Below are 56,446 nucleotides of genomic sequence, written 5' to 3' on the forward strand. Positions count from 1 at the left end.
CCACCGGAAAGACGGCCGGTGAACCAAACCACCGGAAAGACGGCCGGTGAACCAAACCACCGGAAAGACGGCCGGTGAACCAAACCACCGGAAAGACGGCCGGTGAACCAAACCACCGGAAAGACGGTCGGGCTCTCTGACTCGGCAGGCGACGGTGTTCTCGGTGCTCGTACGCGAATTCGTGTTCTCACCCGAAGCGTCCTGCTCGCACGTCACCTCTGAAAACTGCACCGCAACCGCAGGCCACACGCCTCTCCAGCCGATTCGCTCACTCCTTCCAGTCGTTACTCACCCACCGGCGGACAAACCGCGTCCGCCAGACTCAAAGTGCCCTTCCGAAAACGTCCGCTCGCCGGAACATTTACGCCGCGCTCACTCGAATCACCCGGCGTGGACACCGTCGAAGTCAGCACCGTCGTCTACGTGCCGCCCGAGGAGGCCTACGAATTTCTCGTGGATTTCGAGGGGTACGCACGCTACTCGAAGCACCTCGACGGCGTCGAACGCCACGGCGACGGCGGCCCCGGCACCGAGTACGACATCCGACTGAGTTGGTGGAAGCTCAACTACACCGTCCGGTCGGAAGTGACCGAGCTCGACCCGCCCGAGCGCGTCGATTGGCGACTCGTCAAGGACCTCAAGGCACACGGTCAGTGGGTGGTCGAGCCCGCGCCCGAGGAGGCTCCCGACGACCGCGAGGCCGCCTCTCGGGTTCGGCTGGTCATCCGGTTCGACGCCGACTCTGCGAGTTCGGACATGCTCGACTTGCCGCGTCTCGTCTCGCTCGGCTGGGTGGTCGAGAAGGTGAAACCGCTCGTGCTGACGGAAGCCGAGCGAGTAGTCGAGCGCATCGTCGCCGACCTCGAAGGCGAACCCCGCCCGGTCGAACTCACGCTTCACGACGCGCCCGAAAACGTCTGAAAAAGATTCTACTCGATGTCGCCGTAATCGCCGCCGTACTTCAGGAAGAAGTACGCGAGACCCAGCGTGAACACCATCGCCGCGGTGGTGGCGACGCTGAGCGTCTTCGCGCTGCTCGGGATGGCCGGACCCGCGCTCTCACCGCCGCCTCCGGCGTCCGCCGACACCGTGATGGTGGCGGTCATGCCCGCTGTCTCGTGGGGCGTGCAGTAGTACTCGTAGTCGCCTTCGGTCTCGAAGGTGTGCTCGTACTCGTGGCCGGTGTCGTACGTCTCGTCGTCGCCGCCCTCGGTTCCCTCGAAACTCGAGTCGTCGGGCGCTTCGCTCGGCACGACGTTGTGATTGTCCGAGTCCCACACCCACACCACCGTGGTTCCCGGCGTGATTTCGAGGCTGTCGGGGTCGTAGGCCAGGCTTCCGCCCGGTCCGACCGTTACCTCCTCGGTGCCACCGCCGTCCTGCGCGGCGGCCGTTCCGGCCGCGCCCGCGGCGGCCGCCGCCCCCGTCGCGGTTCGCAGGAATCCGCGCCGCGTGACCGAATCGCTGGCTTCCGTGTCCGTCATACCTTACGATTGCGGCGGCGGGTATTCTATACTTTCGATACAGCCCAACCTTTTCCTGCGCTCCGGGCCGCGCACAGCGCGGCCCGTCGCCGGCAAAAGGTTGATCAAAAACCTTCGTCACCCCCTCACTTGGCGATGCGGCGGCAAAGCCGCCGTATCTCCTCACTCGAAGGTTCCTTGGTCCGCTCGCTCGGGCTACGCCCTCGCTCGCGGTAGAACTACTGGTGCGCTACTAGATTGGCCTGGCGCGAAACTTTGCTCTTTTATAAGCTGTAGTCGTGGTCGCCGGTCTCGGTTTCGAGGAACGCGGTCAGGAGGTCGATGGTGGCTTCCACGTCTGCGTGGTGGACGCTTTCGGTCACGGTGTGGAGGTACCGGGTCGGAATCGAGATGGCTCCCACCGGCTTCGCGCCGTGGGTGTTCTGGAATCCCGAGGTGTCGGTGGCTCCCGAGGGGAGCACTTCGAGCTGGTGGGCGATGTCTCGGTCCTCGGCGACCGACCGCATCCGCCGGTGGACCTTCGGCGTGGTGACGACGCTCGAATCCTTGAGCTTTATCGCCGCGCCGTCGCCGAGACTCGTCACGTACTCGCCCTCCTTCTCGACCGCGGGGATGTCGTTTGCGACCGTCACGTCAAGCGCGACCGCGAGGTCCGGGTCGAGGTCCACGCCGAGCGCGGGCGCGCCGCGCACGCCGACTTCCTCCTGTACGGTGGCGCAGAAGTGAATCGTCACGTCGGGGTTCTCGATTCGCTTCGCGGCTTCGAGCATCGCGAACAGACACACCCGGTCGTCGAGCGCCTTGCCGGTCACGTTCTCGCCGACTCGAACGGTCGTCTGGTCCATGCTCACGAGGTCGCCGACCGAGACGCGCTCTTCGACCTCCTCGGCGGGTCGCCCGAGGTCCACGTGCACGTCCTCGACCGAGAGGCCCTCCTCGTCGTCGTCCTGCGCGTGCGTCGGAATCGACCCGATGACGCCCGTGAGGTCGCCGGAAGACTCACTTCGTTCGTCTTCCGAGCCGTCCGAGCGTGGCTCGGAGACCCCGTCCTCGGTGTGAACTCTGACCCGCTGGGCGCGAAGTACGTCGGCGTCCCACCCGCCGAGCGCGTCGAGTTCGAGGAACCCCTCGTCGGTGATGTGTCGGACCATAAATCCAATTTCGTCCATGTGAGCAGCGACGGCAACGCTGTAGTCGCTCGCGCCTTCGACGGTTCCCACGACGTTGCCCATCGCGTCGGTGTGAACCGAATCGACGGTGCCCTCGAACTCCCGGCGCACGATGTCTCGGATTCGGTCCTCGTAGCCCGGAACGCCGCTCGTCTCGGTGAGTTCGCGCAGTAACTCGAAATCGAAGTCCATACCAGCGATTTGCGAGCAGGAGGCTATAAATTCGGTCATCCGCCCTCAAAAAACCCACAACGAGTTGTTCGTTGTTCCGGAACGTTTTTGCCGAGAACGATACACAACATGGGTATGGCAGACAACGAAACCGAAGCCGAACTTCGCTCGCAGTTCACAGACGCCTTCGAGGGCGCGGACTACCCCGTCAGCAACCCGATGGACCTCGTTCCCGCGCTCCCGAACGGACCGGGCACGCGCTTCGAGGCTGGCGACGTGAACTTCACCGCGATGGAACTGTCCACGAAGATGTCCGACGCTCAGGACTTCCCCTACGATAGCGTCGATGCGCTCGTCGACGACCTCATCGAGGGACTGAAAGAGAAGGAGATGCTGTAGCTACTCGTCGTCTTCTTCGTCGTCGGGAAGCGCTACGAGTAGCACTTCCCACACGTCGTACTGTTCGTTGAAGTGACTGTCCAGCACCCGGTCTTTCTCCCCGATGGGAATCGGCTGCTGGGGATGGGACACTTCGAGCCACGTCACGGTCGGTTCGGTGATGTCCATCTCGGCGATGTCCTGCGGTCGGGACTCGGCCTGCTCGCCCATTCCCTCCGAACTCATTCCGGGTTCGCCCATTCCGGGTTCACCCATTCCGCGCTCGCCCGTCGCCTGTTCGCTCGTTCCTCGCTCGCCGGGACCAGTCGGTGTGTCTTGTGGTTCCACGATAATTCCCCCGTCCTCCGTACCACCACGTTGCATAAAACGATGCTGGCACCGGCGAACCCCCCACGGTCGAGACCCATTCGGAAGCACCAAGTTCGAACCCGCCCAAGCACCACCAATGAGAACGCGGACGGTTCGAACGCTCGGGTTCGCGCTCGCGGGCACCGCCCTGCTCGCGGGAACGCTGTTCGCCGGAACCGCGCTCGCTCACGGCGGGAGTCTGCGGGCCGCGTCGGGGTCGCTGTCGATTCCGACGTGGCTGTTCTTGCTCACCGGCGGCGGTGTCGTCGGCGCGTCGTTCCTGCTCGCCAGCTTCGTCACCGACCGGGCGTTCATCCGGGCGGCCCACGACTGGCGACGAGTCGCGAGCGTCTCGCTCGACCGACTCGTCGGAGCGACCCGAATCGCGTCGGTCATCGCGCTCGTCGGCGTCGTCGCCATCGGGTTCGGCGGCCCGACCGACCCGCTTCGGAACGCCGCCGTGCTGGTGGTGTGGGTCGGCTGGTGGGCGGGCTACGTCGCGACGGTGTACCTCCTCGGCAACAGTTGGCCCGCCGTGAATCCGTGGCGAGCCATCGCGGAGTGGCTCCCATCGCTCGACCGGGAGTACCCCGAGCGGTTCGGCGTGTGGCCGAGCGTGGTCGGCCTGCTCGCGCTCGTCTGGCTCGAAGTCGTGAGTCCGCTCGCCGACGAACCCGGCCTGCTGGCGTCGGTCGTCGCGGGCTACTCGGTCGCCACGCTCGCGGGCGCGTTCGTCTACGGCCCGGACGCGTGGTTCACCCGCGTGGATCCCGTGTCGCGGGTGTTCCGGTACTACGGCCGAGTCGCACCGGTTCACCGAACCGACTCGGGATTCGAACTCCGGCCGCCGGGCGCGGCGCTGACTGAACCTCGACTCGCCGACGGCCGCGACGAAGTGGCGTTCGTGGTCGCCCTGCTGTGGGTCACGACGTACGACGGCTTCGTGGGGACCCCGCTCTGGCGCGAGTTCGCGCTCGGCGTCGTCGGTCTCGGAGTTCCGTCGGTCGTGGTCTACCCCGCCGCGATGCTCGTCGGATTCGGACTGTTCCTCGGGGCCTACCGCCTCGCGGCCCGGTACTCCCGGACCACCGCCGATACGTACCTCACGCCCGAGGCAATCGGGCGGCGGTTCGCGCCGTCGCTGCTCCCCATCGCGGCTGGCTACCACCTCGCGCACTTCCTGGGCTACTTCATCTCGCTGTCGCCCGCGCTGTTCGCGGCGCTCGCCGACCCGGTTTCGCCGCCGCTGAATCCGCTCCTCATCGTCCTCCCGGGATGGTTCGGGAGCCTCGCGGTGGCGTTCGTGCTGCTCGGACACCTGCTCGCGGTGTGGGTCGCCCACGCCACCGCCTACGAGGTGTTTCCCGGCCGCTTACAGGCGGTTCGGAGCCAGTACCCCTTCGTCGTCGTGATGGTGCTCTACACCATGACGAGCCTCTGGATAGTGGCCGCGCCCGACGCGACACCGCCGTTCGTCTGACCACACGACTCCCATGACCACAGACACCGCTCCCCTCGAAACGCGCGTCCCGCCGGGCGAGTCGCCCGCCGAGTGCCCGTACTGCGAGCGCCCGCTCGAATCCGAGGACCTGCTCGCGCTCCACAAGGGCCTCGACCACTGGGAAGACCTCTCGGACCCCGAACGCGAGACGTTCCGGGAGGTGTACGCCGACGAGACCGAGTCGCTCCGCACGTTCCGACTCAAAATACTCGGCATACTGGTCGTCGTCTACTTCGGCTTCCTGTTCGTCTACTCGTACTACACGACGAATCCCTTCAGCGCGGCGCTCCTCGCGTTCGCGGTCCCCGAGCGAGTTCGCGCGCTACGATAGCGCGAGTTCGGTTTCCTTAGTAGCGGACCGAAAGCACGCCTTCTTTAACCCCGACCTCCGAACGCGGACGCATGGACGAGCACGTGCAAATTATCGGTGCGCCGATGGACCTCGGCGCGAACCGACGCGGCGTGGACATGGGACCGTCGGCGATTCGGTACGCGGGACTGGCCCGCGAACTCGAAAACGCGGGCGTCGAACCGACCGACGCGGGCGACCTCCTCGTGCCCCGCGCCGAAGAGCGCGACCCCGACACCGACCAACCCTCAGAGGGCAACGCGAAGTTCCTCCGCGAGACCGCCGACGTGTGCTCTCGACTCGCTGACGAGGTGGCCGACACCATCGACGCCGGGGCGTTCCCGCTCGTCCTCGGCGGCGACCACTCCATCGCCATCGGCACCATGCGCGGGGCGGGCCGGGACGCCGACATCGGTGCCATCTGGTTCGACGCCCACGGCGACCTGAACACGCCCGTGACCTCCCCGAGCGGGAACGTCCACGGGATGCCGTTGGCGGCCGCGCTCGGCATCGGCGACTTCGCCGACACCGAGTGGGCGAACGTCCCCTCGCTCGCCGAGGAGAACGTCGCCATCGTCGGGCTTCGAAGCTTGGACGACACCGAGCGTGAGGCGTTCCTCGACAGCGACGTGACCGCTTACACCATGTCGGACATCGATGACCGGGGTATTCGGGCAGTCACCGAGGACGCCCTCGACGTGGCGTCTGACGGCACGGACGGCGTTCACGTCAGCCTCGACCTCGACTGGCTCGACCCCAAGGAAGCGCCCGGCGTCGGCACGCCGGTCAGGGGCGGCGTCTCCTACCGGGAGGCCCACTCCGCGCTCGAGACGGTCGCCGAACGCGACGAGGACGAAGGCATTCTGCGGTCGCTCGAAGTCGTGGAGGTCAACCCGATTCTCGACGAGTCCAACGAGACTGCGGAACTGGCGACCGAACTCGCGGCGAGCGGACTGGGCAAGCGGATTCTGTAGCCGAGGCGAAAGCGTCTGTATCCGAGACGAAAGAGCGATAACCCCTCCGTCTGTGAACGTACGCGATGGAACGTCGCTCCGCATCGACCGACCCGTCGCTGTCGATTCGCGACGATATCCGCGTCCTCCACGTCGACGACGAACCCGGATTCGCGGAGATGGTCGGGGAGTTCGTCGAGCGCGAAAGCGACACGCTTTCGGTGACCGCGGTCGCCGACGCCAGCGAAGCCCTCGACCGACTCGAAACCGAGCGCTTCGACTGCGTCGTCAGCGACTACGAGATGCCCGAGACGACCGGTCTCGAACTGTTCGCCGAACTCCAGGGTCGCGGGGTCGAAGTCCCGTTCGTCCTCTTTACCGGACAGGGGTCCGAGGAGATTGCGAGCAAGGCGATTTCGGCAGGCGTGACCGACTACCTCCAGAAGCAGACCGGCACCGACCAGTACGCCCTCCTCGCCAAGCGAGTCCGGGACGCGGTCGAAAAACACCGAACCGAGTACGAACTCGAACGCCACGACGACCTGCTCGCTCGAACGCAGGAGATTGCGTCCGTGGGGGGCTGGGAGGTCGAACTCGCGACGATGCGACTCCGGTGGACCCGGGAGGTGTACCGAATTTACGGCGTGGAGCCGTCGTTCGAGACGACGGTCGAGAGCGCGATGGAACAGTACCATCCCGACGACCGACCCGCGATTCGTGAGGCGGTCGAGCGCGCCGTCGGGGAGGGCGAGTCGTTCGACCTCGAACTCCGAATCGTGACCCCGGACGACGAGACCCGGTGGGTCCGGGTCCGCGGCGAAGCCACCGGGCGAGCCCCCGACGGCGAGACCGACCGACTCCGAGGCACGATACAGGACATCTCCGAGACCGTGGCCAACGAAGCGGAACTCCGGCTCAAGAACCGGGCGCTCGACGAGGCCGAAATCGGCGTCACGATAGCCGACCCGACGCAGGACGACGACCCGATAGTGTACGCCAACCGCGGGTTCGAGCGCGTGACCGGCTACCCCGCAGACGAGGTGCTCGGCCGGAACTGCCGACTCCTCCAGGGACCGGAAACCGAGGACGCGCCGGTCGCCGCGATGCGCGAGGCCATCCGGGACGAGCGACCGGTGACGGTGGACGTCCTGAACTACCGAAAGGACGGCACGCCGTTCTGGAATCACGTGTCGATTTCGCCGGTCTTCGACGGCGAATCCGTCAGTCACTTCCTCGGCTTCCAACGCGACGTCACCGACCGCAAGCGACTCGAACAGGAACTCCGGTCGAGCGAGGTCGCGCTCCGAGAACTGTACCGTGTCGCGTCGGACTCCGAATCGACCTTCGAGGAGCGACTCCGCCGGACCCTCGTCGTCGGGTGCGAGCGACTGGGATTGTCGGTCGGCTACCTGACCCGAATCGACGACGAAACGCAGGTCGTCGTCGAATCTCACGGCGGGCACGAACACCTCCGGCGCGGCGAGTCAACCCCGCTCTCTCGCACGTACTGTCGCAAAACCATCGACGCCGACGGTCTGCTCGCCGTCGAACACGCGGGTGCGGGGGAGTGGGACGACGACCCGGCCTACGACCTGCTCGGACTCGAATGCTACCTCGGCGGAACGGTCACCGTGGACGGCGAGCGGTACGGAACCCTGTGTTTCGCGGACACTGAACCGCGGGACGAACCGTTCACCGACTCCGAGCGGGCGTTCGTCGAACTCCTGACCAACTGGGTGAGCCACGAGTTCGAACAGCAGAGCGCACAGCGACGACTCGAACGCAAGAATCAGCGTCTCGACGAGTTCACGTCGGTCGTCTCTCACGACCTCCGAAACCCCCTCAACGTCGCGCAGGGGAACCTCGACCTCGCGATGGAGTCGGTCGAGCACGACCGACTCGAAACCGTCGAGACCGCGCTCGACCGCATCGAGGGTCTCATCGACACGCTCCTCTCGCTCGCTCGTCAGGGCGAGGACGTCAGCGAGACGACCGACGTGAGCGTCGCCGACGTGGCCGAAGACGCGTGGACCACCATCGAGACCGACGGCGCGACCCTCGACGTCGCCGCGACCGGGTCGGTCGAGGCCGACCGCGACCGCCTCCAACAGTTGCTCGAAAATCTGTTCACGAACGCCGTCGAACACGGTTCAACGAGCAATCGCACGATGTGCGAAGACGCCGTGGAGCATGGCTCCGATGTAACCGTAACGGTCTCGGACCTCGAATCCGGATTCGCGGTCTCAGACGACGGTCGTGGCATCCCTGACGAGGAGAAGTCCGAGGTGTTCGCCGCGGGCTACTCGTCCGACGCCGACGGCACCGGACTCGGCCTCAGCATCGTCGAGCGAATCTGCGACGCCCACGGCTGGACGATTTTGGTGACCGACTCGCCGACCGGCGGCGCACAGTTCGAGATAACTGGCGTCGAACGCCCCTGAGAGAACTCGGTTTCCGGCGCGGTCGAGACCGCGCCGGAAACCGACGGTCTCAAGAGGTCCTCGCGAGCCATCTCGACTGTGACCGACTACGACGCGATACTGTTCGACAACGACGGCGTGCTGGTCGAGCCTCCGTCCTCCGAGCGACTTCGGGAGGCCGCGCGGTCGGCATTCCGAGCGGTCGGGGTCGCCGACCCCGACCGCGGCCACGTCGAGGACGTGATGTACGGCGTGACCCCCGACCTCCTCCGGGAGGTCTGCGGAGCCTACGACATCGACCCGACCGACTTCTGGACGGCCCGCGACCGCCACGCCTCGCGCGCCCAACAGGAAGCGTTTCGGGACGGAAACAGGAGCAGCTATGCCGACGTGGCGGCGCTCGCCGACCTCGACCACGACTTCGGCGTCGTGAGTTCGAATCAGCACGCCACCATCGAGTTCATCCTCGACTTCTTCGAGTTCGGCGACCTGTTCGACACCCACTACGGGCGGGAACTCTCGGTCGAGAGCGTTCGCCGGAAGAAGCCGAACCCCCACTACCTCGAACGCGCGCTCGCCGACCTCGGAGCCGAATCTGCGCTCTACGTCGGCGACAGCGAGAGCGACGTGGAGGCCGCCCGACGCGCCGGACTCGATTCGGCGTTCGTCCGGCGAGACCATCGCGAAGACCTGACGTTCTCGGTCGAACCCACCTACGAAGTGGCCGACCTCTGGAGCGTGGCGGAAATCGCAAACCGCGAAAAGTGAAAAACAGCGGGCGGCGAATCAGTCGTCCGTCGCTTCGAGTTCGTCTTCTTCGGCGGTCTCGCTCCGCGCGACCGCGCTCGGAATCACGTCCACGCTCGCGACGGTGTCGTCGCCTTCGAGGTCCATCACCGTCACGCCCATCGTGTTCCGGCCGACTTCAGAGATGTCCGCCGCCCGAATCCGCATAATCTGGCCGTCGGCGCTCATGATGACGAGGTGGTCGTCGGGTGCGACCGCTTCGACCGACGTGACCGAGCCGTTCCGACCGTCAGTTTTGATGTCCACGAGTCCGTACCCGTAGCGCGACTGCGGCCGGTACTCCGAGAGCGAGGTTCGCTTGCCGTAGCCGTTCTGGGTGACTGTCAACAGGTCGCGGTCGTCGTCGTCGGTCGCTGCAACCATTCCGGCGACTGCGTCATCGTCCCGGAGTTTCACGCCGTTGACTCCCTTGGTCCGCCGACCCGTCGCGGTCACTTCCGACTCGTCGAACCGAATCGCCATGCCGTTTTGGGTCGCGATGATGAGGTCCGTGGTACCGTCAGTCACCTCAACGTCCACGAGTTCGTCGCCGTCTTCCAATCTGGCGGCGATGATACCGGTCGAGAGGATGTTGTCGAAGTCGCTCGCATCTGTCCGATTGACCATCCCGCGTCGGGTCACCATGCTCAGACACTCGTCGTCCTCGAAGTCGTCGGTGTTGACGACCGCGGTAATCTCCTCGCCGTCGTCCAAGTCGAGCAGATTGACGGCGGACTTGCCCCGGGCGGTTCGGGACATCTCGGGGACTTCGTACGTCTTGAGTCGGTAGACCTGCCCCTGATTCGTGAAACAGAGCAGGTAGTCGTGGGAGTTCGCCCGGAACACCTTCGACACCCGGTCGCCCTCCTTGATGTCGCCGCCGATGATGCCCTTGCCGCCGCGATTTTGCGCGTCGAACTGCGCGACCGGCATCCGCTTGACGTAGTCCTGCTCGGTCACGACCACGACCACGTCCTCCTCGGGGATGAGGTCCTCACGAGTCACCTCGTCGGTGTTCTCGATGAACGACGTTCGCCGGTCGTCGGCGTACTCGTCTTTGACTTCGAGGAGTTCCTCCTTGATGACCGAGAGGAGTTCGGACTCGTCGCCGAGAATGGTTTCGAGGCGCTCGATTCGGGCGGTCACGTCGTCGTACTCGTCCTCGATTTCGGCGGCCTCCATCGACGTGAGGCTCCCCAACTGCATCCGGACGATGTGCTCGACCTGCTCCTCGGAGAAGTCGTAGGCCGCCCGCAACTCGGCTTTCGCCTCGTCGCGGTCCTCGGCGTCCTGGATGATGTCCACCACGTCGTCGGCGTTTTCGAGCGCCGTGAGCCGCCCTTCGAGGATGTGGGCGCGGTCCTCGGCCTCGCCGAGTTCGTACTGGCTCCGGCGGCGGACGACCTCCTTTCGGTGGTCGAGGTAGTGGACGAGCGTCTCCTTGAGCGTGAGGACCTGCGGTTGGCCGTCCACCAGCGCGAGGTTAATGACGCCGAACGTCTTTTCGAGGTAGCGTTCGAGCAACTGATTTTTGACGACCTCGGCCATCGCGTTCTGCTTGAGTTCGACCACGATGCGGATGCCGTCGCGGTCGGACTCGTCGCGGAGGTCCCGGATGCCCTCGATGGTGCCCTCGTTCACCGAGTCGGCGATTTTCTCTATCATCCGGGCCTTGTTCGTCTGGAACGGGAGTTCCGTGATGATGATGCGGTCGCTCCCGCTCTCTCGCTCCTCGACTTCGAACTCCGCGCGGACTCGGATGCGGCCCCGACCCGTCTTGTACGCGGCGTGAACCGCGTTCCGGCCGACGATATTCGCGCCGGTCGGGAAGTCCGGCCCCTTGACGTGGTCCATCAGGTCCTCGATGGTCGCGTCGGGGTTCTCGATGAGTTCGACCGTGGCGTCGATGACCTCGCCGAGATTGTGCGGCGGGATGTTCGTACTCATCCCGACCGCGATGCCCGACGAGCCGTTGACGAGGAGGTTCGGGAACGCCGACGGAAGCACCGTTGGCTCCTGAAGCCGGTCGTCGTAGTTCGACTGCCAATCGACGGTGTCCATGTCGATGTCGGCGAGCAGTTCCTCGGCGATGGAGTCCATCCGGGCCTCGGTGTACCGCATCGCGGCCGGCGGGTCGCCGTCCACGCTTCCGAAGTTGCCCTGCCCGTCCACGAGCGGGTAGCGCATCGAGAAGTCCTGGGCCATCCGGGCGAGCGCGTCGTAGATGGACTGGTCGCCGTGGGGGTGGAAGTCGCCCATCGTGTCACCCACGATGTTCGAACACTTGCGGTGGCCCGAGCCGCTGGTGATGCCCGACCGGTGCATCGCGTAGAGGATGCGCCGGTGGACCGGCTTCAGGCCGTCGCGCACGTCCGGAAGCGCGCGACCCGCGATGACCGACATCGCGTAGTCGATGTAGCTCTGTTCCATCTCGTCCTCGACGCGGACGTTCTGTACTCGCTCTGCGACCTCGTCGGGGAGGTCTGGTGTGTCCGTACTCATATCAGATGTCAACCCAGTCGGCTTCGGCCGCGTGGTCTTTGATGAACTGCTTTCGCGGTTCGACGGCGTCGCCCATCAGCACCGAGAACATCTTGTCGGCCGCGGCGGCGTCCTCGATGGTAATCTGTTTCAGAATCCGATTCTCGGGGTTCATCGTGGTCTCCCAGAGCTGTTCGGGGTTCATCTCGCCGAGGCCCTTGAACCGCTGGACCTGCGAGGGGTTGCCGTCGCACTTCTCCTCGATGATTCGCTCGCGCTCGGCCTCGGTCATGGCGTCGTACGTCTCGCCCCGGTAGCGAATCCGGTAGAGCGGCGGTTGGGCGGCGTAGACGTAGCCCGCCTCCAACAGCGGCCGCATGTATCGGTACAGGAGCGTGAGATACAGCGTCCGGATGTGTGCGCCGTCGACGTCGGCGTCGGTCATCAGGACGACTTTGTGGTAGCGCGCGTCCTCGATGTCGAACTCGTCGCCGACGCCCGTGCCGATGGCGGTGATGAAGTTCCGAATCTTGTCGTTCTCCAGCACCCGGTCGAGCCGGTGTTTCTCGACGTTGAGCACCTTCCCGAACAGCGGGAGGATGGCCTGGAACTTCCGGTCACGGGCCTGTTTAGCGCTTCCGCCGGCCGAATCGCCCTCGACGACGAACAGTTCGGCCTCTTTGGGGTCCCGAGACTGGCAGTCGGCCAGCTTTCCGGGGAGCGCGGTCGATTCGAGCGCGCTCTTCCGGCGGGTCAGCTCTTCTGCCTTCTTGGCGGCCTTCCGGGCCTTCGCGGCCTCGACAGCCTTCGAGATGACGGACTCAGCGGTCTGCGGATTCTCCTCGAAGAAGGTCGCGAGTCCCTCGTGGACCGCCGACTCCACGATGCCACGGACCTCGCTGTTGCCGAGTTTGGTCTTGGTCTGGCCCTCGAACTGGGGGTCGGGGTGCTTGACCGAGATAACCGCGGTGAGGCCCTCGCGCACGTCCTCGCCCTTGAGATTCTCGTCCAAGTCGTTGAGCAGGCCGTTGTCGTTGGCGTAGTCGTTGACAATTCGGGTCAGCGCGGTCTTGAACCCGGTGAGGTGGGTACCGCCCTCGCGGGTGTTGATGTTGTTGGCGAACGCGTGGAGCGACCCTTGGAGTTCGTCGGTCGCCTGCATCGCCACCTCGACCTGAATCCCGTCGGCTTCGTCCTCGAAGTAGATGACGTCGCGGTGGAGCGGCGACTTCGTCTCGTTGAGGTACTCGACGAACTCCCGGATGCCGCCGTCGTACTTGAACGTGCTCGACGAACCGTCGCGGTCGTCGGTGAGACGGATTTCGACTCCGGAGTTGAGGAACGCGAGTTCGCGGAGTCGCGTTTCGAGCGTCGAGTACGTGAAGTCGGTCGTCTCGAAGATTTCCTCGTCGGGCCAGAACCGAATCGTCGTGCCGGTGCCCTCGTCGGAGTCGAGGTCCCGGACTCGCTCTAACTTCCCGGCGGGTTCGCCGCGCTCGAACGTCTGGCGCCACACCGCGCCGTTGCGCTTGACTTCGACTTCGAGCGTGGAGGCGAGCGCGTTGACGACGCTCACGCCGACGCCGTGGAGGCCGCCCGACACCTGATACGACTTGTTGTCGAACTTCCCGCCAGCGTGGAGGACAGTCAGAATCACCTCGACCGCGGGCTTGTCGTACTCGTCGTGCGTATCGACCGGGATGCCCCGGCCGTCGTCGGCGATGGCCACCGAGCCGTCGTCGTGAATCGTTACGTCAATCGAATCACAGTAGCCCGCGAGTGCCTCGTCGATAGAGTTGTCAACCACCTCGAACACGAGGTGATGCAACCCTCGCGCGTCGGTAGAGCCGATATACATCGCCGGGCGCTTTCGGACCGCTTGGAGTCCTTCGAGGACCTGTATCTGCCCGGCCCCGTATTCACTTTCTTGACTCATAAAACCTGAATCAGTGTAGCAGTCCGGTACGGATAAATCCCTCGCACACGCGCGCGCGACATCTGCGGAGTGATGGGTAACGCTCCGATTACTCACCGGGTGGGGCGCAGTTCGCGACGAGTATCAGACGTGTTAGATATTCGTTCGTACTCGGTCGCGCGCGGACACTCAGGTAACGGCGGCTTGAATCGGTGTGACACTTCGTTGCGACGCCGAAATCGTTCGCTCCCACTCGCCGATCTCAATTCACCCCTGCGCTTTCGCGAGACACCGGCGTGACAGGCCTACGTCTTGCGAACGGTTCTACCGGCGCATCGTTCGACATCGGCCGTGTCGCGGATGGTCTACCCTTGGTTCTCCTCGGCATGCTCCCCGTCCTCGCCACGTCGCCATACCACCACCGACGCCAGTGCGACGACCGCCGCGAGCAGTCCGCCCAACAGCCTCACGTCGGAATCGCCCGTGTCGTCATCGTCGTCCGCTTCACCGCTTTCGTCGGTCCCTTCCTCGGATTCCTGAGCCGTCACGTCGCTATCGCCGTTCGACCCCGCCTGTTCGACCACCAGTGCGCCCGCATCTCGGCCGTCGATAGCGAGGTCGTACTCCCCGGCTTCGTCGGGGGTGAACGACAGCGAGACGGTCGTGGTCGTTCGGCCAGCGACCGCTACTTCGTCGCTGGCGACCGGGTCGTCGTCTGCCTGCAACTCGACGGCGTGCGTACCCTCCTTTCCGCCGAGGTTCTCGACGGTCACCTCGACCGTGGCGTCCTCACCGACCTCGACGGATTCAGTCTCCGCATTCACGTCGGCCACCTCGAAGACGGGCCGAGTCGAGCCGATGGTGAACAACGAGAGACCGGGCGATTCGGCCTCGAAGACGTGGTGGGTCGCACTCTCGCCGACCTTCTCTGCGTCGAGTTCGTTCCAGCGGTCGGTCTCGTCACGGTAGAGCGCCACCGAGTCGGGACCGACATCCGCTTCGTCCAGGTAGGATTTCCGTACGCGGAACTGGAAGGTGACGTTCTCGATGTCCGAGTCGGGATTCGTGTGGTTGATATCGACGTACCCCGTCGGCGTCGCGCCGGTTTCTTCGAGGAACGCACGCGGGTCCCTTCGGTCGTCGGCGCCCGGCGCGGCCGTGCTGTCACTTCCCGAGTCGGATTCGGTCCTCGCTGTGGTATCCCGTCCGCCGTCGTCCGGTTCGGACGCGCTGGTGTCGGCGTTCCGCTCTCGAACAGTCACCTCGAAGTCGCGCTGGCCGTCTTCAGTCGGGCGAATCGAGAGGCTGTCTAGCCCGACGGTTTGCAGGTCCGGACCAACACTGGTAGTATTCTCTCCACCGTCGCCCTCGTCGCCCTCGTCGTCTTCGGTGAGGTCTAAGACGATTTCGTCTTCGTCCTCGTCAGCCCCGACCGCAAAACGGGTAGTGCTGTCGTCGATGTTTTGGCGGACGACCTGCGTGTCGCCCGCATCGTCTCCACTCGCCTCATCCGATGGAGAAGAAACGCCGCCACCGCCGCCTCCGCGATTGGTGTCTTTGACGACGACCGCCACGGTGTCGGTATCGTTGTTGCCACCCCGGTCGGTGACTCTAAGCGTCACGTTGTACCTGCCGGGGTCGGCGAAGGAGTGCTCCAGCGTCGCACCGTTCTCCTCGTAGGTACCGTCGTCGTCGATGTCCCACTCGTACCTGTCGATGTCGCCGTTGTCCGTCGAATCGGAGCCGTCGAACTCGACGGTCTCTTTCTTCTTGAGAGTCCGATTCGGGCCTGCGTCGGCGTTCGGTGGCGTCACGTCCTGTACCGTGACGGCAACGGTGTCGGTGTCGTTCTCACTCGTAACGGTGATATCGCCGCTACCGAGAGTCCCGGTGGTCTCTCGCCATTCGAGGCCCACCGAGTCGTTCGATTCACCGCTCTGGAGGTCGACAACCGCGCTGACACGCTGTTGATTCTCGAAGTCGGTGTCCGATAGCGTGACAGTCTGGGAACCGCCGTCGCCCCCGAAGTTGGTGACGGTGACTGTGATATCGAGGCTGTCGCCCTCGATGACTGGTGTGTTCGTCTCAGTGACGTTCACGCCGAAGAACGGGTCTGCATCCTGCCACGCCAGTACCGGGTAGCTATCGGTCGCGTGCCACGCATCGGTGAACGTGAACCCGTCCATGTTCGCGGTGGCGTTCGCCCCCGTCATGTTCGCGGTGGTGAACCCGATGGCGTCACCCGAGCCGTCATCGTTTCCGGTTGGCCCGGCGTAGCCGGTTTCCTCCGTGTCCCAGTAGGAGTCCTCGACGGTGCCCTCGCTGTTCAATCCGGCGAAGCCAGCGATGTGTACGTCCTCGTGCTCCGGGTTTCCGCTTACGCTCACGGTACCGATAGCGTAGGAGCGTTCGACCGTCCCGGTGACGTTCCCACCGAATCCGCCGACGGACAACTCCTCGCCCTCGTCGAGTTCGCCGCTTTGCACCTCCCCGGTCGCGTAGGCGTCTGTAATCGCACCGTCGTCGTTTCTGCCGACGAATCCACCGACGTTCACCCTGGGTTCCTCGTGCCCGGCCCCGTTGAGTTCGTCGCTTCGTACGTCCCCGACCGCATAGGCGTGCTTTATTGTGCCGCCGTTGTTGTCGCCGACGAACCCGCCGACGTTTAGCGTTCCGGCCGCATTGCGCCCGTCGCTTTTTACCTCTCCGACAGCGTGGGAGTTCGTGATTGTACCGTCGTTGTTTTCGCCAGCGAATCCGCCGACGTTCAACTCCTCGACATCGTTGATTCCGTCGCTTTGTACGTCTCCCTCCACGCGCGAGTCCGTGATAGTGCCACCGCTGTTGTCGCCGACGAATCCGCCGACGTTCACCCATATCTCCGCCGACGTTTCGTTGCTCTCTACCTCACCGCTCGCGACGGAGCGTTCGACGCTGCCTCTGTTATTTCCGACGACTCCGCCGACAGACCGCTCGGCACTGACGCTGGTGACGGTTCCCGTCGAGGTCGCGTTTCGAAGCGTGGCACCCTGTCTGTTCTCACCCACGACGCCACCGGTGAGCGGCCCGGCGGCGACCTCGCCCGAAACCGAGACGTTCTCGACCGTTCCATCGTTGACGCCAGCGACTCCGCCACCGGCAGGCCCGGATTCACTGCCGTAAGCGAGCTGAACATCCTCAAGCACGAGGTTCCGAACCTCACCATTCGAGCCGACCGTGTCGAACACTCCCCATGCGGTGGTATTCGGTAGCTCCGCGCCGGGGGTCCCGGCGGGGTTCGACGGCGTGAGCGTCAGATTGGAGATGGTGTGTCCCTGCCCGTCGAACGTGCCACTGAAAAAGGTTTTTCCGTTTAGTTTGAAGAGTATCGGTTCGAATCCGTCGCCGTCGTTCCAGTGCTCGGTTCCGCTCGCGTCGATATCGGTTCCGAGAACGTAGTGCCCATCAAGATTGTAAAATTCATCCACATTTTCTTTCACAGACTGGAGTTCGCCTACGGTCGTGACGTTGTACGGGTCTGTTTCCGTACCGCTTCCCTCCAACAGTTTGTCGGTGATGTCCGCCGGGTCCGGCTCGGCACTTCCGTCGTAGTGGCTGGTCAGCGTCGGATACCCCTCGGTCGGAACCCACCGGTCGAACCATTTCTCGGAGTTAAAAACGGCGATGTAATAGTCGAGCACGAACAGGTCGTCCATGAAGAACCAGCCGTTCAGCCCCTGCATCTCCTCGGTGGTGAGGCCCCGAGCATCGACGGAGCCGTCGCCCGTGCCGACCGCCTCGGACACACCGCTCGCCTCCGTGTCCCAGTAGGCCTCGGTGACGGCTCCCTCGTTCTCGCCGACGAGTCCACCGCCGTCGGTCTCGGCGGTCACTTCCCCGACGGCGAACGAGTCCCGAATGACGGTCTCACCCCCGGTATCGGTGTTGTTACCGGCGAGTCCACCGATACGGTCGTCCCCGCTCGCGCTCGCGTCCGAACTGACGTTACTGATGACGGCGTCGTTCTGGCCGACCACGCCACCGACGGCAGTCGACCCGTCGACCGAGCCATTCGAAGTGGTTCTGGAGACGGTTCCGCCGTTGACTCCTGCGACGATGCCGACGGCCGACGCGCCCGTGACCTCGCCGCCGACCGTGAGGTTGGTGACTGTCCCGCCGTAGCCCACGTGACCGAACAGGCCACTCTCGTCTTCGTCCGAACGGTTCACCGTCAGATTCGAAACGGTGTACCCGTCGCCCTCGAACGACCCGGTGAACGTCGCGTCGTCCCCGCCGATGGGGTCGAAGCCAGCACCGCCGTTCCAGTCGGAGGTGCCGTTCGCGTCGATGTTGCCGGTGAGTTCGTAATCACTGTCGAGGGCTGTCGAACGGCTATCTACCTCGTCGTGATTCTCGCCGATACACTGCACCTGTTCGACGTTTCCAACTTCGTACGGACTGGAAGCCGTTCCGCTCCCGTCGTAACCCACGGTGCTACAGTCGGGTGCCGTCATCACGGCTGAAGCCGTACTAGCCATCCCGCCGAACAACAGCATACCACTGAGTCCGATTGCGAAAAGTAGCCTCGCAACCCCCCTGCGCGTTAGATGCGTGCACTCTCGACGGCTCATGAAGCTACACTTCCGTATCACGTTGATTAATCTTCCTATAATAAGAATCTCGAAATAATATCTGCTCATTCTCTGCGCGAAACCAATTTTGTGCGCGGGCTTCCGTCTGTATCTCCAACAATAGAGCGAATCACATGCAAATAACCGAATCTGCCGAAAGTCTGTCGCTCCTCTCGATTAGGAAAGTAGGTATCGCGAAATAAGATTCATCTACTCGAACTCGTCCGACCGAATCACTTTCACTTTCACTCCGCCCCACCGAGAAGCCTTTAAATTGTCCGGCGTAACGTGCGGCCACAGAATGCCATCTATTCAGTCGACGCTCGGCGAGGAGGAGGGGATCGCCGAGGAACTGGCCCAGAGCCAGCGTCAGATATCCATCGCCGAGTTCTTCGAAAAGAACAAGCACATGCTCGGGTTCGACAGCGGTGCCCGAGGGTTGGTAACTGCGGTGAAGGAGGCAGTGGACAACGCGCTCGACGCCACCGAAGAGGCCGACATCCTGCCCGACATCTACGTCGAAATCGACGACACGGGCGACTACTACACCCTCATCGTGGAGGACAACGGCCCCGGCATCACCAAAGAGCAGGTCCCCAAAGTGTTCGGGAAACTCCTCTACGGGTCGCGGTTCCACAGCCGAGAGCAGTCGCGCGGCCAACAGGGAATCGGCATCTCGGCCGCCGTGCTGTACTCCCAACTCACCTCCGGCAAGCCCGCCAAGATTACGAGTCGGACGAAGGGGAGCGCCGAGGCCGAGTACTTCGAACTCGTCATCGACACCGACGAGAACGAGCCCGAGATTCGCAAAGAAGGGACCACCTCGTGGGACCGAACCCACGGCACGCGCATCGAACTGGAGATGGAGGCCAACATGCGCGCCCGGTCCCAGCTGATTCGGTACATGAAACACACCGCCGTCGTCAACCCCCACGCTCGACTCACGTTCAAGGAGCCGAGCATGGACGAGGCCCACCAGTTCGAGCGAGTCGAGGACGCCGACCTCCCCGCCAAGACCGAGGAGATTCGGCCCCATCCCCACGGCGTCGAACTCGGCACGCTGTTGAAGATGCTCGCGGGGACCGACTCCCACAGCGTCTCGGGGTTCGTCCAGTCGGAGTTCACCCGCGTCGGGAAGAAGACCGCCGACTCGATTCTCGATAACTTCCGCGACCGCCACTTCGGCCGCGAGATGGCGTGGCGCGCGCCCCAACCCCACGACGACGCCGACGTGGCGCGCGCGGTCCAGCAGGCGGTCGCCAACAAGGGCGCGGACGCGACCAACGCCTTCGCCGACGAGGTGACCCGAAAGGTCGAGGCCCGCGATAGAGTCGCCCACCACGAACTGGTCGAAATCGTGGCCGAAGTCGCCGACGAAGTCGGCGACGACCACGGCGTCACGTTCGGGAGTACGGTTCAGGAGAACGCGGTCGAGGCCGGGTGGGGCGAACTCACCGCCGACCGGACGGCCGACCTCTACCAGTTGGTGGACAAGGCGACCAGCACCCGGAAGGACGACGAGACGGTCCACGGACTCGCCGAACGCCTCGCCAAGCGGTTCGAGAAGGGCCGCGAGCGCGACCGCGCGACCCGAAAAGAGCTTCGAGAGTACATCGACCGCGCCGCCGACCAGACCGAGGAGTACGACGACGCGACCATCGGAGACACCGCCCGCGAGAACGTCGTGACCGAACTCCGGTCGGTGATGGTCACGGTACCCGACGACGTGCCGAAAGTCCGTGACCTCGCCGACGACCGCGACGCCACGAGCGAACTGCTGGAGGCGATGCGCGAGACCGACATCATCTCGCCGCCGACCAACTGCCTGTCGCCCATCACCGCCGACCTCGTGGAGGCCGGACTCCGGAAGGAGTACGACGCCGACTTCTACGCCGCTTCGAGTCGTGACGCCGACGTTCACGGCGGCGACCCGTTCGTCGTGGAGGCCGGAATCGCCTACGGCGGCGACCTCGAAGCCGAGGGGTCGGCCGAACTCCTCCGGTTCGCGAACCGGGTCCCGCTCGTCTACCAGCGCGGGGCCTGCGCAACGACCGACGTGGTGAAGTCCATCGGGTGGCGCAACTACAATCTCGACCAACCCGGCGGGTCGGGCATCCCGAACGGCCCGGCGGTCATCATGGTCCACGTCGCGTCCACGAACGTCCCGTTCACGTCCGAGAGCAAGGACGCGGTGGCGAACGTCCCCGAAATCGAGGACGAAATCGAGTTGGCGATTCGCGAGGCGGCCCGAGAGCTCAAATCGTACCTCAACAAGCGTAAGTCGCTTCAGAAGCGCAAGAAAAAACAGAACGTCATCGCGTCGATTCTGCCCCAGATGGCCGAGAAGCTCGCCGACGTGACCGGGAAGGACGAACCCCAGTACGGCGACGCGCTGGCGCGGATTATGAACAACGTCCTCGTGGAGCGCGAAGTTGAGAGCGTTGCTCCGGAGGAGCAACGAGAAGGCGGCGAAGCCGCCGGGAGGAAGGTACGACTCGTGGTGGAGAACCACACTAACACGAACGAGTCGCCCGACATCACCGACATCGTGAGCGCCGAACCGACGAATCTCTCGAACGGCGCGACCGCGGTGGACATGGACGGCGAGTGGTTCATCAAGTGGTCGCCCACCGTCGAGAGCGGCGACGAAGCCGTCTTGGAGTACGACATCGCCGAGGACGCATCGTTCGACGTTAGCGTCGAAGGAATCGAAGACCCCAAACTCACCGTCAATCAATGAGCGCAGACAACGAAGCCCAAGCCCAGGAGAAGCTTATCGACCTCGCCGCGGAGTTCTACGACCAGTTCGACCGAGGGGAAATCCCGTCGATGTCGGTCCCCACCCGGACCAAGAGCAACATCGTCTTCGACGAGGATTCGGAGGTGTGGGTGTACGGAGACCGCGAGAGCACCCGGAGCGCCAACAGCGTCCGCGGCGCTCGTAAACTCCTTAAAGCGATATACACTATCGACTTCCTCGCAGAACAGCTGAATCAGGACCGCTCGTCGACCCTGCGTGAACTCTACTATCTGAGCGAGAGTTGGGACGCCCAAGAGGCCCAGTTCTCAAATCAGGACGAGTCGAATCAGCTGGTCGAGGACTTGGAAATCGTCTCGGAGGTCACCCGCGAGGACTTCCACATGCGGCCCGAGGAGTCCGGAGCGACCATCATGGGACCGCTCTACCTCCGCGAGCAGACCCGCCGGGGCGAGCGCGACATCCACTGTCAGGAGGACGTGGGCGAGGGCGGCTACCAGATTCCGAACAACCCCGACACCATCGAGTTCCTCGACAACGACGCCGACTTCGTCTTGGCGGTCGAGACCGGCGGCATGCGCGACCGACTGGTCGAGAACGGCTTCGACGACGACTACAACGCCATCATCGTCCACCTCAAGGGTCAGCCCGCGCGGGCGACCCGGCGCATCACCAAGCGTCTCCACGACGAACTCGACCTCCCGGTCACGGTGTTCGCGGACGGCGACCCGTGGAGTTACCGTATCTTCAGTTCGGTCGCGTACGGGTCCATCAAGTCGGCTCACCTCAGCGACTACCTCGCTACGCCCGAGGCCCAGTTCGTCGGGATTCAGCCCTCCGACATCGTGGAGTACGACCTGCCGACCGACCCCCTGAGCGACTCGGACGTGAACGCGCTCGAAAGCGAACTCGACGACCCGCGGTTCCAGACCGACTACTGGGAGGAACAGATAGAGATTCAGTTGGACATCGGCAAAAAGTCCGAACAGCAGTCGCTCGCGTCACACGGACTCGACTTCGTCACCGACACCTACCTTCCGGAACGACTGACCGCGATGGGCGTGCTTTAGAACTCCCACTCGGTCTCGTCTGCGTTCTCGGTCTCCGAGTCGCTCACCGTACCTTCGGTGAACGGGTCGCCCTGCGCGCACGCCCGGCAGTAGCAGTTCTCTCCCTTCTCCTCGGTCACGAGCGGGACGCCAGCGACGAAGTACTTCTCGTTGAACGTCCGCTTCACTCCGTGTTCGACCGGGCGCGAGCACGCGGTACACGGCACGTCGGGCGCGTTGACTACTTTCTCGTCGGTCGAGCGGGCGCGTCCGAATTTCGTGACCGCCTCGCGGTCCTGGAGGCGTTCGCGCATCGGCGGGAACGCGAACAGCGCGGTAGCGATGAACGTCACGCCGACGAAGAACGCCGGGATGCTCGACACGCCGCTGAGAATCGCGAGTCCGGCGAGCGCACAGAAGAAGCTGAGTGCGACGCTTCCGGCGGTTCCGAGCGTCGAACCGTCACCGTCGAAGTCCGCGGACTTCGACGACCCCTTGCCCGGAATGTAGCGTTCGGTGCCGTCCGACCGGAGTTCGATTCGGTCGGCCGCGGGCGAGTAGTTGTACCACGCGTAGGGGATGTTGCCGAGTCCGCCCGTGAATATGATGAGGAGCGCGTGGATGCCCCACGACCCGAACCCGCGGTCCACCATCACGACCCGGTCGCCGTAGTCGTGTTCGACCTCCCAGCCCTCGACGGTGAGGTCTTCGATTCGACGACGGAAGCCGCCCGGCTTGCTCGTCCGGTCGCTCACCCGACCGGCACCCGACCCGCCGCCGACCGCTGACCCGCAACTCGAACAGAACGCGTCGGTCGAACTCACGCTCGCGCCGCACTGCGAGCAGAAGTTCGACCCGTTGGGAGGACTCATACCTCTGGATATTCAGGCCGGAATAAGTAAATTATACGGTGTGTGTCGGACAGCCGTCAGCCGTATCACCGGCGGCGTCGTAGTCCGGGGCCATGCCGCTCAGCGCACGCAACAGACTCGCGGGGACCGTTCGGTCGGTCGAAACGGACGGGGTGATGGCCGAAGTCGAAGTCGAGACCGACGGCGGCCAGTCCGTGACGGCGGTCATCACGAGCAACTCGGTCGAACGACTCGGTATCGAGGAGGGGAGCGAAGTGAATGCGGTCGTCAAGGCGACCGAGGTGATGGTCGAGACCGAGTGAGGTCACCGCTCGAACCACGATTCCAGCGCGGCTTCGACCGCTTCGTCCTGCGACCGGACGTGTTCGCGCTCGGGGTCGCTCCGGTAGTCGAGCGAGCGAAACCGGGCGAGAGCGACCCGTCTAGCGTCGAGTTCGGCGGCCGCGGCGACCTTCCGGTCGTCGAGGGGGAACGGACCGTCGCTGTCGGCCCTCGCGTCCTCGTCCACGAGCGTCCGTGCGCCTTCGAGCGCGCTCACGCCCGCGTCGGCCCAGCAGTCGTGACAGCACCGGAATTCGAGGGTGCCGCCGTAGTCGCCGAGTTCGGTGGGGCGGGGACCGCCGTCCATCGCGGCGCTCCAGACCAGACCGAGCGAGTCCACCACGACGCTCCGGTCGTCGTCGCTCCCGCAGGCCGCACAGACGACCGACTCGTCGGCGAAGGGCCAGTCGCCCGGCGGAGTGGAGGACAGGTCGGAGTCCATGCGTTCGGTTTGGCGACGACGTGATAAAAAATCTACTTCTTCGAAGACCGAGCAACCTCGCTGGAAAAATTACCAGTCCGACGACGCCCCAGACGAGCAGGCCGAGTCCGTCGGTCGAAACACCCGCGAACTACTCGCGCTCGTCCAACACGACCGGCACCCCGCGACCCGCCACGTCGGCGGCGAACGCGCCCGAATCCGTCTCTAGCGCCTCGAAGGTGTTGTAGTGAATCGGGAGCACGAGGTCGGGGTCCATCCGCTCGGCCAACTCGGCGGCCTCCCGCCGGTCCATCGTGAACGACCCGCCGATGGGCGGGCAGAACACCGACACGTCGAGTTCGGCGTGACCCTCCAGCGCGTCCGAATCGCCCGGCCAGAAGACGGTGGTGTCCGCAAGCGTCACGAGAAAGCCCACGCCGAACCCCTCGGGGTGGAACGGGTCGCCGCTCGAATCGGTGTGCGGGCCGTCGGGTTCGTTGTACGCGGGCACGGTGCGGACGATTACGTCGCCGAACAGTCGGTCGTCCTCGTCGCCGACCTTGACGACCTCGTAGGGCAGGTCCCGGAGGTCGGCCACGTCACGGTCGATACCCGGCGGGTAGACCGCCTCGTAGACGACCACGGTGGCGTCGTCGCTCGCCACGCGCTCGATGCCGTCCGAGTCGTAGTGGTGGTCGTGGGTCACGAGAACGAGGTCGCCGTCCTCGGGTCGGTAGTCGCGTGCTGGCGGGTGAGGCGCGCTCGGCGAGTCGGGCCGCCACTCGCCGGTGAGGGTGCCGTACCGGCCGGGGTCCACGTAGACGACGGTGCCGTCGGGCGCTTCGAGTCGGAGACCCGCGTAGCCGAGCCACTCGATTCGGAGGTCGTCGTGTCGAATCGTCATGGGTAGGGTTTGGACCGGGATGGGTCTAAACGGTTCGGCTTTGGGGAACGTAGAGACTAACCTACTCGGAGTTCGAACGCAGAAGGATAATTCGCTCTTCGAAATTGTTCCTATCCAATCACTTTAAACTGCAGATGGTCACGGGATTGTAAAGCGCCAGAAAGTCCCCCGCGGTGGAGTGACGGGCCTCCACGTCGCCCGTGAACGCGGCTACTGCTCTTCCGCCAACCGTTCCACGCGCTCCAGCGAATCCGCTGTCTCGGGCGTCTTGTCGTCGCGAACCTCCAAGAATCTCGGGAATCGCAGTGCGTACCCCGACGAGTAGGTCGGCGACTCCTGAATCTCCTCGTATCCCACCTCGAAGACGATTTCGGGCTGAATATCGACTTCCTGACCGTCCTGAGACCGGATGTGGGGTTCGAGCAGTTCCGTGAGGTCGGCCAGTTCCTCGTCGGTGATGCCGGTGGCGACCTTGCCGAGCGTTTCGAACTCGTCGCCCGCGTCGTCGGCGCGCGCGGAGAGCAGGAAGGTGCCGAGGAACTTCGCGCGTCTGCCCTCGCCCCACTCCGCGCCCGTGACCACGAGGTCGAGGGTCTCTACGTCGGGCTTGCGCTTGAGCCAGTTCTTCCCCCGGCGGCCCGGCGAGTAGGCCGAGTCCGGGCGCTTGAGCATGATGCCCTCGTGGCCCGCGTCGAGCGCGCTGGCTTCGATGTCGGCGATTTCGTCCGGGTCGTCGGAGGTCCAGAGCGCCGACACTCCCTTGGTGAGGACGCCCTGTAGTCGGTCGTGGCGCTCGGTAAGCGGTGCGCGAAGCAGGTCGTCTCCATTCGCGTGCAGACAGTCGAAGGCGTACAGGTCGAGTTCGACTTCCTCGCGCGCTCGGGCCACGTCGTGTTTCCGACGGAACCGCCGGAGGACCTCCTGAAACGGCAGGGGGTCGCCGTCGTCGTCGGTGGCGACCACCTCGCCGTCGAGGATGGCCGGGGCGTCGAGGTGCTCCTCGACGTGCTCGACGATTTCGGGGAGCGCGCTGGTCACCTCCTCCATGTTGCGCGAGAAGAGCGAGACCTCGTCGCCGTCGTAGTGAATCTGGACGCGAGCGCCGTCGTACTTCCACTCTATGGCGGTTTCCTCCCAGTCGTCGAGCGCGTCGGCCACGGTCCCGGCTTGGGCGAGCATGGCTTGGACGGGGCGACCCACTTCGAGTTCCAGCGCGTCGAGTCCCGTCTCGCCCTCCTCGCGGGCGACTCTCGCGACCTCGCCGTAGTCGTTCGAGACCTGCAGCGCGCGCTCGACCGACTCGACCGGCACGTCGAACGCCGCCCCGGTGGCGTCTCGAACCGTGCCCTCGCCGACGCCGATTCGCATCTCCGAGAGGACGATGCGCGCGAGATACCGGGCTTCCTCCGGACTCGCGCGGTTGAACAGGCCGAACAGGATGTCGATTTTCTTGTCGCGACTTCCGGACCCCGCGGCGTCGGCGAGCGCGTCGAGTTCGGCGGCGACTTCCGCGACCGCGAGGTCCGTGCTCCCCGACCCGTCGCCGGACCCGAACGCCGCGAGACCCTGCTGGCCGCCGAACTCGTAGCTCGCGGCGACTTCGCCGATGTCGCCCACGTCGGCGAGTCGCTCCTCCACGTCGGCCGCCGAGACGTTCGTCCCGGCGGCGCGCGCGACGGCCTCGTAACAGTAGTTCGGTCCGATGTCGAGCGTCTCGGAGGACCACGCCGGAAACACCCGCCCCTGGACGAATCGCGCCACCACGGGGAGGTCCGACCCGGCGCGCTCGAACAGTCGGGTCACGCGCTCGGTGATTTCGGTGTCGGCGCTCAGTGCCTCGATTTCGGCGGCCGTCTCTGCGAACTCCCCGAACTCCATCGACCGGAGGTAGTGGACACCCGGTTTTAAAAGACCCGACTTTTCGCAGTCTCGAATCGGGGTCGCGTCCGCTTCGTCAGACGCCCTACAGGACAAGATACTTGCATTTGGCCTGCGGCGATTCGGTCGCATGCCCTCCACCGACGACCGCTCGTTCGTCACGACCGAATGCGTCACTGAGGCAGTCGAACGGGCGTATTCGCCGGACCTCGAAACAGATTCGCGGAACCGCGGAGTGTGGAATTGATGCTCGCGATTCGAACGATACACCTGCTCGCGATGGCTGTCGTGCTCGGCGGCGCTGTGGCGACGTGGCAGTTCTGCCGTCGCTCCGAGGTCTCGGCGGCGACCGCGCTGGCGGTCGCCGCCGGGTACGAGCGCGCCTTCTGGGCCGCGGTAGGTCTGCTGGTCGTCACGGGCGTCGGCAATCTCGGGAGCATCGCACCGCACGTTCCGATTGCGGAAACGGAGTGGGGAACCGTTTTCGTCCTCAAACTGCTCGCGCTCGTCGGCTTCCTCGCAGTGTCGCAGGTCCGGACGCTCGCGGTCCACCGACTCCGGCTCGCCGACTCGGGTTCCGAGGGGGGCCGCCGGATGCTGCGCGTCAGTTACGGCGCGACCGCAGTGTGGCTCGCGGCCATCGTCGTTACGGCGGGGGTACTCGCGCATGGATGACGACCCCCTCGTGGTGTGGTCGCTCGCGACGTTTCACGCCGCGCTGTTGGTCGTCCTGCTCGTCGTCGGTCTCTACCCCTCCGGACTGCTCGGTTGGGTTCTCTCGGGACTCGACACGTCCGTTGGAATCGCGCTCTACCTCTGTCTCTGGGCGAGCACGTGGTGGACAAATCGGCAGTGTCTGTCCGAACTCGGAGAAGACGCCAGTCTCCTCGCCGTGGTCGGCCTCGGTGGCAAGTGGGGCGGCGTGAACGGCGTCGTCTTCTTCTGGGTTCTCTTCGCCGTCGCGGTCGCTCCGGCGTTCGGCTTGCGAGCCGCGGTGATACCGTCCCTGCTCGTGTTTCTCGGCATCGGGACGGTGCTGGCGCTCGGCATCGGCGGCTTCGTCGGGTGTGTGTTCGCCGCGCTCGATACTGCCGCGTTCCGAATTGCGGACCGACTCGCGCCCGCGGCGGCGAGCGAATCCGACTCGGGGTGACGAAGCGGTCCGGTGGCGCGCCCGAGGGCTTTTTCCGCTGGCCGACGAAGACGAAGTATGAGCGAGACCACGGACGCAGACGAGGGTCGGCGCGAGTACGACCCCGAAGACGACCACGCGTTCCCCGACGAGCGACTGAACGAGGTGCTGGAGTTCGTGGAGAACGACCCCGAGATTCAGGCGTACCTCGACGCCCAGAACGTCAACCCCGTGACGCGGAAGGGGTACAACGACCACGGGAGCAAGCACATCGAAATCGTCCGGAACCGGGCGCTCACGCTGTACGAACTGCTCAAGGCGGGCGGCGTGGAGTTCAACGGCGCGGCCGACCAGGGACTCGACGAGGCCGACGAGGGCGTCATCGTCGCGCTCGCGGCGACTATCCACGACATCGGCCACGTCGTCCACCGCGACGACCACGCCTACTGGTCGATTCCGCTCGCGGCCGACCTGTTGGACCGCATCCTCCCCGAACTCGGCTTCTACGACACCGCGGAGGTCGTCCGGGTGAAAGGCGAGGTCCTCCACGCGATTCTCTGTCACCACACCAAGGAAGACCCCCTCACGACCGAGGCGGGAATCGTCCGGGTCGCCGACGCCCTCGACATGGAGAAGGGTCGGTCGCGCATCCCCTACGAGAAGGGCGGCCGCGGCATCAACACCGTGTCGAGTCAGGCGATTCAGGGCGTAACGCTCATGCAGGGCGGGTCGGTTCCGGTCCTGGTGGAAATCGAGATGCTGAACGCCGCGGGCGTCTATCAGGTCGATAATCTCCTGAAGGCAAAGCTTCGGGACTCGGGACTCGAAGACGACATCCGTATCGTCGCGGTCAACATCCGCGAGGACGAGAATCCCCTGGTCGAGCGCGTCGAACTTTAAAATCGGACTTCGAACCGTGCGCCACCGTCGGTCCCCTCGGTCGCGGCGACCCGCCACCCGTGGGCGCGGACGACCTTCTCGACGATAAGGAGTCCGAGTCCGGTGTTTCCGGACTCGGTGGAGTAGCCCTCGTCGAACACCCGGTCGCGCTCGTCGTCGGGGATACCGGGACCGTCGTCCTCGCCGTCCCACCGGCGGCGGCGCGCGCTGGGCGACTCGTCGCCGCGCGCGCCGACCGTGACCGTCTCACCGCCGTGCTCCACTGCGTTCCGAAAGAGGTTCTCGAAGACGTGACCGAGCAGGTCGGGGTCGGCGTCGAACGTCGCGGAGTCGGCGACCGTGAGACGGGTGTCCGGCGTCTCGACGTGGTCCCACGCCCGCTCGGCGCGCGTCGCCAAATCCACCGGCCGGGTTTCGTTCGCCTCGTCGTGGCGAGCGAGGACGAGCGCGTCGGACACGATGGTCTCCATCCGTTCGAGCGACTCCACGACGGCGTCGGCGGCGTCGGAATCGACCATCTCGGCGTGACCGAGCGCGACCGTCAGCGGATTCCGAAGGTCGTGACCGAGGACGCTCGCGACGGTTTCGAGTCGCTCGTTCTGCTCTCGGAGTCCCAACTCGGCCTGCTTGCGCTCGGTGATATCGAGGTGCATGACCAGCACGTACTCCTCGCCCGCGTGGCGAAAGCACTTGGCGCGCATCGTGAACCACCGCTCCTCGTCGGGCGCGTGACACGGGTACTCCACGGTCGCTACCTCGGAGTCGCCGTCGAACAGCGACCGGATGGCGGCCACCACGCGAATCGCGCCGTCGTCGCCGCTCCGCTCGCAGGCATCGAAGTAGTTCTCCCCGACGTAATCGCGGTCGCCGCCACCGTTCGACACCGAAAACTCCCGCCACGCACGATTCGTGAACACGATGCGTCCGGTCGGGTCGAGCATCGCGACCTGACTCGGAAGCGCGTCGAATCCGGCCACATCGACCCGGTTAGAGAGGCTCACAGAATGTATAGGGTCCGAAGCCCCTTATATGGTCGCGGAATTATCACGGATAGTATTTACCGAACTCGACGGTACACGTCGGCGAGTCGCTCGACCGCGCGCTCGACGCTCACCTCGTCGCGCCGCGCGAGACACGCCTCGCGCAGTTCGTCGCGCTCGGCGAGCGTCCTGCGAATCGCCGCCCGAAAGTCGTCGATGTCGCCGCTCTCGTAGTGGTAGCCCGTCTCGCCGTCGTCGATGGTGTTCGCGAGCGCGCCCGCGTTCGCGCCCACGACCGGGGTCCCGCAGGCGTTGGCCTCCAGCGCGACCAGTCCCTGCGTTTCGACCGGACTCGGGAACGCGAAGGTGTCGAGCGCCGAGTAGAACGCCGGCATCTCGTCGCGGTCGAGAAACCCGAGGAAGTGGGCGTCCGCGCCGAGCGACTCGGCCTGGCGTTCGAGGTCGGCGCGAGCGGGGCCGTCGCCGCCGAAGACGAGGGTCACGTCCATCCCCGCGGCGGCCGCGACCAACTCCGAGAGTCGCTTCTCGTAGCCGTGTCGCCCCGTGTAGCCAATCAGCGGGCGGCCGGTGTCGAGCCCGCGACTCGCGCGGAAGTCGTCGGCTTCGACCGGGCGAAACCGCTCGACATCGACGCCGTTGGGGACGATTTCGACGGGAGTATCCACGCCGACTTCGTCGCGGACGTGGTCGCGAGTCGCCGCGCTCGGTGCGAGGACCGCGTCGGCGTGTTCGAGGAACCACCGCTCGTACGATTCGCAGACTCGTCCGAGCGCGCTCGCCACCGCGTCGGTCGGCGAGACGTAGTTGGCGTACTCGCTCGTGGGCGTGTGATACGAGGCCACGAGCGGAAGGTCGCGGTTTCTCGCGAGTCGGAGTCCGCCGAGACCGATGGCGAACGGCGTGTGGGTGTGGACCAGTTCGGCGTCTCGGACGTCGCTCGGGATTCGAGGGGTGCCGAGCCGAAAACCGTCGTAGAACGGGAACGGGAGGCTTTTGACGGGGTGTTCGGTCTCCGCGGGGGTGTGACCGTTGGCGTCGGGGTACACCACGTCCATCCGACCGCCGTCCCGGACCCACCGGTCGCGCCACGACTCGACGGTGTAGGTCACGCCGTTGACGGTTGGGAGATACGTGTCGGTGAACGCGGCGACCCGTTGCATCGTTCGCCTCTTTGAGAAGCGATACTTAAGACCTTATGAACTCGTCGCGACGCGACGGTACATCGCTTCGAGGTCGTCGCCCACGCTTTCGAGCGTGAACTCTCGGCTCTTCTCCTCGGCGTTGGCTCCGAGTCGGTCCCGGCGGTCGGGGTCTCTCATCGCGTCGAGTTCGTCCTCGAAACCGCCGGTCGCCTTGAGACATTGCTCGCCGTCTTCGAGCCAATCGTAGGTCGGGATGTCGCGGATGACGAGCGGTTTCCCACACCCCATCGCTTCGAGGAGCGCGATGCCCTCGTTCTCGTTCTTGCTCGGCCAGAAGAACACGTCGCCCGCGGCGAACCCGCCCCGGATGTCCTCGACGAATCCCGTGAACTGGCAGTTGTCGGGCGCGCTCTCGACCAGTCGCTTGGTGTCGCGGCTCTTGAGGAGGCGGTCGAGTTCGCCGCCCGCGGGGTTCAGGTAGCCGAACCACACGAAGTCGAGGTCCGGCATCCGGCGGGCGGTCTCGACGAAGGATTCGAGGCCCTTGCGCTTGATGACGTGGCCGACGTTGAACACCACGGGCGGGTCGAGGTCGTACCGGTCGAGGTACTCCTCGCGGAGGTCCTCGAACCCCGCGAGTTTGTCGGGGTCGAAGCCGTTGCTGATGACGGTCTTGGGGGCGTCGGCGTACTCCTCGACCACCGCGCGGTTGTGTTCGGACGGACAGACCAGATGGTCGGCCAGCGAGTACGCGTACTCAAGATACGGTCGCATCGGCTTCGCCAGAAGATTCGAGAACGCGAAACTCTCGCGGAAGTCCTCGGCGGTCTGGTGGGCGTGAACCACGACGGGAACCCCGCGATTTCGGGCCTTTCGCGCCCAGTAAACCGACTTCGGTCCCATGTTGTTGAGGTGGAGCAGGTCGGCGTCGAGGGTCGGTTCGGTGGTGTACTCGATACCCCGCCGGTCCATGATTTTCCGTTGGTTCTTCACCGACTGGTGATGGCCGCCGGTGATGTACTCCTCCCACTCGAAGTAGTGGCTGACCTTCATCGTCGTCCGAAATCCAAGGATTCGGGATGTTCGAGCGCGCTCACGCTCGGAACGGACTGCCGGCCCGGCCAAAATCCTACCGAAACGCGGTCGGAGACAAATTGGAAATTCGTCAATTCCATCCGACAGAAACCAAAAGCTATTTTATGCATTCGCCGAATGCCCCCGATGGGGCAGTTCAGGACGCATTCTATCCTTGTCCTGTCTCGCCCCGGAAACCCCCACCCCCCATTCCCACATGCCCATAGCCGAAGAACGCATCGAGCGACTCGCGGCGCTCGCCCGCGACGCCGCCGCGGAGTGTCGCGACGACCGCGCCCGCGAGTACGTCCGCCTCGCTCGACGCCTCGCCGAGCGAAATCGGCTCTCACTCCCCCGCGATTTCAAGCGATTCACCTGCGACGACTGCGACAGCTACCTCCGCCCCGGGAAGAACGCACGCGTCCGGCTTCAGGACGGCCACGTCGTCGTCACCTGCGACTGCGGCGCGCAGGCACGGTACCCCTACGAGTGAGTGCCCGCGAGACGCGCTCCGACTCGGAGCGCGTCTCGCTCCACGCGTTTTAAGACGCTTCGCTCCCCACGAAACCGTATGACAGACGAAGACCTCCGGAAACAGGCCCACGACCTCGACGTGACCGTCTGGGTCGGCAAGGGCGGCATCGGTTCCGTCACCGACGAACTGAGCGACCAACTTCGCGACCGCGACCTCGTGAAGGTGAAGTTCCTCCGGGCCGCACGCGGCGGCACCACCACAGACGAACTCGCCGCCGACCTCGCCGACGAGGTGAGCGCGGACCTCGTGGAAACTCGCGGCAACACCGCGGTGTACCACTGATGGTCGAACCCCTCCCGTTCCTCGATTTCCTCGGCGACTACGCGACAGGCGTGACTCAAGCCCTCTACTTCGTGGTCTCGTTCATCGTGGTCTATCTGGTCGGCCGAGCCACAGTCGTTCCCATCGCCGGTCGCTTCCTCGACCGACGCGAACTCGACCAGCACGCCAAGAAGCCGCTCCTCAAACTGACAAAGTTCGGTGTCGTGTTCGTCGCGGTCGCGGTCGCGTTCGGCCTCGCGGACTACGGTAACTTCCTCACCTCGCTGGCGACCATCGCGGCGGCCGCCACGCTCGCCATCGGCTTCGCGCTCCAGGACGTCATCGCCAACTTCGTCGCTGGCGTGTTCATCTACACCGACAAGCCGTTCAAAATCGGCGACTGGGTCGAGTGGGACGACGGCACCTACGGCGGTATCGTCGAGGACATCGGTCTCCGGGTCACGCGCGTGCGGACGTTCGACAACGAACTGCTCACGGTGCCGAACTCCCAGCTCACCGACGGCGTCATCAAGAACCCCGTCGAGGGCGAGAAGCTCCGACTCAAGTTCGACTTCGGCATCGGCTACGACGACGACATCGAGAAAGCGACCCAGATTATCGTGGAGGAAGCCGAGAACCACGCGGGAATTATGGACAATCCCGCGCCGTCGGTTCGGCTGACCGAACTCGGCGACTCGTCGGTCGGTCTCCAGTCGCGCATCTGGATTGCGAACCCCTCCAGAGCCGACTACGTCAAGACTCGCGGCGAGTACGTGACCGCGGTGAAAGAGCGCTTCGACGCCGAGGGAATCGACATCCCGTACCCGAACCGCACCCTCTCGGGCGGAATGGAGTTGACGAATATCGAGGCGGTTGCGGAACCGGCCAACGACTGAGAGGCGGCTACAGTTCTCGGTTTTCGTATCGCCCGGTGACGCTTTTCACCACGGACACCGCAATCCACCGCGAGTGAGGAGCGTAGCGACGAGCGAGCGGACCAAGGAACCCTCGAACGAGGAGATGCGGCGGCAAAGCCGCCGCATCTCCGAGAGAGGGGGTGACGCAGCGTTTTTGATCAACCTTTTGCCAGCGAACGAGTCTGAAAGCCCCCGGCTTTCAGACTCGTGAGTGCAGGAAAAGGTTGTGCGTTATGAATGGGTGGACGGCCGGATTGGCCCGGCGTTCCGCACCGGGGAATCCCGGTCGCGTCCTCCACCCCGCAACCCTCCGAGCGACAGGTGTCCAGTGGTCCGCTGCTCACTTCCGTGCCTGACGGATTGCCACCGGCAAACCTCGGTCGGAACGCTCCTGCGAGCGTCCGCCGAGGACCGCTGTCCCCGCAGGACGAGGCTTCGAAGTCGGCTTCCGGGGCCCGGCGCGGTCGGACCGGACGCCTCCGGGGTTCGGCCCCCGCTGAAGACCGTAGCGCGGGTGACGAGCAGGGCCTAACTGCCCGGCCTAGTCCATCTCGAAGTAAGGGACTTCCGACTTAAGGGCCTTTCGCTAATCACGTGAGGGCGACGACAGTTGCGAGCGTCGCCACGAACGCCGAGAGACCGACGAGCGCGTCGGTCGCATCGGCGACGAGACGAGTCGAGCGCCCGGCGCGAACCAAGCCCGGCAGGGTCACGAGCAGGACCGCGATACCGGCTTTCGCCACGAGGAGTCCGCGGAAGCCGAACGCCGCGACCTCGGCCGGGAGAAGTGCGAGCGGCTCGACACCCGCCGCGACCGCCACGGCGATGAGGGCAGCGTCGGCCACCATGAGGGCGACGAGCGCGCCGAAGACGACTGGGGGGACGAACGAGAGCCACGACCGGCGCTCCTCGCGGACGACGTACTCGCGGTCTTCGTCCAGCAGAAATTCATCGTCCCGGAGCATCCACGGGCGGCCCGGCACGTCCGCGCCCGGAACGCTCGACGCGTCCGATTTCGGAACGTCTGGCGCGTCCAACCCCGGAACGTCGGGCGCACCGGACTCCGGAACGCCACCGTCTCGGGTCGGGCGCTCGGTCGCTTCGGCTGAGTCGGTTCTCTCCACGAGTGAGTCGAACGCCGACCCGCGAAGGCTTCGTTATGGGCCGCCTGAACCCGGCGTAATCGCGGGCTGAAGCTACAGCACCTCGCGGGCGTACCACCCGGCGCTTCCCGCGAGCGCGAAGGCGGCCGCGACCAGCACCCAGCGGTGGTAGTCGAACGCCGCGTTTTCGGTGAGGCTCCCGACGATATCGCCGACCGCAATCGCCCACCACAGCGCGAGGAGCGCCACGAAGCCGCCGAGGACGACCGTCGCGCCCGCCGCGGTTTCGGGGTCGGTTCGACCGTTCCGCCCGGCCGCGAACACGATTATCGCGACCGACGCGAACACGCCGATAACGAGGTGGACCGGGACGAGCGTCGGGGCGTCGTAGTACACTCCCGCCTCCGTCGGCCTGATAAGGAAGAACGGCGCGACCACGGTCGCGAGGACCGCGAGCGACGCGAGGATGCCGACCGAGGGAGCGCGGGTGTCGGGGGGCTGTCTGTAGGACATACCTCGAAATTTTCGGGGCGAGTCAAAAAGCGCGGCGGTCGAGTCGGAACTCTCACGTATCACGCGACACACACCACGAGTATGGGATTCGGAAGTACGGCGAAGAAGGTCCAAAAGCTCGCCGACACCGCCGAGAAGCTGTACAGCAGGCTCAACGAACTCCGCGAGCAGGTCGCCGAGATGCGCCAGAAGCTGGATTCGACCAGCGAGCGCGTCGAGACGCTCGAACGCGAATCGGCCGAACAGCGCGCGCTCATCGAGGCGCTCGCCGAGGAGCGCGGCATCGACGCAGACGAGGTGCTCGCCGGTGCCGACCTGCCCGAGACCGGGGACGCGAGCGACGACGCGACGGCGGATGCAGGCGACGACGCCGCGACGACGGACGCCCCCGACGCTGACGCATAAAAAGCGTTAACAGACCCCGCAACTTTTGCCTACGCAATGACGACCCACCGAGAGCCCCTCGATTCCGTACTGGAGGCTGTGGGGGAGACGCCGCTGGTCTCCGTGCAGGCGGCACCCGAGTCGGTGCCGGTGTACGCCAAGCTCGAATCGTTCAACCCCGGCGCGAGCATCAAAGACCGCATCGGGAAGTACATGGTCGAGGCGATGCTCGACCGGGGGGACCTCGAACCCGGCGGCACGGTCATCGAACCGACCGCCGGGAACACCGGCATCGGCTTCGCCATCGCGGCGGGCCAGTTGGACGTGAACGCGGTGTTCGTGGTCCCCGAGCGATTCAGCGTCGAGAAACAGCAGTTGATGGCGGCGCTCGGCGCGGAGGTCATCAACACGCCGACCGACGAGGGCATGGGCGGGGCCATCGACCGCGCCCACCAGCTCGCCGACGAGATGGACGGCGCGGTCGTTCCCCAGCAGTTTGCCAATCCCCTGAACGTCGAAGCTCACTACGAGACGACCGCGCCCGAGATTTTCGACGCCTTGGACGGCGAGGTCGGCGCGGTCGTCGCCGGATGCGGCACCGCGGGCACGCTGATGGGAATCGCGAAGTACGCGCTCGAAGCCGACCCCGAGACCCACGTCGCGGCGGTCGAACCCGACGGGTCGCTCTACTCGGCGACGAAGGGGGCCGACCCCGAGGAGGCCGCGTACAAAATCGAGGGCATCGGCACCCACAACCCCGCGACCAACGAACTGTTCGACCCCGACCTCGTGGACGAGGTGTTACAGGTGCCCGACCGGCGCGCCCACGAGGAACTCCGGCGACTCGCCAGCGAGGAGGGCCACCTCGTCGCGTCGAGCGCTGGCGCGGCGAGCGCGGCCGCACGCCACGTGGCCGAGCGCATCCGCGACGGCGAAATCGACGCGCCCCACGACTCGGTCGTCACTATCTTCCCCGATTCCAGCGAACGCTACCTCTCGAAGGGCATCTACCGGTCGTTCGAGGAGTGGGAGGGGTAGCCGGACCGCGGGCGAACGGGTCGCCGAGCGAGAGCGGACGCGTCCGCTCTCGCTCGGTCTCGGCGGCACGTCGTCCGACGGGAGCGCACCCCTCGACAGTCACGCACCGTCAGCAACAGCGTGTCGCTCTGTGTGACGACGCCACGACCCCGATTCTACGAATCTTCGATAGATTCTACGAGAAATAAAGAATACTGTTTGATGGGCGTAGTTTTTTAACATATGACGGATTACTAGGTGGGGATGATGCCAGAGAAACTCAGGCACGAAACTGACTCGACCGACCCATCCGACTCGGATTCGTCGGACGGGGTCGGTCGTCGCACCGTTCTCGCATCCGGGGCCGCATTTGTCGGGGGGTTGGGGTTGGCCGGGTGGACCGGACGCTCCGAGGGAGCGCAGAACCAGACGACGAACATCGCAATCGTCTCGAGTCCCGCTGGCTTCGACGACAGCGCATTCAACGACCTCGCGCTCGAAGGTCTCCAGACCGCCGCGGAGGAGTACGACATCGAAATCAATCAGGTCGAGGAGACCGAACAGGCCCAGTACCAGTCCACACAGGCCCAACTCGCTCAGAGCGGCGACTACGACCTCATCGTCCTCGTGTCGTACAACCACACCGAGGCGCTGACGCAGAACGCGGTCGATTACCCCGACCAGAACTGGATGCTCATCAACGACCACGTCGACGAGCCAAACGTCGCGGGCTACACGTGGGCCAACCACGAGATGTCGTATCTCGCGGGCGTCCTCGGCGGCACGATGACCACCGAGGAACTGTCCTACGAGGGAAGCGAGACCGACTCGGAGAACGCACAAATCGGCTTCGTCGGGGGCGTAGACGAGTCGCTCATCAATGCGTTCGAGCAGTCCTACGTCGCGGGAGCCGAGTGGGTCAACGAGGACGTGAGCGTGAACGTCGGCTACATCGGCGACTACACCGACACCGACACGGCCGCGGACATCGCCAGTTCGCAGTACGACGACGGCGCGGACATCGTCTACCACGCCGCGGCGGCCGCGGGACGAGGCGTGTTCGAGGCCGCACAGAGCAACAACCGCTTCGCAATCGGCGTCGACGCCGACCAGTCCCAGACGCTCCCCGACTTCCAGGACGTCATCCTCGGCTCCGCGGTCAAGTACATCAACGAGGGGACCCGCGAGGTCGCGAGCGCGGTCGTGGAAGGCAACTTCGAGAGCGTCACCGGGGCCAACACCCTCGGACTCGAAGAAGAGGCCGTCGACTGCGTTATCGGCCAGGCGTTCGAAGGCGAACTCCCGGACGCGGTCCAGCAGAACCTCGACGACGCGAAGCAGGGCATCGCCGACGGCGACATCGAAGTTCCGTGTACCGCCTCCGGCTGTAACTGATTCGGCCTCTTCCGTCCGCCTTTATGACACTATCTCCCTATCATGGCTACGAGTAAGGCACAGACGTCCGCCGTCCGACTCGAAGGCATCACCAAACGCTTCGGTGACGTGGTGGCGAACGACGACATCGATTTCACGCTGGAACGCGGCGAGGTCCACGCCCTGCTCGGCGAGAACGGGTCGGGGAAGACCACGCTGATGAGCGTTCTCTACGGGCTATACGACCAAAACGCGGGGACGATTCACGTCGACGGCGAACCGCGGTCGTTCGACTCGCCTCGGGACGCCATGGACGCGGGCGTCGGCATGATTCACCAGCACTTCCAGCTGGTGGAACCGATGACCGTCCTCCAGAACGTCGTTTTGGGCCACGAGCCGACCGAGAACGGACTGGTGGACGAGTCGGCCGCCAGAGCCGAAATCGAGGAAATTTCCTCGCGCTACGACTTCGACGTGGACGAGTACCTCGACACGCCGGTCCGCGACCTCGACCTCGGGACGCGCCAGCGCGTCGAAATCGTCAAGAGTCTCTACCGGGGGGCCGAGATTCTCATCCTCGACGAACCGACTGCGGTTCTCACGCCCCAAGAAGTCGAAGGCCTGTTCGACGTGATGGACGAACTCACGGCGGCGGGTCGCTCGCTCATCTTCATCACGCACAAGCTAGACGAGGGGCTTACGGCGGCCGACCGCGTCACCGTGCTCCGGGACGGGGCGGCCGTCGGGACCGTCCCCGCCGACGGCACCACCGAGCAGGAACTCGCCCGGATGATGGTCGGTCGAGAGATACTGTTCGACCGCCAACCGCGCGAGACGAACCCCGGCGATCCGGTTCTCGAAGCCGCCGAACTCCGGGTTCGGGGCGACAGAGGTCTCGAACGCGTGACCGACGTGGACCTCACCGTCCGAGAGGGCGAAATCCTCGGCATCGCGGGCGTCCAAGGCAACGGCCAGACCGAACTCGCCGAGGCGCTCACCGGACTTCGGCCGGTCGAGTCCGGCACCGTCCGATTCGGCGGCGAGGACATCACCGGAATGAGTCGCCGTCGTCGCATCGAGGCTGGAATCGCGTACGTTCCGGAGGACCGCCAGACGGAGGGTCTGGTGCAGGACTACGACCTCGTCCGGAACGCGCTTCTGGGGAATCAGACCATCGAACCGTACGCCAGCGGCGGATTCGTAGACTGGACCGCCGTGCGCGAGCACGCCGAGAACATCGTCGAGGAGTACGACGTTCAGCCGCCGAACCCCGACACCGAGGCGTCGTCGCTCTCGGGCGGCAATCAGCAGAAGTTCATCGTGGGCCGGGAAATCGAACACGACCCGGACGTCATCGTCGCGGCGCACCCGACTCGCGGGGTAGACATCGGCTCAATCGAGTTCATCCACGACCGCTTGCTCGAACTCCGGGAGGCGGGACTCGCAATCGTGTTCGTCTCCTCGAAACTGGAGGAGATTCAGAAGCTCTCGGACCGAATCGCGGTCATGTACGAGGGCGAGTTCATCGACACGGCCGACCCGGAGGACGTGACCGAAGAGGAACTCGGCCTGCTGATGGCCGGGCACCGCCACGAGGCCGACGACGAGAGTGCGGCCGACGCGACCGAAGACGCGCCCGAGGGAGGTGCATCGTCGTGAGCGGGTCGGATTCGAGTCGCGGCCGCGCCGCGCTCGACCGCGCGGCCGCCCGCATGCTGAACGCGAGTGTGCTTCAGCGACTCGCAATCGCGACGGCCTCGACGGCGTTGGCGTTGGTCGTCGGACTGGTCGTGGTGGCCGCGGCCGGGTACGACCCGATAGACTTCATCGCCAACGTGTTCGAGGGCGCGTTCGGCGACGACGCCGCCGTCTCGCGAACGCTGAAGTTCACGACCATCTTCATCCTGACCGGGGTCGCCGTCGCAATCGCGTTCCGGGCGGGCGTGTTCAACATCGGCGTGCAGGGCCAGTTCGTCGTCGGCGGGTTCGCTACCGTCATGTCCATCCTGTGGCTCGCGCCGTTCCTGCCCGAGAACGCGGTCGGCGGCGTCGGACTCATCGTACTCGGCACGCTCGCGGGTATCGTCGCTGGCGGCGCGTACGCGGCGCTCCCGGGAGTTCTGAAGGCGTACGGCGGCGCGAACGAGATTATCACGACGATTATGCTGAACTTCATCGCGGTCGGCGTCGTCGGATGGCTGGTCGAGGGTCCGCTTCGGGGAGAAGGTAACAGGGCCCCGAACACCGAACGGATTCCGGAGTACGTCGAATTTCCGTCCATCGTGTACGACAGTCCCGACTTCTCGGTCGTCGGTCTCGCCGTGGCGCTTGCAGTCGTCGTAATCGTCGCGGTCGTCGTGGCGCGAACCCGTTTCGGGTACGACATGGTGACGAGCGGCCACCAGGAGTCGGCCGCGACGTACTCGGGCGTGGACGCCAAGCGGACCATCGTCACGACGATGGCTTTCTCGGGAATGGTTGCAGGCGTCGCCGGGGCCGTCTTCGCTATCATGATTCAGGGCTACTACAGCGACCCGAGCGGCGTCGGAACGTACGGCTTCGACGCAATCGCGGTGAGTCTGCTCGCGGCGAACAACCCCGTGGGCGTCGTCCCGGCGGGACTGCTGTTCGGCGGTCTCGACTCCGCGGGTGCCCATATCGGTCTCAACAGCGACGTGCCCGTTCAGCTTATCGACGGCATCGTCGGACTCGTCGTGCTGTTCGTTTCCGCGCCGGAACTGTTTCGGATGGCCGCGGCGCGGACCGGCCTCGGAGGTGACGACCGATGAGCCTCGTGGAGAACGCTCGCGGGACTCGCGTTCGGGTCGGAATCGCCGCCGCCCTGCTCGTCCTGGCGGCGGTCCTCGCGGTCCAACTCGACGTACCGGTCGCCGACATCGTGACGGTCGGATTCATCGAGCGGGCGCTTCAGGCCGCGGCCCCCATCGCGCTCGCGGCCATCGGCGGCCTGTACGCCGAGAAGAGCGGCGTCTTCAACATCGGTCTCGAAGGGTTCATGATATTCGGGGCGGCCAACACCGCCGCGTTCGTCTGGTTCTTCGGAGGCGAGTCGGTTACGCAGGGCGACCTCTGGCTCGCGATTCTGGCTTCGGTCGCGGTCAGTCTAGTGTACACCGTGATTTTCGCCGTACTGTTGATTCGGTACAAAGCCGACCAAATCGTGGCGGGCTTGGCGGTCTGGTTCCTCGGTCTCGGATTCGGACCGTTCACCGCGGTCCTGCTCTGGGGGAACCGAAACAGTCCGCGACTCGCGAGCATGAACGACGTGACGGTTCCGGCCCTCGCGGAGATACCGATACTCGGTCGACTCCTGTTCGACGCGTCGCCGCTGGTGTTGCTCACCGCGGTGCTGGCAGTGGCCGCGTGGGTGTTCCTCTATCACACCCGGTACGGCTACTGGCTTCAGGCCGCGGGCGAGAATCCGGAGGCGCTCGACACCGCGGGAATAAGCGTGACTCGGGTTCGGTACGCCGCGGTGCTGTTCTCGGGTGCGATGGCGGGACTCGGCGGTGCCGTCCTCCTCGCGCACGCGGGGTCGTTTACTGGAACCGGAGACACGATGGTGAACGGTCGGGGCTGGATAGGCATCGTGGCGTACCTGTTCGGCAACTACAATCCGCTCGGGGCGGCGGCCGCCGCGCTCCTGTTCGGTGGGCTGGATATGCTCCAGATTCAGTTCCAGACCGCAGGCATCCAACTCCCGAACAGGCTCGTGAATCTGTTCCCCTACGTCGCGGTCGTCGTGGTCCTCACGATTTGGGGTTCGACCCGGATGCCGTCGGCCGTCGGCGAGTCCTACGAGAGCGAGGAGTAGGGCTATCCGACGGTCGCCAGCCGATTCAGCGCGTAAATCGCCCGGAGCACGTCCCCGGCCTTCCCGCGGTCGAAGACGAGTTCGTCGGTCCTGATGACGTGGTCGAGCACGTCGCGGGAGGCGTGTTCGGGCGCGGCCCCGAGTCCGTAGTCGTTCTCCTCGACCCACTCCATCACCCGGAGGTCGCTCTTGCTGTCGCCCATCACGACCGTGAAGGGGTCGTCGATGCCGAGCACTTCGAACGCCGACTCGACGCCGACGACTTTGTTGAGTTCGAGACTCCCGATTTCGGCGGCGTCGGCCTCGTAGTACGCTACGTCGATTCGCTCGAACACGCCCCGAATCTTCTCGGGCACGTCGTCGGGCGAGCAGTCGGGCGTCGCGCCCTCGCGTTCGAGGACCGACCGTATTTCGGGGTCCTGGTCGGCGTAGAACGCTCGCGCCCAGTCGCCGGGGTCGCTTTCGTCGGAGGACTGCTCGTCGGCCTCGTTCGCGCCGACCTGCTCGGCGACGCTGTCGCCGAGCAGGTCGAGTTCGTAGACGAGCGCCCGGTCGATGACCGCGTGGGCGTCCCTGCTCCCGGTCTCGAAGTTGGGTTTCATCGTGACGTTGAACTCGTTGCCCTGGAGGTGACACCCGCGCCGAAGTTCGTCGGGGGCCTCCGAGAGGATTCGCGAGCGCACGGCGTCGAAGACCGCCCGGATGTCGTCGTCCAAATCCTCGTAGAGCAGGCGCTTCGTATCTGCACCGTGGCCGGGCGTGAACACCCCAGTTCCGGCCTCGTACACCACGCTCAAATCGCCCGAGTGGACGAGTTCGTTTCCGAGCCCCTGAATCAGAAATCCCTTGACGTTTTCGAGGGTCTGGCCGGTACAGACCACGATGGGAGTGCCGTCCTCGTAAAACTCCGTGAGCAGGTGGAGGGTCTCGCGCGGAATCTCGTTGTCGGTGCCGCCCGCCGAGCGCAGGGTCTCGTCCACGTCGAGGACGAGGACGTTCACCCCGCGGCCGTACTTGGTGTAGAGGTCGAGCGCAGTGAACGCCTGGTCGCGGGTCGCGCGCGCCGCGAGGTCGGCGAACGTCTCGCCGGTCGCGGGGAACGCCGCCCGAACCTCGTCCTTTCGACCCGCGAGTTCCTCGCTGGCCTCCTGCCAGTGTTCGAGGGCGACCCGCGAATCGACCGGGGGAAAGAGGTCCACGAAGTCCTGATATGCGCGGAGGGTCGTGGCGTCGAACTCGTCGTAGAGCCGGTAGAGTTGGTCGTATCGCTCCATACTCGAACTGGGGGCGCTTTCGGGAATAAAGGTCGGGGTACGAGTGGGATGCAATCTCGGAGAATGTTTTCTCGGTGTATGTCTTCCCGAAGTATGTCACCCGGTGAAATTTGGACCCCGGTGAAATTTGGACCCCGGCGCGCGCTGGCGTGACGCCGTTGTTTGGCGTCACGCCCAAAGCGCGCGAGGGATGAGTGAACGACCGAAGGGAGTGAGCGAATCGGTTGGGGAGGGTGTGGCCGTCGCGGGTGCGGTTCTCATAGGTGACGTGCGAGCAGGACGCTTCGATGACTCAGGAACAGAATGAAGTCACGGAAGATGAACGACTGAAGCGTCCTGCTCGCATTCCACAAATGAGAAACCGCAGGCCACGTCCTCCCCAACCGATTGCGGTCCTCACTTCGTTGCGGTCCTCATCCCTCGCGCGCTTTGGGCGCGACCACTTGCGGGTCGCGCCAGCACGCGCCGGGTGGATTGTTCGGCTTGGAGGCACGCGCCGGGTGGATTGGTCAGTATGGAGGTTCGAATTGGTCCGTTTGGCGTCTCAACCCCGTTACCGAATCTTATCGAACACAGTACACTCACACTTCCGACACGTTTTCCGATTACGCCGGTACGTCTTCCCGCACCGGTGGCACTCCCACGTCGGCCGAAACACGTCCAACGTCGATTTGAGCGAGTCGTAGAGTCCCATGCCGGTCAGTACGAACCGAACCACCAAGGGCGTGACGCCGCCGAACCCGGGATGTCGCTTCCGACGAAACTTAGGTCCCCGGCGCGCACTGGCGCACATGGTCGGCAAACTCGACCCCGACGATTTGGCGGATTTCGTGCTGTCTCGGACCGGCGCGGCCGACGACGCGGTGGAGATGGGACCGAAGTACGGCGAGGACGCCGCCGCGATTCGGTTCGGCGACCACCTGCTCGTCGTCAGTTCCGACCCGCTCTCGCTCGCCCGCGAGCGACTCGGGACACTCGCGGTCCACGTCGCGTGCAACGACGTGGCCGCCTCGGGTGCGGACCCGCGATGGCTCACGAACACGATGTTCCTCCCGAGCGAGGACCCCGAGACGCTCGACGTGCTGACCGAGCAAATCGACGCCGAAGCGAAGTCGCTCGGAGTCGCCATCGTCGGCGGCCACTCGGAGTACGTCCCGGCGCTGGAGCGCCCGATGGTGTCGATGACCGCGCTCGGGGCCGCCGACGAGTACGTCCCAACGGGCGGCGTCGAACCCGGCGACCGAATCTTGCTGACCAAAGGTGCAGGAATCGAGGGCACCGCGATTCTGGCGACCGATTTCCGCGAGGAACTCACTCTCCCGACCGACACAATCGACAGCGCCGAGGACTTTTTCGGCGAAATCAGCGTCGTTCCGGACGCCCGAGTGCTCCGGGAGTTCGCGACCGCGATGCACGACCCGACCGAGGGCGGCGTCCTCGCGGGGGCGGTCGAGATGGCCGTGGCCTCAGGCGTCAGAATCGACGTGGCGCGCGACGACGTTCCGATTCGGTCCGAGACCGCGGCGCTCTGCGATGCGGTGGACGTGGACCCGCTCCGAATCTTCGGGTCGGGCGCGCTGTTGGCCGCCGTTCCGGAGAACGCGGCCGACGACGCTCTCGGCGCGCTCGACGCCGAAGGAATCCCGGCGAGCGAAATCGGGGTCGCGGTCGAAACCGACGACCCCGGCGTGGCGCTCGACGGCGAGGTCGTTCGCGGCGAAGTTCGCGACGACCTCTACGCCCTCTGGGAGTGAGCGCGCCCGGACTCGGGTCGCGGATGTTTACTCGCCTTAGAATAAATCTTTTTACCCCGTGCGGCCCAACGGTCTCTCATGCAAGCAGTCGCCATTCGGCGCGGCGAAACCGCGCCCACGGTCGTCGAGAAGCCCCGTCCGGAACCCGAACCGGGCGAGGTGTTGGTCCGGACGCTCCGGGTCGGCGTGGACGGCACCGACGAGGAAGTCATCGAGGGGAGCCACGGCGGCCTTCCACCGGGCGAAGACCACCTCGTCCTCGGCCACGAGGCGGTCGGCGTCGTCGCCGACGCGAACGACACGGCCTTCGAACCGGGCGACGTGGTCGTTCCGACCGTGCGCCGACCGCCAGCCGAGGGGCCGAACGAGTACTTCGAGCGCGGCGAACCCGACATGGCTCCGCCAGACGCGTGCGTCGAGCGCGGCATCGACGGCGCGCACGGTTTCATGGCCGAGTACTTCACCAGCCCCGCCGAGTACCTCGTGTCGGTCCCCGAGTCGTACGCCGAGTGGGGCTTTCTGGTCGAACCCATCAGCATCTCCGAGAAGGCCATCGACCACGCCGAGGCCTCGCGGTCGGCGTTCGACTGGGACCCCGACTCGGGCCTCGTCCTCGGTAACGGGAGTCTCGGCCTGCTGACCCTCGCCATGCTCGACGCGCGGGGGTACGACCGCACCTACTGTCTCGGGCGGCGCGACCGCCCCGACCCGACCATCGACATCATCGAGGAGTTGGGCGCGATATACATCGACTCGCGCGCGACCCCCGTTCCCGAGATTCCCGACGCGCACGAACCGATGGACTTCGTCTACGAGGCGACCGGCTACGCCAAGCACGCGTTCGAGACAATCGAGGCGCTCGCACCCGGCGGGGTCGGAGCCCTGCTCGGGGTCCCCGAACCGTGGGAGTTCGAAATCGACGGCGGGACGGTTCACAAGGAGTTCGTGATGAACAACAAGGCGCTCGTCGGCAGCGTCAACTCCAATCACCGCCACTTCGCCGCGGCGGTCGAGACGCTCGGGAGCCTCCCGGAGTGGTTCCTCGACGCGCTCGTGACCGGCGTGTACGACCTCGACAGCTACGAGGCGGCGTTTGCTGACGACGACGAAACGGCAATAAAGGCGGCGGTCCAATTCGCTCAGATATGAAGAACATCGACGACCTCATCGAGAGCGCGGCGGAGTTGGCCGAGCAGGGACTTTCGAAGGGCGAAATCGCCGACGAACTCAACGTCTCGCGCGAAACCGCGAGCTGGCTGGTCGAACGAAGCGGGACCGGAACCAAGACGCCGACGACCCCCGCGCCCGAACCGTCGGGCGACGGCGGCCCCCACGACATCCACGTCGATTGGTCGGCGCTCGGCCGCGACAGCACGCGACTCCACCACGCGGCCGCGGCGATGGCCGACCTCCTCGGCAAGCAGGGCGACGAGGTGGACCTCACCATCGGCATCGAGAAGGCGGGCGCGCCGCTCGCCACGTCGGTCGCCCGCGAACTCGACACCGACCTCGGGACGTACGCCCCCGCCAAGCACCAGTGGGACGAGGGCGACATCGAGGACCTCGGCGGCACCTTCTCGCGCAACTTCGCCCAGATTCGAGGCCGGGAGTGCTACGTCGTGGACGACACCATCACCAGCGGAACGACGATGACCGAGACCGTCGAGGCCATCCGGAGCGAGGGCGGCAAGCCCGTCGCCTGCTGTGTCCTCGTGGACAAGCAGGGCGTCGAGACGATAGAGGGCGTTCCGGTCCACTCGCTCATCAACGTCGTGCGCGTCGGCGACGAGGAGTAGCCGGGTATTGTGTCGCAACTTCTTTGCGCGCGCGGTGTCTACTGGGAGGTATGACGTTCCAACCCGAGAGCGACCTGACCGAACAAGAGGCCCGCGAGCGGGTCGATTCCGCCATCGCGGACAACGACGTGGTGTTGTTCATGAAGGGCAACGAGCTGATGCCCCAGTGTGGCTACTCCCAGAAGGCGCTCGAACTCATCTCCGCCCACCGCGACGACTACGAGACCGTGGACGTGCTGAAAGCGCTCCCGGAGTACCGGGCGGCGCTCGAAGACCACAGCGGCTGGGAGACCATCCCCCAGACGTTCGTGGACGGCGAGTTCGTCGGCGGGAGCGACGTGCTGGCCGAACTCGACGAACGAGGCGAACTCGAAACAGAGCTCTCCCCCTAATGTGTTTTTTCGCTGGACAAAACCGGGACCAAAAGAGTAGCTCATATATGTTCGGACCACCTACATCACCGTGTACCGCGTTGCCAGCCGGGAACTTTCAGTAGACTACAAATGACGGGGCAAGTATATCGACTTCACTCGACGCTCGAACTGCCGCTGGAAACTGTATACGACTACTTCGAAGGCGACCCGGAGCTGCCGCCCGAAATCGCCAGTGTCGACATCACCCGGCGCAAGAACACGCTCATCATCAGCGCAGTCGCCGACGACGAGAGTATCAGCAAGTACACGCCGACCGCGCAGTTGAAAGCCAGCATCTCCGAGACGCGAGTCTACACGGAGGAGGAACTGGAAAAGCGAAACGGGCCGCGGTGGGGCGAAGACATCGACGAGGAGGAGGAGGACGACGAACCGCTCGGCGAACTCATCGAAATGGCCGCGTTCAAAGGCGACCGCGAAACGGTCCTCCAGAACACCGCGGTCCAGTACCCGATGTTTCTGGTGCTGTGTGACCTCGCGCGACAGGCCGAGAAGGGGACGCTGACCGCCATCGCCGAGAAGGACGGTGAACTCGAAGCCACCCGAATCGTTGACGGCGAGGACCGACCCGCGTCCATCGAGGTCGTGGAAGGGCCGAACGCCGACGCGTCGTCGTCCAGCGGCGTGAACTGGCGGGACAACGAGTTCATCTAACGACCTTTTTATTGCGAGAGGCGGCCGCTGGCGGCCGCCTCTCGATAAAAAGCTCGACCAAAAAGCCGTCGTCACCCCCTCCGTCGCGGACGCGGCGCGCTTCGCGCGCCGCTTGCTCCGTCGAGGGTTCCTCGGCCCGCTCGCTCGGGCTGACGCCCTCGCTCGCGGTGAGTAACTGAGTGCGATACTGCACCGCAACCGCATCACCGCCACCACCGAAAGTAGCGTCTCGCTCCCCGAACGTGCCGACCGTCCGTGGTACGGCCTCCCAACAGAGAACGCTTGAAACCCCGGTAAACGACGCCTTCGGACCGGATGACCCATCCTGCGCTCGTGAAAAGCCGAAAGGCACTTTACGGTGGTAATTATATCTAATTACGAACGATGCCCGAAGACTTCCCGAACTACGTCGACGTAGACTACACCGACGGCGAAGGCGAAGACCCCGAGAACTACGCTTCGATGGAGCACAAAATCGAGAAGGCCATCGAAGTCACGAAGCAGGGGCTCGAACAGTACGAGAACCCCGCGGTGATGTGGACCGGCGGGAAGGACTCGACGCTCACGCTGTACTTCATCAAGGAGGTCGCCGAGAAGTACGACCTCCCGACCCCGACCGCGGTGTTCATCGACCACTACCAGCACTTCGACGAGATTCACGACTTCGTGGCTCACTGGGCCGACGAGTGGGACCTCGACGTCGTCTACGCCCGCAACGAGGACGTGGGCGAGTACGTCGAGGAGAACGACCTCACGCCCGGTGACGACATCCCCATCGACGCGCTGAGCGAACACAATCAGCACCACGTGCGCGACATTCTGGAGTACGAGGAGGACACCTTCCCGTTCCTGCTCGACACCTACGTCGGTAACCACCTGCTCAAGACGGTGGCGCTCAACGACGCCATCGAATCGCAGGACATCGACGGCATCATCTCCGGCGTCCGATGGGACGAACAGGAGGCCCGCGCGGACGAGACGTTCTTCAGCCCGCGCCACGACCCCGAAATCTACCCGCCTCACGACCGCGTCCAGCCGATTCTCCACTTCGACGAGCGCGCGGTCTGGGACACCTTCTGGCACTTCGTCGTGCCCGACACCGTCGAGGACTACCCCGACGAGGGCTACGTCCCCGAGGCCGACGACGACCTGCCGAACGACCTCACGCAGGACGACATCCCGGTCAGTCCGAAGTACTTCGCCGGATTCCGGTCGCTCGGGAGCGAGGTCAGCACCGAGAAGTCCGACGAGGAACCCGCGTGGTTGCAGGACCTCGAAGACACGACCGAGCGCGCTGGCCGCGCCCAGGACAAAGAGGACCTGATGGAGCGCCTTCGGGACCTCGGCTACATGTAGGAACGACCTTTTACTGCGCTCAGGAATCCGCCTCCGGCGGATTCCTTCGCTGGTAAAAGCTCGACCAAAAACACGGCGTCACCCCCTCCCTCGGAGATGCGGCGGCTTCGCCGCCGCACTCCTCGGTCGAGGGTTCCTTGGTCCGCTCGCTCGGGCTGACGCCCTCGCTCGCGGAAGAATTGGGGGTGCGTGACTGCACCGCGACCGCACCGTGGCCGCACCGCCACCGCGTGTAGCGGGTCGCGGTTCGCGGTCTCGGCTTTCTCGCGTCAGATAATGGAGACGACCAGCAGAAGCGCGCCGACGAGGGCCGACGCCGCACACGAGAGCAGGACGAACGTGACCTTCCACATCGCGGGTTCGACCTCGCTCAAACGCCGCTTGCTCCCGATAGCGTCCATCTGTTCGTCCCACTTGGCGAGCACGTGGGCGTACCGCGCGCCGACCGCGCCGCCGACGAACAGCACGAGACCGACGAGTGGGCGAGGGTCCTCCATGTTCGTGAGCCGACACGCCAAAAGAAAGTATCTGTCGGTGGGCTATCTCGTCGCTCGGTACTCGCCGTGCTTGACTCCGAGCAGGAGCGCCACCGCCCCGAACACCAGCATCGACGGGGCGACCATCATCAGCACGGTACTCGTCGCCATCACGCCCATCCCGATGAGCGCCGCCGTCCCGACGGCGACGAGCGCGAGCAGTGCACCGGCGGTTACGGTCGTGTCGAACTCCATACGAGAGTGTGAGGACGAGAGGACGAAAATAGTTGCGTTACGACCGGGACGCGCCGACGCGCCTCACTCCGGACTCGGTCGGACGAGGTCGGCGAGCGTCACCAGCAGACCGAAGAACCACCCGATTGGCACCGACAGGCCGAACCACATCCCGACGTACGCCGAGCCTTCGAGGACGAAGTTCTCGCGGAGGTACGTGTTGATTCCCCACACGTCGAGCGGATTGTCGAGAATCCAGACCGCGAGCGTGTAGCTGTTGGGAAAGATGACCTCCGACAGACTCGGCGAGTAGAGCGCCGCGACCACGGGCGGCAGGAAGATGGCGGTCATCGCGAACGGGTACGCGAGCAGAACCGTGCTCGCGCGCCCGCCGTACGTGCCCGTGAGGTACGCGAGCGCGGCCGAGACGGTTGCGACCCCGCCCGCCGCGCCGACCGCGAAGAAGCCCGTGGTCGAGAATCGCATCCGGGCGAGCGCGGTCAGGCCGCCCCACGCCAGGAGCGAGAGCAGGACGACGCCGACCACGCCGATTCGGGTCGCGGTCCCGTCGATTTTCCGGGTGTAGTACCGGGTCGCGAATCCGAACAGCGTGAACGGGTAGAGAATCGCCACGACGAGCGTTCCCACCGCACCCCACACTCGGTACGCGACCTTCCCCGAGGTCGAGGAGGGCGTCCACTTGCCGAGGACGGTGTCGTCGGCCCCGCGCTGTCTCGGGAAGAACAGCGCCATCCAACTCTCGTGCAGTCGTTTCAGGTCGTACCGTATCGCCCCCACGAAGCCAGTGCTGGTTCCGCCGTGCATCTTCACTTTTTCATACGTGACCCCGGATATGAAGTTTCGGGGTCCGTCGATGGGAGTGTTACGGCGTTGAACTGTCGTCGGGAGAATCGACGGTGGTACTGCGCTTTCGAATCAGTTCCACGGCCCGAAGTCCGGGTCCACTTCGCGCCGGCCCTCGCCGAGCGCGTCGATGGTCGCCACGTCCTCGTCGTCCAGTTCCAGTTCGAGCGCGCCCCAGTTGTCCCGGATGTGGGCCTCGCCGGTCGCCTTCGGAATCGCGGCCACGCCGTCGCGCTGGAGGAGCCACGCTAGGCTCACTTGCGCGGGACTCGCGTCGTGTTTCTCCGCAATCTCCTGAATCTCGGGCACGTCGAACACCGCGCCGCGGGCCAGCGGCGAGTACGCCACCAGATTGATGTCGTGTTCGCGGCCGTAGTCGAGCAGTTCGTCCTGCTGGAGCAACGGGTGACACTCGACCTGATTCGCGACGATGGGCGCGTCGAGAATCCCGCGGGCTTCGTCGAGCAACTCCGGGGTGAAGTTCGAGACGCCGACGTTTCGAATCAGCCCCTCGTCGTACAGTTGGTCGAACGCCGCGAGCGTGCCCTCGGGGTCGTACTCCCCGGCGGGCCAGTGGACGTACAGCAGGTCCACCGCGTCCACGCCGAGGCGGTCGAGGCTGGCCTTCGCGGTCTCCAGCACGTCGTCGTGGGCGAGGTTGGTCGTCCAGATTTTCGTGGCGAGGAACACGTCGTCGCGGTCCACGTCGGCGGCCGCGATACCGTCGCCGACGTACTCCTCGTTGTCGTAGGCTTGGGCGGTGTCGATGTGTCGGTAGCCCGCTTCGAGCGCGGTCCTGACGCTCTCGGCGCACTGTTCGGGGTCGGTGTTCTGCCACGTTCCGAGTCCGAGTCGTGGCATTCCGTGGGACAGGTCTTCCTCCGCGGGTTCCGTCTGGGCCATAGTGACTCCACGTTGGGCCACGCGCCGGAAAGCGGTTTCGGCGACGGAAATCTACTCCGCGACTTCGGACAGGTAGCGACGTGTACGAAGGAAACTCTTATATCTTGGCTGCCGTATGGGGTTCAATAGCAAGGGAAGAGCGATGATAGACACGACCCTGGACATGGAGCAGTACGACTGCCCCTTCATCGCCACTACCGACGACCACGGGGTGGGATTCTCGGCCATCCAGTGGGACTTCGACCGGGTCGAGCGCCGACTGGAGACCCGGATGGTCGTCGAGGCCGACGACCGAGAGGCGCTGTCTGCGGGTCTCTCGACGCTCCGGGACCACGAGAACATGTACGACTACGGCCTGCTGACCCGGCGGGGGAACGTCGCTCACATCCGGACGGTCATCGCCGAGACCGACGCGATGGCGACCATTCGCGACAACGGCGGCTACATCACCGGACCGTTCCACATCGAGGACGGGAGCGAGGTGTGGCACGTCGGCTTCGACGGCGTGACGGCCGCCGACACCACGCTCTCGGAACTCGAACGCGACAACGAGTTCGACGTGCTCGACCGCGACAACACCGAACTCCCCGAGATGCAGGACTTCGTTCAGAACGCGGGCGCGGCGATGACGCTCATCGAGGGGTGTCGCGACCTCTCGGAGGTCGAGCGCGAGACCCTCGAAACCGCGGTGTCGGACGGCTACTTCGAGAGTCCCCGGGGTGCGACTCTCGGCAACCTCGCCGACGAGTTCGACGTCTCGAAGCCCGCGGTGTCGAAGAACCTCCGGCGCGGCCAGCAGAAGATGATTCAGCGGGTCATCGAGGCGCTGGAGGAGTTGGAGTAGCCGCTCGGCGACGGGCCGCGCCGACGGCGCGGCCCGTCGCGGTTTGTGGCGGTTCATCGCAATGGGCGGCCCGTCGCCGTCCCGTAGATTGTCGCTGTACCAAGCTTTATCGGCGAGCCACGCCGCCACATCCACACAGAATGGGTCCGAGAACAGTCGGTCTCGACGGGGACGGCGGTACAGCCCGCGCAACGAAACGCCGCGCCATCGGGGGCTGACTCGCGTGGGTCGGAGTTGGCGGTCGGTGTTCGTCATCGCCGGGTGGCAGACCGCCGCGAGCCTGTGCTACTACAGCATCTTCGCCGCGACCGCGTTCGTCCGCGACGACTTCGAGCTTTCCCGAACCCTCGTCGGGGTGTTCCTGACCGCGGCGCTGTTGGGCTACACCCTGAACCTCTTTCCGAGCGGCGCGGCCATCGACGGCTTCGGCGAGCGCCGCGCGATGGTCGTCAGCCTGTTCGCGCTCGCGGCCGCGACCGTCGGCGTCTCGCTCGCGCCGACCTACGCCGTCCTGTTAGGCGCGAGCGTCCTGCTCGGCGGTGCCTACGCCGCCGCGATGCCAGCCTCGAACAAGGGAATCCTCGCGTCCGCGCCCCGGGGCCGGGAGAACCTCGCGATGGGCGTGAAGCAGGTGGGCGTCACCGCCGGGAGCGGCGCGGCCTCGCTAGTCGTCACGGGCGTCGCCGCCGTCCTCACGTGGCAGATGGGCTTCTGGGTCATCGCGGTCGTCGCGGGAGGCTACGCGGTCGCCTTCGGAGCCGTCTACACGGGGACCGGCGGGTCGGGCGAGCTACGATTCCCGGACCTCGCGGGACTGGCCCGCGACCGGGCGTACCTCCTGCTGGTCGGGGCCGGACTGTTCGTCGGGGCGACCATCTTCTCGATGCTCGGCTACGTCATCCTCTACGTGGCCGACGTGGTCGGCGCGACGGCGGCCGCCGGCGGCGTCGTCCTCGCGGTGACCCAGGCGACCGGAAGCGCGGGCCGAGTCGGGGCCGGGTCGCTCGCCGACCGACTCGGCGGCGCGACCGGCGCGGCGACGGTCTCGTTCGTACAGCTCGCGAGCGCGGCAGTGCTGTTCGCCGTCCTCGCGGTCGGTGCGACGACGCTCGTGTCGGCCGCGGTCGTGTTCGGCGCGCTCGGTCTCACCGTGCTCGGAACGACCGGCGTCTACTACTCCTGCATGGGCGATTTGGTCGGCACGGAAGACGTGGGAGCCGCGACCGCGGCCGGGCAGACGGCAATCAACGTCGGGGGGCTGTTCGCCCCGCCAGCGGTCGGCTTTCTCGCGGATACCGTCGGATACGGCGTCGGGTGGGCCGCGCTCGCGGCGCTTTCAGCGTGTGGCGCGGTCCTGCTGTGGGGCGTCCGGCGCGAGGTTTCACGCGCCGAATAACCCCTACTCGTAGGTCAGCGTCATCCCGCCGTCGAATCGCAGGTCGCCGCCGTTGAGGTGGCTGGCGTGCTTCGAGAAGCCGAACGCGAACAGATTTCCGACCTCCGCGGGCGTCATCATCTCCTTGGTTCGGGACTGACCGAGCATCACGTCCTCGACCACCTCTCGGACCGAGATGCCGCGCTGTTCGGCGGTGTCCGGAATCTGGTCGGTCACGAGCGGCGTCTTCACGTAGCCCGTGCTGACCGAGAAGGCGCGTACGTCCCCCTCGCCTTCGGCCGCGATGGACTGGGTGAGTCCCCTGAGTCCGAACTTCGCGACGTTGTACGCGACCTTGTCGGCGGTGGTGTAATGGCCGTGAACCGACGCCATGTTACCGACACAGCCGAAGCCGTTCTCGCGCATGCGCGGCAGACAGTGTTTCGTCAGTTCGACCGGAGCGCGGACCATCACGTCCTGCATCGCGTCGTAGGCGTCCATCGGAAACTCCTCTATCGGGTCGATGTGTTGCATCCCCGCGACGTTGGCGAGGAAGGCGATGTCGCCGTACTCGGCGGCCGAATCGACGATTTCGGGCACGTCCTCGCGGAGGTCGCCCGCGACCGTCTCGACCCGGCCTTCGACGCCGAGGTCGTCCGCCTTTTCGGCGGTGGCGTCGAGGCCGTCATCGTCCACGTCGGTTCCGACCACGGTCAGGCCGTTGGCGGCCATCACGAGCGCAGTCGCGCGGCCGATGCCCGAGGCCGCGCCCGTCACGAGACAGACGTTTTCGGGCGCGAATCGGTCGTCCTCGACGACGAGCGCGTCGTCCATCGATAGCTCCGGGGCGGAGAGTTCATCGGTCATGCCCGACGATTCGGCCGGACCGGTGAAAAACCGGGGGTTAATGTGTGAATCGCTCACCCGTGCGTACAACGCGAGTGGTTTGTTCACATGTTAACCCCGCAGTACTTGCCGGATAGGACGCATGATTTCAATCTGTTATGGTGGATGAAACCGTTTCCCGACGACGATGGCTCACCGCGCTCGGCGCGACCGGCGCGGCGGGACTCGCGGGATGCATGGGCGGCGACGAGGGCGCACAGGACACGACGACCGGCGACGACGCGACGACGGAGACCGATTCGGGCATGACAGAAACGACGGCACAGACGACGACACAGGCGGAGACTTCGGGGACAGTCAAAATCGGCGTCCTCCAGCCGACTTCGGGGGACCTGAGTTACTACGGCGAGCAGAGCCTCTGGGGGTTCTACTCCGGACTCGCGTACAAGGCCGGAACCGACCCCATCGAGAGCGCGAGCACCGGCACACACACCGTCTCGGTCGGCGACGTGGAGTACGAACTCATCGTCCGCGACACCGGGTTCGCGGCCGACCAGGCCCAGTCGCTCGCGACCGACCTCGTCCAGAACGAGGAGGTGGACATGCTCGTGGGGTGCGCGTCTTCCGGCGCGGCCAACCGCGTCATCAACACGGTCGTCACGCAGGCGCAGGTGCCGTACATGGTCGCGCCCGCGGCGTCGGCCGACATCACCACTAGCTCCGAGACCTGCAACAATCTGGTGTTCCGCGCGAGCGAGAACACCGCGATGGACGCCCGCTCTGGCGGGAAGTACGTCGCCAACGAGACCGACGTGAGTTCGGTGTACCTGTTCGGCGCGGATTACTCGTTCGGCCGGGCGGTCGTCAGCAACTACAAGCAGGTCCTCGAAGACGAGGGCGTCGAGATTCTCGACGAGAAGTTCGTCCCGCAGGGCTACTCCGAGTGGGAGGGCCTGCTCGACAACGCACAGGAGGCGGGCGCGGAGGGCATCGTCGGCGGTTTCACGGTCGCCACGCTCCCGAACCTGTTCACGTCGTTCCTCAACGGCGACTACGACTACCGGGTGTTCGGCGGTCTCGCGACCCAAATCACCAACAGCGTGGTGGGCCAGACGCTCGAAAAGGCGCTCGGCGACCTGACCGAGGAGAAGATTTCGGAAGCCAAGGTCGGCCCGCTCACCACCCGCTACCACTGGAATCAGTACGACAACGACATCAACAGCGAGTTCGTCGAGACGTACACCAGCACGTACGGCGTGGTCCCCGACCTGTTCACGTCGGGGTCGTTCACCGCGGCGTCGGCCATCGCCCAAGCCGTCGAGGAGACCGGTTCGACCGACGGCCGCGACATCGCCGAGGGACTCCGCGGAATGACCGTCAGCGCCACGCCCAAGGGCGAGGACGGCTACACGTTCCAGGAGTACAACAATCAGGCTCGGTCGGCGATGACCGTCGCCGACCTCGTGCCGACCTCCGACGAGTGGGCCGACAGTTGGGACGCCGCGGTGATGCCCGGCGAACCCCTCTCGACTATCGGCGAGGACGAGACCACCATTCCGCAAGACAGCGACCAAATGGGTTGCTCGCTGTAGGCATGTTGCGGACTGCTGGACTGACGAAGGAGTTCGGCGGCCTCACCGCCGTCGATAGCGTAGATTTCGA

At 65.3% G+C, this 56,446-nt stretch carries 53 protein-coding genes and 1 other RNA gene (1 of these 54 cut by a window edge); 32 read left to right on the forward strand and 22 right to left on the reverse strand.

All coding sequences use genetic code 11. The features are described 5' to 3' along the window. Positions 1-390 precede the first annotated feature (390 nt). A complete protein-coding gene (locus tag EKH81_RS18445) occupies positions 391-921 on the forward strand; it encodes a type II toxin-antitoxin system RatA family toxin (protein WP_132061309.1) in 531 nt (176 codons plus the stop codon). Between the two features lie 8 nt (positions 922-929). On the opposite strand, the gene EKH81_RS18450 is transcribed toward EKH81_RS18445, so the two are convergent. Together EKH81_RS18450 and EKH81_RS18455 are read right to left on the reverse strand one after the other, a co-directional pair. Beyond that, the gene (locus EKH81_RS18450) at positions 930-1,484 is read right to left on the reverse strand and encodes a plastocyanin/azurin family copper-binding protein (protein WP_132061312.1); all 555 of its coding nucleotides are present in this window, start codon (positions 1,482-1,484) and stop codon (positions 930-932) included. A 263-nt stretch (positions 1,485-1,747) separates the two neighbouring features. Continuing rightward, positions 1,748-2,845 (reverse strand): M42 family metallopeptidase, encoded by a 1,098-nt coding sequence (locus EKH81_RS18455; protein ID WP_132061315.1) that lies wholly within the window; start codon positions 2,843-2,845, stop codon positions 1,748-1,750. Positions 2,846-2,959: 114 nt separating this feature from the next. Here EKH81_RS18455 and EKH81_RS18460 point away from each other — a divergent pair, with 114 nt between their 5' ends. Beyond that, entirely contained in the window at positions 2,960-3,223 is a 264-nt protein-coding gene (locus EKH81_RS18460) for an MTH865 family protein (protein WP_132061318.1), read from the forward strand. On the opposite strand, the gene EKH81_RS19695 is transcribed toward EKH81_RS18460, so the two are convergent. Next, positions 3,224-3,550: a hypothetical protein gene (locus EKH81_RS19695; RefSeq protein WP_238392260.1), complete on the reverse strand. Its 327-nt coding sequence runs from the start codon at positions 3,548-3,550 to the stop codon at positions 3,224-3,226. Between the two features lie 118 nt (positions 3,551-3,668). Here EKH81_RS19695 and EKH81_RS18470 point away from each other — a divergent pair, with 118 nt between their 5' ends. From EKH81_RS18470 to EKH81_RS18490, 5 genes are all read left to right on the forward strand, one after another. After that, on the forward strand, positions 3,669-5,051 hold the full coding sequence (locus tag EKH81_RS18470; RefSeq protein WP_238392261.1) for a hypothetical protein: 1,383 nt from the start codon (positions 3,669-3,671) through the stop codon (positions 5,049-5,051). 13 nt (positions 5,052-5,064) lie between these two features. Further along, positions 5,065-5,403 carry a DUF7410 domain-containing protein gene (locus tag EKH81_RS18475; RefSeq protein ID WP_238392262.1) on the forward strand — a complete coding sequence of 113 codons (339 nt, stop codon included), beginning with the start codon at positions 5,065-5,067 and terminating at the stop codon, positions 5,401-5,403. Positions 5,404-5,474: 71 nt separating this feature from the next. Further along, positions 5,475-6,395 carry an arginase gene (rocF, locus tag EKH81_RS18480; protein WP_132061321.1) on the forward strand — a complete coding sequence of 307 codons (921 nt, stop codon included), beginning with the start codon at positions 5,475-5,477 and terminating at the stop codon, positions 6,393-6,395. A 65-nt stretch (positions 6,396-6,460) separates the two neighbouring features. Further along, positions 6,461-8,815: a PAS domain-containing protein gene (locus EKH81_RS18485; protein WP_132061324.1), complete on the forward strand. Its 2,355-nt coding sequence runs from the start codon at positions 6,461-6,463 to the stop codon at positions 8,813-8,815. 78 nt (positions 8,816-8,893) lie between these two features. Further along, on the forward strand, positions 8,894-9,562 hold the full coding sequence (locus tag EKH81_RS18490; protein ID WP_132061327.1) for an HAD family hydrolase: 669 nt from the start codon (positions 8,894-8,896) through the stop codon (positions 9,560-9,562). 18 nt (positions 9,563-9,580) lie between these two features. Here EKH81_RS18490 and gyrA read toward each other — a convergent pair whose 3' ends face one another. From gyrA to EKH81_RS18505, 3 genes are all read right to left on the reverse strand, one after another. After that, a complete protein-coding gene (gene gyrA, locus EKH81_RS18495; protein ID WP_132061330.1) occupies positions 9,581-12,082 on the reverse strand; it encodes a DNA gyrase subunit A in 2,502 nt (833 codons plus the stop codon). Position 12,083: 1 nt separating this feature from the next. Further along, positions 12,084-13,997, reverse strand: a complete 1,914-nt coding sequence (gyrB, locus tag EKH81_RS18500; RefSeq protein WP_132061333.1) for a DNA topoisomerase (ATP-hydrolyzing) subunit B — start codon at positions 13,995-13,997, stop codon at positions 12,084-12,086. 344 nt (positions 13,998-14,341) lie between these two features. After that, positions 14,342-18,511, reverse strand: a complete 4,170-nt coding sequence (locus EKH81_RS18505; protein ID WP_162224676.1) for a GLUG motif-containing protein — start codon at positions 18,509-18,511, stop codon at positions 14,342-14,344. 376 nt (positions 18,512-18,887) lie between these two features. Here EKH81_RS18505 and EKH81_RS18510 point away from each other — a divergent pair, with 376 nt between their 5' ends. After that, entirely contained in the window at positions 18,888-21,326 is a 2,439-nt protein-coding gene (locus EKH81_RS18510) for a DNA topoisomerase VI subunit B (protein ID WP_132061339.1), read from the forward strand. Then, complete coding sequence (locus EKH81_RS18515; protein WP_132061342.1) at positions 21,323-22,414, forward strand: DNA topoisomerase IV subunit A; 1,092 nt, start codon at positions 21,323-21,325, stop codon at positions 22,412-22,414. The genes EKH81_RS18510 and EKH81_RS18515 overlap by 4 nt, the downstream gene beginning before the upstream one ends. Here EKH81_RS18515 and EKH81_RS18520 read toward each other — a convergent pair. Next, positions 22,411-23,265 (reverse strand): DUF8108 domain-containing protein, encoded by an 855-nt coding sequence (locus EKH81_RS18520; RefSeq protein WP_132061345.1) that lies wholly within the window; start codon positions 23,263-23,265, stop codon positions 22,411-22,413. The genes EKH81_RS18515 and EKH81_RS18520 overlap by 4 nt on opposite strands. Positions 23,266-23,357: 92 nt before the next feature. Between EKH81_RS18520 and EKH81_RS18525 the strand changes: the two genes are divergently transcribed. Beyond that, on the forward strand, positions 23,358-23,567 hold the full coding sequence (locus EKH81_RS18525) for a TOBE domain-containing protein (protein ID WP_132061348.1): 210 nt from the start codon (positions 23,358-23,360) through the stop codon (positions 23,565-23,567). A gap of 2 nt (positions 23,568-23,569) precedes the next feature. On the opposite strand, the gene EKH81_RS18530 is transcribed toward EKH81_RS18525, so the two are convergent. The 3 genes from EKH81_RS18530 to ligA form a co-directional block, all read right to left on the reverse strand. Further along, positions 23,570-24,028 carry a hypothetical protein gene (locus EKH81_RS18530; RefSeq protein WP_132061351.1) on the reverse strand — a complete coding sequence of 153 codons (459 nt, stop codon included), beginning with the start codon at positions 24,026-24,028 and terminating at the stop codon, positions 23,570-23,572. 130 nt (positions 24,029-24,158) lie between these two features. Next, the gene (locus EKH81_RS18535) at positions 24,159-24,911 is read right to left on the reverse strand and encodes an MBL fold metallo-hydrolase (RefSeq protein WP_132061354.1); all 753 of its coding nucleotides are present in this window, start codon (positions 24,909-24,911) and stop codon (positions 24,159-24,161) included. A 210-nt stretch (positions 24,912-25,121) separates the two neighbouring features. After that, positions 25,122-26,789 carry an ATP-dependent DNA ligase LigA gene (gene ligA, locus EKH81_RS18540; RefSeq protein ID WP_132061357.1) on the reverse strand — a complete coding sequence of 556 codons (1,668 nt, stop codon included), beginning with the start codon at positions 26,787-26,789 and terminating at the stop codon, positions 25,122-25,124. A 246-nt stretch (positions 26,790-27,035) separates the two neighbouring features. Between ligA and EKH81_RS18545 the strand changes: the two genes are divergently transcribed. The 3 genes from EKH81_RS18545 to EKH81_RS18555 are packed head-to-tail and all read left to right on the forward strand — an operon-like array spanning position 27,036 to position 28,821. Continuing rightward, positions 27,036-27,464: a CopD family protein gene (locus EKH81_RS18545; RefSeq protein WP_132061360.1), complete on the forward strand. Its 429-nt coding sequence runs from the start codon at positions 27,036-27,038 to the stop codon at positions 27,462-27,464. Then, positions 27,457-27,942 (forward strand): DUF7965 family protein, encoded by a 486-nt coding sequence (locus EKH81_RS18550; RefSeq protein WP_132061363.1) that lies wholly within the window; start codon positions 27,457-27,459, stop codon positions 27,940-27,942. Before EKH81_RS18545 ends, EKH81_RS18550 begins: the two co-directional genes overlap by 8 nt. Positions 27,943-27,999: 57 nt before the next feature. Further along, positions 28,000-28,821 (forward strand): HD domain-containing protein, encoded by an 822-nt coding sequence (locus EKH81_RS18555; RefSeq protein WP_132061366.1) that lies wholly within the window; start codon positions 28,000-28,002, stop codon positions 28,819-28,821. Here EKH81_RS18555 and EKH81_RS18560 read toward each other — a convergent pair. Genes EKH81_RS18560 through EKH81_RS18570 form a run of 3 tightly spaced genes read right to left on the reverse strand, consistent with a single transcriptional unit; the run spans position 28,818 to position 32,017 of the window. After that, positions 28,818-29,822, reverse strand: a complete 1,005-nt coding sequence (locus EKH81_RS18560) for a PAS domain-containing sensor histidine kinase (protein WP_162224677.1) — start codon at positions 29,820-29,822, stop codon at positions 28,818-28,820. The two genes, EKH81_RS18555 and EKH81_RS18560, sit on opposite strands and share 4 nt — an antisense overlap. 56 nt (positions 29,823-29,878) lie before the next feature. Then, positions 29,879-30,982 carry a glycosyltransferase family 4 protein gene (locus EKH81_RS18565; protein WP_132061372.1) on the reverse strand — a complete coding sequence of 368 codons (1,104 nt, stop codon included), beginning with the start codon at positions 30,980-30,982 and terminating at the stop codon, positions 29,879-29,881. 33 nt (positions 30,983-31,015) lie between these two features. Further along, on the reverse strand, positions 31,016-32,017 hold the full coding sequence (locus EKH81_RS18570) for a glycosyltransferase family 4 protein (protein ID WP_132061375.1): 1,002 nt from the start codon (positions 32,015-32,017) through the stop codon (positions 31,016-31,018). A 238-nt stretch (positions 32,018-32,255) separates the two neighbouring features. Between EKH81_RS18570 and EKH81_RS18575 the strand changes: the two genes are divergently transcribed. The 3 genes from EKH81_RS18575 to EKH81_RS18585 all read left to right on the forward strand — a co-directional run bounded on the left by EKH81_RS18575 (position 32,256) and on the right by EKH81_RS18585 (position 33,730). Further along, on the forward strand, positions 32,256-32,531 hold the full coding sequence (locus EKH81_RS18575) for a ribonuclease P protein component 4 (protein ID WP_132061378.1): 276 nt from the start codon (positions 32,256-32,258) through the stop codon (positions 32,529-32,531). 78 nt (positions 32,532-32,609) lie between these two features. Further along, positions 32,610-32,855: a YhbY family RNA-binding protein gene (locus EKH81_RS18580; protein WP_132061381.1), complete on the forward strand. Its 246-nt coding sequence runs from the start codon at positions 32,610-32,612 to the stop codon at positions 32,853-32,855. Then, the gene (locus EKH81_RS18585; protein ID WP_132061384.1) at positions 32,855-33,730 is read left to right on the forward strand and encodes a mechanosensitive ion channel family protein; all 876 of its coding nucleotides are present in this window, start codon (positions 32,855-32,857) and stop codon (positions 33,728-33,730) included. Before EKH81_RS18580 ends, EKH81_RS18585 begins: the two co-directional genes overlap by 1 nt. A 260-nt stretch (positions 33,731-33,990) precedes the next feature. Here the strand turns inward: EKH81_RS18585 and ffs are convergent. The 3 genes from ffs to EKH81_RS18600 all read right to left on the reverse strand — a co-directional run bounded on the left by ffs (position 33,991) and on the right by EKH81_RS18600 (position 35,367). After that, positions 33,991-34,303: signal recognition particle sRNA (gene ffs / locus EKH81_RS18590), an RNA gene on the reverse strand. 38 nt (positions 34,304-34,341) lie between these two features. After that, entirely contained in the window at positions 34,342-34,875 is a 534-nt protein-coding gene (locus tag EKH81_RS18595; RefSeq protein WP_132061387.1) for a hypothetical protein, read from the reverse strand. Between the two features lie 72 nt (positions 34,876-34,947). Continuing rightward, positions 34,948-35,367: a DUF7548 family protein gene (locus EKH81_RS18600; RefSeq protein WP_132061390.1), complete on the reverse strand. Its 420-nt coding sequence runs from the start codon at positions 35,365-35,367 to the stop codon at positions 34,948-34,950. Positions 35,368-35,448: 81 nt separating this feature from the next. On the opposite strand from EKH81_RS18600, the gene EKH81_RS18605 reads away from it, so the two are divergent. The 6 genes from EKH81_RS18605 (at position 35,449) to EKH81_RS18630 (ending at position 41,977) form a co-directional block, all read left to right on the forward strand. Then, positions 35,449-35,772 carry a DUF5798 family protein gene (locus tag EKH81_RS18605; protein WP_132061393.1) on the forward strand — a complete coding sequence of 108 codons (324 nt, stop codon included), beginning with the start codon at positions 35,449-35,451 and terminating at the stop codon, positions 35,770-35,772. A 36-nt stretch (positions 35,773-35,808) separates the two neighbouring features. Further along, entirely contained in the window at positions 35,809-36,789 is a 981-nt protein-coding gene (locus EKH81_RS18610) for a PLP-dependent cysteine synthase family protein (protein WP_132061396.1), read from the forward strand. 246 nt (positions 36,790-37,035) lie between these two features. Beyond that, the gene (locus EKH81_RS18615) at positions 37,036-38,163 is read left to right on the forward strand and encodes a BMP family lipoprotein (protein WP_132061399.1); all 1,128 of its coding nucleotides are present in this window, start codon (positions 37,036-37,038) and stop codon (positions 38,161-38,163) included. Positions 38,164-38,205: 42 nt separating this feature from the next. Beyond that, entirely contained in the window at positions 38,206-39,801 is a 1,596-nt protein-coding gene (locus EKH81_RS18620; RefSeq protein ID WP_132061402.1) for an ABC transporter ATP-binding protein, read from the forward strand. A 53-nt stretch (positions 39,802-39,854) separates the two neighbouring features. Continuing rightward, positions 39,855-40,931 (forward strand): ABC transporter permease, encoded by a 1,077-nt coding sequence (locus EKH81_RS18625; RefSeq protein WP_132061508.1) that lies wholly within the window; start codon positions 39,855-39,857, stop codon positions 40,929-40,931. Next, positions 40,928-41,977 (forward strand): ABC transporter permease, encoded by a 1,050-nt coding sequence (locus EKH81_RS18630; RefSeq protein ID WP_132061405.1) that lies wholly within the window; start codon positions 40,928-40,930, stop codon positions 41,975-41,977. The genes EKH81_RS18625 and EKH81_RS18630 overlap by 4 nt, the downstream gene beginning before the upstream one ends. 2 nt (positions 41,978-41,979) lie before the next feature. Here EKH81_RS18630 and EKH81_RS18635 read toward each other — a convergent pair whose 3' ends face one another. Further along, positions 41,980-43,251, reverse strand: a complete 1,272-nt coding sequence (locus tag EKH81_RS18635; RefSeq protein WP_132061408.1) for an HAD family hydrolase — start codon at positions 43,249-43,251, stop codon at positions 41,980-41,982. A 791-nt stretch (positions 43,252-44,042) separates the two neighbouring features. Here EKH81_RS18635 and EKH81_RS18640 point away from each other — a divergent pair. The 6 genes from EKH81_RS18640 (at position 44,043) to EKH81_RS18665 (ending at position 49,242) form a co-directional block, all read left to right on the forward strand. Then, on the forward strand, positions 44,043-45,005 hold the full coding sequence (locus tag EKH81_RS18640; protein WP_132061411.1) for an AIR synthase family protein: 963 nt from the start codon (positions 44,043-44,045) through the stop codon (positions 45,003-45,005). Positions 45,006-45,083: 78 nt separating this feature from the next. Next, positions 45,084-46,154, forward strand: coding sequence for a glucose 1-dehydrogenase (locus EKH81_RS18645; RefSeq protein WP_132061414.1), 1,071 nt, complete (start codon positions 45,084-45,086; stop codon positions 46,152-46,154). Next, positions 46,151-46,801, forward strand: coding sequence for a transcriptional regulator GfcR (gene gfcR, locus EKH81_RS18650; RefSeq protein ID WP_132061416.1), 651 nt, complete (start codon positions 46,151-46,153; stop codon positions 46,799-46,801). The genes EKH81_RS18645 and gfcR overlap by 4 nt, the downstream gene beginning before the upstream one ends. A 50-nt stretch (positions 46,802-46,851) precedes the next feature. Next, positions 46,852-47,193 (forward strand): glutaredoxin family protein, encoded by a 342-nt coding sequence (locus tag EKH81_RS18655; protein WP_132061419.1) that lies wholly within the window; start codon positions 46,852-46,854, stop codon positions 47,191-47,193. A gap of 111 nt (positions 47,194-47,304) precedes the next feature. Continuing rightward, positions 47,305-47,886 carry a DUF7110 family protein gene (locus tag EKH81_RS18660; RefSeq protein ID WP_132061423.1) on the forward strand — a complete coding sequence of 194 codons (582 nt, stop codon included), beginning with the start codon at positions 47,305-47,307 and terminating at the stop codon, positions 47,884-47,886. 384 nt (positions 47,887-48,270) lie between these two features. Next, complete coding sequence (locus EKH81_RS18665) at positions 48,271-49,242, forward strand: phosphoadenosine phosphosulfate reductase family protein (protein WP_132061426.1); 972 nt, start codon at positions 48,271-48,273, stop codon at positions 49,240-49,242. A 269-nt stretch (positions 49,243-49,511) separates the two neighbouring features. On the opposite strand, the gene EKH81_RS18670 is transcribed toward EKH81_RS18665, so the two are convergent. The 4 genes from EKH81_RS18670 to EKH81_RS18685 all read right to left on the reverse strand — a co-directional run bounded on the left by EKH81_RS18670 (position 49,512) and on the right by EKH81_RS18685 (position 51,719). After that, positions 49,512-49,739: a hypothetical protein gene (locus EKH81_RS18670; RefSeq protein WP_132061429.1), complete on the reverse strand. Its 228-nt coding sequence runs from the start codon at positions 49,737-49,739 to the stop codon at positions 49,512-49,514. A gap of 42 nt (positions 49,740-49,781) precedes the next feature. Continuing rightward, entirely contained in the window at positions 49,782-49,973 is a 192-nt protein-coding gene (locus tag EKH81_RS18675; protein ID WP_132061432.1) for a DUF7333 family protein, read from the reverse strand. 63 nt (positions 49,974-50,036) lie between these two features. Then, positions 50,037-50,777 (reverse strand): hypothetical protein, encoded by a 741-nt coding sequence (locus EKH81_RS18680; RefSeq protein WP_132061435.1) that lies wholly within the window; start codon positions 50,775-50,777, stop codon positions 50,037-50,039. Positions 50,778-50,888: 111 nt separating this feature from the next. Beyond that, positions 50,889-51,719, reverse strand: a complete 831-nt coding sequence (locus EKH81_RS18685) for an aldo/keto reductase (RefSeq protein WP_368407740.1) — start codon at positions 51,717-51,719, stop codon at positions 50,889-50,891. Positions 51,720-51,861: 142 nt separating this feature from the next. On the opposite strand from EKH81_RS18685, the gene EKH81_RS18690 reads away from it, so the two are divergent. Next, positions 51,862-52,563, forward strand: coding sequence for a helix-turn-helix domain-containing protein (locus EKH81_RS18690; protein WP_132061438.1), 702 nt, complete (start codon positions 51,862-51,864; stop codon positions 52,561-52,563). Between the two features lie 244 nt (positions 52,564-52,807). Next, complete coding sequence (locus tag EKH81_RS18695) at positions 52,808-53,959, forward strand: MFS transporter (RefSeq protein WP_238392264.1); 1,152 nt, start codon at positions 52,808-52,810, stop codon at positions 53,957-53,959. A gap of 3 nt (positions 53,960-53,962) precedes the next feature. Here EKH81_RS18695 and EKH81_RS18700 read toward each other — a convergent pair whose 3' ends face one another. Further along, entirely contained in the window at positions 53,963-54,805 is an 843-nt protein-coding gene (locus EKH81_RS18700; RefSeq protein WP_132061444.1) for an SDR family oxidoreductase, read from the reverse strand. Positions 54,806-54,945: 140 nt separating this feature from the next. Here EKH81_RS18700 and EKH81_RS18705 point away from each other — a divergent pair, with 140 nt between their 5' ends. Together EKH81_RS18705 and EKH81_RS18710 are read left to right on the forward strand one after the other, a co-directional pair. Next, a complete protein-coding gene (locus EKH81_RS18705; protein ID WP_202935217.1) occupies positions 54,946-56,376 on the forward strand; it encodes an ABC transporter substrate-binding protein in 1,431 nt (476 codons plus the stop codon). 2 nt (positions 56,377-56,378) lie between these two features. After that, positions 56,379-56,446: the 5' end (the start) of an ABC transporter ATP-binding protein gene (locus EKH81_RS18710; protein ID WP_132061450.1), read on the forward strand. 757 nt of this gene lie beyond the right edge of the window; only the first 68 of its 825 coding nucleotides appear in the window; the start codon lies at positions 56,379-56,381; the stop codon falls past the right edge of the window.

This window comes from Halorussus amylolyticus (assembly GCF_004143485.2).
In the GTDB taxonomy this organism is placed as follows: domain Archaea; phylum Halobacteriota; class Halobacteria; order Halobacteriales; family Haladaptataceae; genus Halorussus; species Halorussus amylolyticus.

What these genes read in the sequence shown, in the direction of transcription:
- EKH81_RS18450 (WP_132061312.1), bottom strand. Translation starts at nt 1,484, where the DNA reads ATGACGGACACGGAAGCCAGCGATTCGGTCACGCGGCGCGGATTCCTG.
- EKH81_RS18455 (WP_132061315.1), bottom strand. Translation starts at nt 2,845, where the DNA reads ATGGACTTCGATTTCGAGTTACTGCGCGAACTCACCGAGACGAGCGGC.
- EKH81_RS18460 (WP_132061318.1), top strand. Translation starts at nt 2,960, where the DNA reads ATGGCAGACAACGAAACCGAAGCCGAACTTCGCTCGCAGTTCACAGAC.
- EKH81_RS18470 (WP_238392261.1), top strand. Translation starts at nt 3,669, where the DNA reads ATGAGAACGCGGACGGTTCGAACGCTCGGGTTCGCGCTCGCGGGCACC.
- EKH81_RS18475 (WP_238392262.1), top strand. Translation starts at nt 5,065, where the DNA reads ATGACCACAGACACCGCTCCCCTCGAAACGCGCGTCCCGCCGGGCGAG.
- rocF (WP_132061321.1), top strand. Translation starts at nt 5,475, where the DNA reads ATGGACGAGCACGTGCAAATTATCGGTGCGCCGATGGACCTCGGCGCG.
- EKH81_RS18485 (WP_132061324.1), top strand. Translation starts at nt 6,461, where the DNA reads ATGGAACGTCGCTCCGCATCGACCGACCCGTCGCTGTCGATTCGCGAC.
- gyrA (WP_132061330.1), bottom strand. Translation starts at nt 12,082, where the DNA reads ATGAGTACGGACACACCAGACCTCCCCGACGAGGTCGCAGAGCGAGTA.
- gyrB (WP_132061333.1), bottom strand. Translation starts at nt 13,997, where the DNA reads ATGAGTCAAGAAAGTGAATACGGGGCCGGGCAGATACAGGTCCTCGAA.
- EKH81_RS18505 (WP_162224676.1), bottom strand. Translation starts at nt 18,511, where the DNA reads ATGCTGTTGTTCGGCGGGATGGCTAGTACGGCTTCAGCCGTGATGACG.
- EKH81_RS18510 (WP_132061339.1), top strand. Translation starts at nt 18,888, where the DNA reads ATGCCATCTATTCAGTCGACGCTCGGCGAGGAGGAGGGGATCGCCGAG.
- EKH81_RS18515 (WP_132061342.1), top strand. Translation starts at nt 21,323, where the DNA reads ATGAGCGCAGACAACGAAGCCCAAGCCCAGGAGAAGCTTATCGACCTC.
- EKH81_RS18520 (WP_132061345.1), bottom strand. Translation starts at nt 23,265, where the DNA reads ATGAGTCCTCCCAACGGGTCGAACTTCTGCTCGCAGTGCGGCGCGAGC.
- EKH81_RS18525 (WP_132061348.1), top strand. Translation starts at nt 23,358, where the DNA reads ATGCCGCTCAGCGCACGCAACAGACTCGCGGGGACCGTTCGGTCGGTC.
- EKH81_RS18530 (WP_132061351.1), bottom strand. Translation starts at nt 24,028, where the DNA reads ATGGACTCCGACCTGTCCTCCACTCCGCCGGGCGACTGGCCCTTCGCC.
- EKH81_RS18535 (WP_132061354.1), bottom strand. Translation starts at nt 24,911, where the DNA reads ATGACGATTCGACACGACGACCTCCGAATCGAGTGGCTCGGCTACGCG.
- ligA (WP_132061357.1), bottom strand. Translation starts at nt 26,789, where the DNA reads ATGGAGTTCGGGGAGTTCGCAGAGACGGCCGCCGAAATCGAGGCACTG.
- EKH81_RS18545 (WP_132061360.1), top strand. Translation starts at nt 27,036, where the DNA reads ATGCTCGCGATTCGAACGATACACCTGCTCGCGATGGCTGTCGTGCTC.
- EKH81_RS18550 (WP_132061363.1), top strand. Translation starts at nt 27,457, where the DNA reads ATGGATGACGACCCCCTCGTGGTGTGGTCGCTCGCGACGTTTCACGCC.
- EKH81_RS18555 (WP_132061366.1), top strand. Translation starts at nt 28,000, where the DNA reads ATGAGCGAGACCACGGACGCAGACGAGGGTCGGCGCGAGTACGACCCC.
- EKH81_RS18565 (WP_132061372.1), bottom strand. Translation starts at nt 30,982, where the DNA reads ATGCAACGGGTCGCCGCGTTCACCGACACGTATCTCCCAACCGTCAAC.
- EKH81_RS18570 (WP_132061375.1), bottom strand. Translation starts at nt 32,017, where the DNA reads ATGAAGGTCAGCCACTACTTCGAGTGGGAGGAGTACATCACCGGCGGC.
- EKH81_RS18575 (WP_132061378.1), top strand. Translation starts at nt 32,256, where the DNA reads ATGCCCATAGCCGAAGAACGCATCGAGCGACTCGCGGCGCTCGCCCGC.
- EKH81_RS18580 (WP_132061381.1), top strand. Translation starts at nt 32,610, where the DNA reads ATGACAGACGAAGACCTCCGGAAACAGGCCCACGACCTCGACGTGACC.
- EKH81_RS18585 (WP_132061384.1), top strand. Translation starts at nt 32,855, where the DNA reads ATGGTCGAACCCCTCCCGTTCCTCGATTTCCTCGGCGACTACGCGACA.
- EKH81_RS18600 (WP_132061390.1), bottom strand. Translation starts at nt 35,367, where the DNA reads ATGTCCTACAGACAGCCCCCCGACACCCGCGCTCCCTCGGTCGGCATC.
- EKH81_RS18605 (WP_132061393.1), top strand. Translation starts at nt 35,449, where the DNA reads ATGGGATTCGGAAGTACGGCGAAGAAGGTCCAAAAGCTCGCCGACACC.
- EKH81_RS18610 (WP_132061396.1), top strand. Translation starts at nt 35,809, where the DNA reads ATGACGACCCACCGAGAGCCCCTCGATTCCGTACTGGAGGCTGTGGGG.
- EKH81_RS18615 (WP_132061399.1), top strand. Translation starts at nt 37,036, where the DNA reads ATGCCAGAGAAACTCAGGCACGAAACTGACTCGACCGACCCATCCGAC.
- EKH81_RS18620 (WP_132061402.1), top strand. Translation starts at nt 38,206, where the DNA reads ATGGCTACGAGTAAGGCACAGACGTCCGCCGTCCGACTCGAAGGCATC.
- EKH81_RS18625 (WP_132061508.1), top strand. Translation starts at nt 39,855, where the DNA reads ATGCTGAACGCGAGTGTGCTTCAGCGACTCGCAATCGCGACGGCCTCG.
- EKH81_RS18630 (WP_132061405.1), top strand. Translation starts at nt 40,928, where the DNA reads ATGAGCCTCGTGGAGAACGCTCGCGGGACTCGCGTTCGGGTCGGAATC.
- EKH81_RS18635 (WP_132061408.1), bottom strand. Translation starts at nt 43,251, where the DNA reads ATGGAGCGATACGACCAACTCTACCGGCTCTACGACGAGTTCGACGCC.
- EKH81_RS18640 (WP_132061411.1), top strand. Translation starts at nt 44,043, where the DNA reads ATGGTCGGCAAACTCGACCCCGACGATTTGGCGGATTTCGTGCTGTCT.
- EKH81_RS18645 (WP_132061414.1), top strand. Translation starts at nt 45,084, where the DNA reads ATGCAAGCAGTCGCCATTCGGCGCGGCGAAACCGCGCCCACGGTCGTC.
- gfcR (WP_132061416.1), top strand. Translation starts at nt 46,151, where the DNA reads ATGAAGAACATCGACGACCTCATCGAGAGCGCGGCGGAGTTGGCCGAG.
- EKH81_RS18655 (WP_132061419.1), top strand. Translation starts at nt 46,852, where the DNA reads ATGACGTTCCAACCCGAGAGCGACCTGACCGAACAAGAGGCCCGCGAG.
- EKH81_RS18660 (WP_132061423.1), top strand. Translation starts at nt 47,305, where the DNA reads ATGACGGGGCAAGTATATCGACTTCACTCGACGCTCGAACTGCCGCTG.
- EKH81_RS18665 (WP_132061426.1), top strand. Translation starts at nt 48,271, where the DNA reads ATGCCCGAAGACTTCCCGAACTACGTCGACGTAGACTACACCGACGGC.
- EKH81_RS18670 (WP_132061429.1), bottom strand. Translation starts at nt 49,739, where the DNA reads ATGGAGGACCCTCGCCCACTCGTCGGTCTCGTGCTGTTCGTCGGCGGC.
- EKH81_RS18675 (WP_132061432.1), bottom strand. Translation starts at nt 49,973, where the DNA reads ATGGAGTTCGACACGACCGTAACCGCCGGTGCACTGCTCGCGCTCGTC.
- EKH81_RS18680 (WP_132061435.1), bottom strand. Translation starts at nt 50,777, where the DNA reads ATGCACGGCGGAACCAGCACTGGCTTCGTGGGGGCGATACGGTACGAC.
- EKH81_RS18685 (WP_368407740.1), bottom strand. Translation starts at nt 51,719, where the DNA reads ATGGCCCAGACGGAACCCGCGGAGGAAGACCTGTCCCACGGAATGCCA.
- EKH81_RS18690 (WP_132061438.1), top strand. Translation starts at nt 51,862, where the DNA reads ATGATAGACACGACCCTGGACATGGAGCAGTACGACTGCCCCTTCATC.
- EKH81_RS18700 (WP_132061444.1), bottom strand. Translation starts at nt 54,805, where the DNA reads ATGACCGATGAACTCTCCGCCCCGGAGCTATCGATGGACGACGCGCTC.